59 protein-coding genes (2 of these 59 cut by a window edge) are annotated in these 55,842 nt (G+C 73.6%); 14 read left to right on the forward strand and 45 right to left on the reverse strand.

All coding sequences use genetic code 11. The annotated features are described in order from the left end of the window. From ABD990_RS14135 to ABD990_RS14150, 4 genes are all read right to left on the reverse strand, one after another. Positions 1–765: the 5' portion of a carbohydrate ABC transporter permease gene (locus ABD990_RS14135; RefSeq protein WP_345381016.1), read on the reverse strand. It extends 63 nt beyond the left edge of the window; the window shows 765 of its 828 coding nt (coding positions 1–765); the start codon lies at positions 763–765; its stop codon lies off the left edge, out of view. 62 nt (positions 766–827) lie between these two features. Continuing rightward, a complete protein-coding gene (locus ABD990_RS14140) occupies positions 828–1,796 on the reverse strand; it encodes a carbohydrate ABC transporter permease (protein WP_425569597.1) in 969 nt (322 codons plus the stop codon). Continuing rightward, positions 1,793–3,235, reverse strand: a complete 1,443-nt coding sequence (locus ABD990_RS14145; protein WP_345380925.1) for an ABC transporter substrate-binding protein — start codon at positions 3,233–3,235, stop codon at positions 1,793–1,795. Before ABD990_RS14145 ends, ABD990_RS14140 begins: the two co-directional genes overlap by 4 nt. Positions 3,236–3,385: 150 nt before the next feature. Continuing rightward, a complete protein-coding gene (locus ABD990_RS14150) occupies positions 3,386–3,907 on the reverse strand; it encodes a YflT domain-containing protein (protein ID WP_345380926.1) in 522 nt (173 codons plus the stop codon). A gap of 147 nt (positions 3,908–4,054) precedes the next feature. On the opposite strand from ABD990_RS14150, the gene cds1 reads away from it, so the two are divergent. Then, positions 4,055–5,146 (forward strand): L-cysteine desulfhydrase Cds1, encoded by a 1,092-nt coding sequence (gene cds1, locus ABD990_RS14155; protein ID WP_345380927.1) that lies wholly within the window; start codon positions 4,055–4,057, stop codon positions 5,144–5,146. Positions 5,147–5,203: 57 nt separating this feature from the next. Here the strand turns inward: cds1 and ABD990_RS14160 are convergent, their stop codons facing one another. From ABD990_RS14160 to ABD990_RS14170, 3 genes are all read right to left on the reverse strand, one after another. Next, the gene (locus ABD990_RS14160) at positions 5,204–6,397 is read right to left on the reverse strand and encodes an acyl-CoA dehydrogenase family protein (protein WP_345380928.1); all 1,194 of its coding nucleotides are present in this window, start codon (positions 6,395–6,397) and stop codon (positions 5,204–5,206) included. 36 nt (positions 6,398–6,433) lie between these two features. Next, positions 6,434–7,405: an HpcH/HpaI aldolase/citrate lyase family protein gene (locus ABD990_RS14165; RefSeq protein WP_345380929.1), complete on the reverse strand. Its 972-nt coding sequence runs from the start codon at positions 7,403–7,405 to the stop codon at positions 6,434–6,436. Between the two features lie 158 nt (positions 7,406–7,563). Beyond that, entirely contained in the window at positions 7,564–8,436 is an 873-nt protein-coding gene (locus tag ABD990_RS14170) for a PhzF family phenazine biosynthesis protein (RefSeq protein WP_345380930.1), read from the reverse strand. Between the two features lie 131 nt (positions 8,437–8,567). Here ABD990_RS14170 and ABD990_RS14175 point away from each other — a divergent pair, with 131 nt between their 5' ends. Together ABD990_RS14175 and ABD990_RS14180 are read left to right on the forward strand one after the other, a co-directional pair. Next, positions 8,568–9,887, forward strand: coding sequence for a magnesium transporter MgtE N-terminal domain-containing protein (locus ABD990_RS14175; protein ID WP_345380931.1), 1,320 nt, complete (start codon positions 8,568–8,570; stop codon positions 9,885–9,887). Then, the gene (locus tag ABD990_RS14180) at positions 9,880–10,434 is read left to right on the forward strand and encodes a DUF1003 domain-containing protein (RefSeq protein ID WP_345380932.1); all 555 of its coding nucleotides are present in this window, start codon (positions 9,880–9,882) and stop codon (positions 10,432–10,434) included. The genes ABD990_RS14175 and ABD990_RS14180 overlap by 8 nt, the downstream gene beginning before the upstream one ends. Here ABD990_RS14180 and ABD990_RS14185 read toward each other — a convergent pair whose 3' ends face one another. Further along, positions 10,435–10,848, reverse strand: coding sequence for a MarR family winged helix-turn-helix transcriptional regulator (locus ABD990_RS14185; RefSeq protein ID WP_345381019.1), 414 nt, complete (start codon positions 10,846–10,848; stop codon positions 10,435–10,437). It abuts the gene before it with no gap. A 233-nt stretch (positions 10,849–11,081) separates the two neighbouring features. Between ABD990_RS14185 and ABD990_RS14190 the strand changes: the two genes are divergently transcribed. Beyond that, positions 11,082–12,227: an Mrp/NBP35 family ATP-binding protein gene (locus tag ABD990_RS14190; protein ID WP_345381021.1), complete on the forward strand. Its 1,146-nt coding sequence runs from the start codon at positions 11,082–11,084 to the stop codon at positions 12,225–12,227. Positions 12,228–12,302: 75 nt separating this feature from the next. On the opposite strand, the gene ABD990_RS14195 is transcribed toward ABD990_RS14190, so the two are convergent. The 6 genes from ABD990_RS14195 to ABD990_RS14220 all read right to left on the reverse strand — a co-directional run bounded on the left by ABD990_RS14195 (position 12,303) and on the right by ABD990_RS14220 (position 17,605). Further along, on the reverse strand, positions 12,303–13,556 hold the full coding sequence (locus ABD990_RS14195; RefSeq protein WP_345380933.1) for an aspartate aminotransferase family protein: 1,254 nt from the start codon (positions 13,554–13,556) through the stop codon (positions 12,303–12,305). Between the two features lie 83 nt (positions 13,557–13,639). Continuing rightward, on the reverse strand, positions 13,640–14,560 hold the full coding sequence (locus ABD990_RS14200) for an AEC family transporter (protein WP_345380934.1): 921 nt from the start codon (positions 14,558–14,560) through the stop codon (positions 13,640–13,642). A gap of 132 nt (positions 14,561–14,692) precedes the next feature. Then, positions 14,693–15,370 carry a GntR family transcriptional regulator gene (locus ABD990_RS14205; protein ID WP_345380935.1) on the reverse strand — a complete coding sequence of 226 codons (678 nt, stop codon included), beginning with the start codon at positions 15,368–15,370 and terminating at the stop codon, positions 14,693–14,695. A 52-nt stretch (positions 15,371–15,422) separates the two neighbouring features. Next, complete coding sequence (locus ABD990_RS14210) at positions 15,423–16,172, reverse strand: maleate cis-trans isomerase family protein (RefSeq protein WP_486362906.1); 750 nt, start codon at positions 16,170–16,172, stop codon at positions 15,423–15,425. 82 nt (positions 16,173–16,254) lie between these two features. After that, complete coding sequence (locus ABD990_RS14215; protein ID WP_345380937.1) at positions 16,255–17,055, reverse strand: maleate cis-trans isomerase family protein; 801 nt, start codon at positions 17,053–17,055, stop codon at positions 16,255–16,257. A 37-nt stretch (positions 17,056–17,092) separates the two neighbouring features. After that, positions 17,093–17,605: a DUF3830 family protein gene (locus ABD990_RS14220; protein WP_345380938.1), complete on the reverse strand. Its 513-nt coding sequence runs from the start codon at positions 17,603–17,605 to the stop codon at positions 17,093–17,095. A 125-nt stretch (positions 17,606–17,730) separates the two neighbouring features. Here ABD990_RS14220 and ABD990_RS14225 point away from each other — a divergent pair, with 125 nt between their 5' ends. Together ABD990_RS14225 and ABD990_RS14230 are read left to right on the forward strand one after the other, a co-directional pair. Then, complete coding sequence (locus ABD990_RS14225; protein ID WP_345380939.1) at positions 17,731–18,696, forward strand: D-2-hydroxyacid dehydrogenase; 966 nt, start codon at positions 17,731–17,733, stop codon at positions 18,694–18,696. Further along, positions 18,693–20,087: an amidase gene (locus tag ABD990_RS14230; RefSeq protein WP_345380941.1), complete on the forward strand. Its 1,395-nt coding sequence runs from the start codon at positions 18,693–18,695 to the stop codon at positions 20,085–20,087. The genes ABD990_RS14225 and ABD990_RS14230 overlap by 4 nt, the downstream gene beginning before the upstream one ends. 144 nt (positions 20,088–20,231) lie before the next feature. Here ABD990_RS14230 and tatB read toward each other — a convergent pair whose 3' ends face one another. From tatB to sigE, 4 genes are all read right to left on the reverse strand, one after another. Beyond that, positions 20,232–20,669, reverse strand: coding sequence for a Sec-independent protein translocase protein TatB (tatB, locus tag ABD990_RS14235; protein WP_345380942.1), 438 nt, complete (start codon positions 20,667–20,669; stop codon positions 20,232–20,234). Positions 20,670–20,688: 19 nt separating this feature from the next. Continuing rightward, complete coding sequence (locus tag ABD990_RS14240; RefSeq protein WP_345380943.1) at positions 20,689–22,386, reverse strand: trypsin-like peptidase domain-containing protein; 1,698 nt, start codon at positions 22,384–22,386, stop codon at positions 20,689–20,691. Positions 22,387–22,455: 69 nt separating this feature from the next. Next, positions 22,456–23,241 (reverse strand): zf-HC2 domain-containing protein, encoded by a 786-nt coding sequence (locus ABD990_RS14245; protein WP_345380944.1) that lies wholly within the window; start codon positions 23,239–23,241, stop codon positions 22,456–22,458. A 6-nt stretch (positions 23,242–23,247) separates the two neighbouring features. Further along, on the reverse strand, positions 23,248–23,886 hold the full coding sequence (gene sigE / locus ABD990_RS14250; protein ID WP_345380945.1) for an RNA polymerase sigma factor SigE: 639 nt from the start codon (positions 23,884–23,886) through the stop codon (positions 23,248–23,250). A gap of 235 nt (positions 23,887–24,121) precedes the next feature. Between sigE and ABD990_RS14255 the strand changes: the two genes are divergently transcribed. Next, positions 24,122–24,895 (forward strand): O-methyltransferase, encoded by a 774-nt coding sequence (locus ABD990_RS14255; protein ID WP_345380946.1) that lies wholly within the window; start codon positions 24,122–24,124, stop codon positions 24,893–24,895. Positions 24,896–24,911: 16 nt separating this feature from the next. On the opposite strand, the gene glgC is transcribed toward ABD990_RS14255, so the two are convergent. After that, complete coding sequence (gene glgC, locus ABD990_RS14260) at positions 24,912–26,141, reverse strand: glucose-1-phosphate adenylyltransferase (protein ID WP_425569601.1); 1,230 nt, start codon at positions 26,139–26,141, stop codon at positions 24,912–24,914. A 226-nt stretch (positions 26,142–26,367) separates the two neighbouring features. Here glgC and glgA point away from each other — a divergent pair, with 226 nt between their 5' ends. Next, a complete protein-coding gene (gene glgA / locus ABD990_RS14265) occupies positions 26,368–27,528 on the forward strand; it encodes a glycogen synthase (RefSeq protein WP_345380947.1) in 1,161 nt (386 codons plus the stop codon). A 135-nt stretch (positions 27,529–27,663) separates the two neighbouring features. Here the strand turns inward: glgA and ABD990_RS14270 are convergent, their stop codons facing one another. After that, positions 27,664–28,218: a CGNR zinc finger domain-containing protein gene (locus tag ABD990_RS14270; RefSeq protein ID WP_345380949.1), complete on the reverse strand. Its 555-nt coding sequence runs from the start codon at positions 28,216–28,218 to the stop codon at positions 27,664–27,666. A gap of 76 nt (positions 28,219–28,294) precedes the next feature. On the opposite strand from ABD990_RS14270, the gene ABD990_RS14275 reads away from it, so the two are divergent. Next, complete coding sequence (locus ABD990_RS14275) at positions 28,295–28,519, forward strand: hypothetical protein (protein ID WP_345380950.1); 225 nt, start codon at positions 28,295–28,297, stop codon at positions 28,517–28,519. Between the two features lie 56 nt (positions 28,520–28,575). On the opposite strand, the gene ABD990_RS14280 is transcribed toward ABD990_RS14275, so the two are convergent. From ABD990_RS14280 to ABD990_RS14330, 11 genes are all read right to left on the reverse strand, one after another. Continuing rightward, on the reverse strand, positions 28,576–28,743 hold the full coding sequence (locus ABD990_RS14280; protein ID WP_081923922.1) for a DUF3117 domain-containing protein: 168 nt from the start codon (positions 28,741–28,743) through the stop codon (positions 28,576–28,578). Between the two features lie 171 nt (positions 28,744–28,914). After that, a complete protein-coding gene (locus tag ABD990_RS14285) occupies positions 28,915–29,514 on the reverse strand; it encodes a DNA-3-methyladenine glycosylase I (RefSeq protein WP_345380951.1) in 600 nt (199 codons plus the stop codon). 10 nt (positions 29,515–29,524) lie between these two features. Next, positions 29,525–29,998 (reverse strand): SRPBCC family protein, encoded by a 474-nt coding sequence (locus ABD990_RS14290; RefSeq protein WP_345380952.1) that lies wholly within the window; start codon positions 29,996–29,998, stop codon positions 29,525–29,527. Then, positions 29,995–30,351, reverse strand: coding sequence for a DivIVA domain-containing protein (locus ABD990_RS14295; RefSeq protein ID WP_345380953.1), 357 nt, complete (start codon positions 30,349–30,351; stop codon positions 29,995–29,997). The genes ABD990_RS14290 and ABD990_RS14295 overlap by 4 nt, the downstream gene beginning before the upstream one ends. 51 nt (positions 30,352–30,402) lie before the next feature. Continuing rightward, positions 30,403–31,353: a glucosyl-3-phosphoglycerate synthase gene (locus ABD990_RS14300; protein ID WP_345380954.1), complete on the reverse strand. Its 951-nt coding sequence runs from the start codon at positions 31,351–31,353 to the stop codon at positions 30,403–30,405. Positions 31,354–31,589: 236 nt separating this feature from the next. Beyond that, positions 31,590–32,402: a dihydropteroate synthase gene (folP, locus tag ABD990_RS14305; RefSeq protein WP_345381023.1), complete on the reverse strand. Its 813-nt coding sequence runs from the start codon at positions 32,400–32,402 to the stop codon at positions 31,590–31,592. A 65-nt stretch (positions 32,403–32,467) separates the two neighbouring features. Next, positions 32,468–33,106 carry an LOG family protein gene (locus ABD990_RS14310; RefSeq protein ID WP_345380955.1) on the reverse strand — a complete coding sequence of 213 codons (639 nt, stop codon included), beginning with the start codon at positions 33,104–33,106 and terminating at the stop codon, positions 32,468–32,470. Next, the gene (locus ABD990_RS14315) at positions 33,106–33,873 is read right to left on the reverse strand and encodes an LOG family protein (protein ID WP_345380956.1); all 768 of its coding nucleotides are present in this window, start codon (positions 33,871–33,873) and stop codon (positions 33,106–33,108) included. The genes ABD990_RS14310 and ABD990_RS14315 overlap by 1 nt, the downstream gene beginning before the upstream one ends. 37 nt (positions 33,874–33,910) lie before the next feature. Then, a complete protein-coding gene (gene dapE / locus ABD990_RS14320) occupies positions 33,911–34,984 on the reverse strand; it encodes a succinyl-diaminopimelate desuccinylase (RefSeq protein ID WP_345380957.1) in 1,074 nt (357 codons plus the stop codon). 22 nt (positions 34,985–35,006) lie between these two features. Continuing rightward, positions 35,007–35,432: an SRPBCC family protein gene (locus tag ABD990_RS14325; protein ID WP_345380958.1), complete on the reverse strand. Its 426-nt coding sequence runs from the start codon at positions 35,430–35,432 to the stop codon at positions 35,007–35,009. Beyond that, on the reverse strand, positions 35,429–35,746 hold the full coding sequence (locus ABD990_RS14330) for an ArsR/SmtB family transcription factor (protein ID WP_345380959.1): 318 nt from the start codon (positions 35,744–35,746) through the stop codon (positions 35,429–35,431). The genes ABD990_RS14325 and ABD990_RS14330 overlap by 4 nt, the downstream gene beginning before the upstream one ends. 1,131 nt (positions 35,747–36,877) lie before the next feature. On the opposite strand from ABD990_RS14330, the gene ABD990_RS14335 reads away from it, so the two are divergent. The 3 genes from ABD990_RS14335 (at position 36,878) to ABD990_RS14345 (ending at position 39,400) form a co-directional block, all read left to right on the forward strand. Continuing rightward, positions 36,878–37,435 carry a helix-turn-helix domain-containing protein gene (locus ABD990_RS14335; protein WP_345380960.1) on the forward strand — a complete coding sequence of 186 codons (558 nt, stop codon included), beginning with the start codon at positions 36,878–36,880 and terminating at the stop codon, positions 37,433–37,435. A 29-nt stretch (positions 37,436–37,464) separates the two neighbouring features. Continuing rightward, positions 37,465–38,400 carry a 2,3,4,5-tetrahydropyridine-2,6-dicarboxylate N-succinyltransferase gene (dapD, locus tag ABD990_RS14340; protein WP_345380961.1) on the forward strand — a complete coding sequence of 312 codons (936 nt, stop codon included), beginning with the start codon at positions 37,465–37,467 and terminating at the stop codon, positions 38,398–38,400. A gap of 61 nt (positions 38,401–38,461) precedes the next feature. After that, on the forward strand, positions 38,462–39,400 hold the full coding sequence (locus ABD990_RS14345; RefSeq protein WP_345380962.1) for a CHAD domain-containing protein: 939 nt from the start codon (positions 38,462–38,464) through the stop codon (positions 39,398–39,400). 100 nt (positions 39,401–39,500) lie between these two features. Here ABD990_RS14345 and dapC read toward each other — a convergent pair whose 3' ends face one another. Both dapC and fdxA read right to left on the reverse strand, forming a co-directional pair. After that, positions 39,501–40,589, reverse strand: coding sequence for a succinyldiaminopimelate transaminase (dapC, locus tag ABD990_RS14350; RefSeq protein WP_345380963.1), 1,089 nt, complete (start codon positions 40,587–40,589; stop codon positions 39,501–39,503). Continuing rightward, entirely contained in the window at positions 40,586–40,912 is a 327-nt protein-coding gene (gene fdxA, locus ABD990_RS14355; RefSeq protein WP_345380965.1) for a ferredoxin, read from the reverse strand. Before fdxA ends, dapC begins: the two co-directional genes overlap by 4 nt. Positions 40,913–41,013: 101 nt before the next feature. Between fdxA and ABD990_RS14360 the strand changes: the two genes are divergently transcribed. Then, complete coding sequence (locus ABD990_RS14360) at positions 41,014–42,015, forward strand: GNAT family N-acetyltransferase (RefSeq protein WP_345380966.1); 1,002 nt, start codon at positions 41,014–41,016, stop codon at positions 42,013–42,015. Here the strand turns inward: ABD990_RS14360 and ABD990_RS14365 are convergent. From ABD990_RS14365 to typA, 10 genes are all read right to left on the reverse strand, one after another. Beyond that, positions 42,012–42,824 (reverse strand): hypothetical protein, encoded by an 813-nt coding sequence (locus ABD990_RS14365; RefSeq protein WP_345380967.1) that lies wholly within the window; start codon positions 42,822–42,824, stop codon positions 42,012–42,014. The genes ABD990_RS14360 and ABD990_RS14365 overlap by 4 nt on opposite strands. Further along, positions 42,821–43,228: a hypothetical protein gene (locus ABD990_RS14370; RefSeq protein ID WP_345380968.1), complete on the reverse strand. Its 408-nt coding sequence runs from the start codon at positions 43,226–43,228 to the stop codon at positions 42,821–42,823. The genes ABD990_RS14365 and ABD990_RS14370 overlap by 4 nt, the downstream gene beginning before the upstream one ends. Beyond that, entirely contained in the window at positions 43,228–44,109 is an 882-nt protein-coding gene (gene mshB, locus ABD990_RS14375; protein ID WP_345380969.1) for an N-acetyl-1-D-myo-inositol-2-amino-2-deoxy-alpha-D-glucopyranoside deacetylase, read from the reverse strand. Before mshB ends, ABD990_RS14370 begins: the two co-directional genes overlap by 1 nt. A 17-nt stretch (positions 44,110–44,126) precedes the next feature. After that, positions 44,127–45,158 carry an ABC transporter ATP-binding protein gene (locus ABD990_RS14380; protein ID WP_345380970.1) on the reverse strand — a complete coding sequence of 344 codons (1,032 nt, stop codon included), beginning with the start codon at positions 45,156–45,158 and terminating at the stop codon, positions 44,127–44,129. Continuing rightward, a complete protein-coding gene (locus ABD990_RS14385; protein WP_345381024.1) occupies positions 45,155–46,270 on the reverse strand; it encodes an ABC transporter ATP-binding protein in 1,116 nt (371 codons plus the stop codon). The genes ABD990_RS14380 and ABD990_RS14385 overlap by 4 nt, the downstream gene beginning before the upstream one ends. A 44-nt stretch (positions 46,271–46,314) precedes the next feature. Next, positions 46,315–47,232 (reverse strand): ABC transporter permease, encoded by a 918-nt coding sequence (locus ABD990_RS14390; protein WP_345380971.1) that lies wholly within the window; start codon positions 47,230–47,232, stop codon positions 46,315–46,317. Then, positions 47,225–48,205, reverse strand: coding sequence for an ABC transporter permease (locus tag ABD990_RS14395; protein WP_345380972.1), 981 nt, complete (start codon positions 48,203–48,205; stop codon positions 47,225–47,227). Before ABD990_RS14395 ends, ABD990_RS14390 begins: the two co-directional genes overlap by 8 nt. A 153-nt stretch (positions 48,206–48,358) precedes the next feature. Next, a complete protein-coding gene (locus ABD990_RS14400; protein ID WP_345380973.1) occupies positions 48,359–50,095 on the reverse strand; it encodes an ABC transporter family substrate-binding protein in 1,737 nt (578 codons plus the stop codon). A gap of 236 nt (positions 50,096–50,331) precedes the next feature. Next, a complete protein-coding gene (locus ABD990_RS14405) occupies positions 50,332–52,194 on the reverse strand; it encodes an ABC transporter family substrate-binding protein (RefSeq protein ID WP_345380974.1) in 1,863 nt (620 codons plus the stop codon). Between the two features lie 100 nt (positions 52,195–52,294). After that, positions 52,295–54,241, reverse strand: coding sequence for a translational GTPase TypA (gene typA, locus ABD990_RS14410; protein ID WP_425569598.1), 1,947 nt, complete (start codon positions 54,239–54,241; stop codon positions 52,295–52,297). Between the two features lie 72 nt (positions 54,242–54,313). Here typA and ABD990_RS14415 point away from each other — a divergent pair, with 72 nt between their 5' ends. Next, on the forward strand, positions 54,314–54,454 hold the full coding sequence (locus ABD990_RS14415; RefSeq protein ID WP_345381027.1) for a hypothetical protein: 141 nt from the start codon (positions 54,314–54,316) through the stop codon (positions 54,452–54,454). 194 nt (positions 54,455–54,648) lie between these two features. Here ABD990_RS14415 and ABD990_RS14420 read toward each other — a convergent pair whose 3' ends face one another. After that, a complete protein-coding gene (locus ABD990_RS14420; protein ID WP_345380975.1) occupies positions 54,649–55,602 on the reverse strand; it encodes a hypothetical protein in 954 nt (317 codons plus the stop codon). 60 nt (positions 55,603–55,662) lie between these two features. Continuing rightward, on the reverse strand, positions 55,663–55,842 hold the end of the coding sequence (locus tag ABD990_RS14425) for an NUDIX domain-containing protein (RefSeq protein ID WP_345380976.1). The gene runs 669 nt beyond the window's last position; 180 of the gene's 849 nt are visible here — the last part of the coding sequence; its start codon lies beyond the right edge, outside the window; the stop codon is at positions 55,663–55,665.

The following is a 55,842-nucleotide window of genomic DNA, read 5'->3' on the forward strand; positions in this document are numbered from 1 at the left end:
GACGATGATCGGAATGGTCAGCAGCACGGCCGCGGCCGCGATCGACCCGGTCGGCTCGGCGAACTGCGAGGCGCCGGTGAAGTTCGCGATCGCCACCGTCGCCGTCTGCGAGCGGCTCGTCGAGGTCAGCGAGATCGCGAACAGGAAGTCGTTCCAGCAGAAGATGAACACGAGGATCGCCGTGGTGAACACGCCCGGCGCGGCCAGCGGGACGATGACCGAGCGGAAGGCCTGCAGCGGCGTGGCGCCGTCCATCTTCGCCGCCTTCTCCAGCTCCCACGGGATCTCCCGGAAGAACGCGGAGAGCGTGTAGATCGCCAGCGGCAGCGCGAAGGTGATGTACGGCAGGATCAGCCCGAGCCAGGTGTCGAAGATGCCGATCCCGCGGAAGATGTCGAACAGCGGACTGACCAGCGAGATCTGCGGGAACATCGCGATCAGCAGCGAGACGCCGACCAGCACCTTCTTGCCCGGGAAGTCCAGGCGGGCGATGGCGTAGGCCGCCATGGTGCCGATGACGACGGCGAGCACCGTCGAGATCAGCGCGATGCCGATCGAGTTGACCAGGGCGGACGTGAAGAGCCCGATCTGGAAGATCTGCGCGTAGTTGTCCAGCGTCCAGCTGCGCGGGAAGAAGTTCCCGTCCGTGATCGTGTCGGTGGTCTTGAAGCTCAGCGACAGGATCCACAGCACCGGCACCAGCGCGTAGAGCAGCACGACCAGGTCGGCGACCGCCCACCAGGTCTTCTTCTGCCCCTCGGACATGCCCGCGCCCTTGGACGTGCCCTTCGCCGGGGCGGCGGGCCGGGACTCCACTGCGGTGGCCATCAGCGCTTCCCCTCGTCCGAGCCGGGCGCCGCCGCGCCGAAGATCTTGATGAACAGGAACGCGATCAGCGCGACGGCGATGAAGATCAGCACGCTGATCGCCGAGCCGATGCCCAGGTTGAAGGCCTTGAACAGGTTGTCGTAGCCCAGCATCGACACCGAGCCGGTGCCGTTGGAGCCCTGCGTGAGGATGTAGATGTTGTCGAACACGCGGAAGGCGTCGAGCGTGCGGAACAGCAACGCGACCAGGATGGCCGGCTTCATCATCGGCAGGATGATCCGGGTCAGCCGCTGCCACGGGCCGGCGCCGTCGACCTGGGCGGCCTTGAGCAGGTCGTCCGGCACGAGGGCGAGGCCGGCCATCAGCAGCAGCGCCATGAACGGCGTGGTCTTCCAGACCTCGGCCAGGATGATCAGCAGGATCGCCGACACCTGCCCGGTCAGCGGCGCGGCGCCCTCGGGCAGCATCGCCGCCAGGTAGCCCTTGTCCGGCGTCCAGGCGAACTGCCAGCTGAAGGCCGCGACGACCGTGACGATGCCGTACGGGATGAGCACGACGGTCCTGGTCAGGCCGCGCCCGACGATCGTGCGGTGCATGACCAGCGCCAGTGCCAGGCCGAGCACGAACTCGATCGCCACCGAGACGATCGTGATGATCATCGTGACCAGGAAGGCGCGCCACCAGTACTCGCTGGAGAGCACGGCGGCGTAGTTGGAGAGCCCGGCGAAGCTCTGCTCGGCCGGGAACCGCAGGTCGTAGCGCTGCAGCGACAGCCAGATCGCGTAGACGATCGGGTAGGCGGTGACCGCGACCATGATGATCGCGGCGGGGGCGCAGAGCAGGAGCCCGAGGCGGCGCTCGGCCTTCTTGCCCTCGGACAGCTCCGGCCTGCCCCGGCGGTGCGCCCCGCCCTGCTGCTCGGTCTGTTCCCTGGTCGCGGCCGCGGGGGCCCCGCTGTCGATGCTCACGGCACCAGCCCTTCCGAGTTCTGCGCGCGGACGATCTGGTCGGCGAGCTCGGCCGGCACCGCGGCGGGGTCGATCTCCGCGGGCGGGTTGAGCAGGTCCGAGATCACGATCGAGATGCTCTGGTAGGCCGGGGTCTTGGGCCGCACGCTCGCGTTGTCCAGCGACTCCTTGATGGCCTGCCAGGCCGGGTACTCCTGCTGGAAGGAGGGGTCCGAGTACAGGGCCTCGAGCGTCGGCGGGACACCGCCGTCGACCGCGTTGCGCAGCTGGTTCTCCCGGTTGCGCAGGCACTGCACGGCCTCGAAGGCCAGGTCCTTGTTCAGCGAGGTGCTGCTCACGCCCAGGTTCAGCCCGCCGATGGTGACCCTGGCGGGCTCGCCCGGGTTCACCGACGGGTACGGCGCCCACTTGAACACGTCGACCACCTGGCGCCCGGTGTCTGTGGCGGCGGGCTTGCCCTGCTCGTCGATGAAGGTGCCGCCACCGCCGCCGTCCGGCGGCGGGGTGTTGATCGAGGCGTAGACGAACGGGTAGTTGATCTGGAACGCCGCGGTGCCGGCCTCCATCGCGAGCCGGCCGTCGTTCTCCTTGGCCACCGAGAGCGACGGGTCCGAGGCGGGCGACGACGCCACCCGCTTCATGATCGCGGCGGCCCTCTCGGCGTCGCCCGCGCCGGGCTGCTCGGCGATCAGGACCTTGCCGTTCTCGTCGACGATCTGGCTGCCGGCGCTGTTGACCAGCGTGTTGAACCAGACCGTGAGGCCCTCGTACTGGGCGCCCTGGACCTCGATGTAGGAGGGCAGGCCGCGCTGCTGCAGCGCCTCGGACATCTGGATCATCTCGTCCCACGTCGTCGGGGGCGTGGGCACGAGGTCCGAGCGGTACCAGAGGATCTGGGTGTTGGTGTTCAGCGGGGCGGCCCAGAGGTCGCCCTGGTAGGTGCCGGTCTCGAGCGGACCGGCGAGGGTGCCCTGCTCGACCTGGCTGCGCACCGCCGGCGGGAACTTCTCCAGCCAGCCGGCCTTGGCGAACTCGGCGGTCCAGGTGACGTCGATGCCGACGATGTCGACGGAGGTGTCACCCGCCACCAGCCGGCGGGCCAGCTGCAGGCGCTGGTCGTCCGCGCCCTTGGGGAGCGTCTGCTGCGCGATCGTGTACCGCCCGCCGGCGGCCGTCGTGCAGTCCTCGGCCGCCTGGGCGTACTGGGTGGCGCCGTCCGCCGGTGTGTAGAAGTTCAGGGTCGGCGGCCCGGCGGCCTCGGCCCCGCACCCGGCGAGCACCGCCGCGGCGAGCACCGCGCTGCCGGCGGCGGCCCAGCGGCGCCCGCGCCTCCTGCGCGGCCCGTCGGCCTTCCCGCCCCGCGCTCCCGGCGGCTGCCCCATCCCGGCCTCCCGTTCCGACGACGCGGGCGGCCGGTACGGGACTCGGCGGCGCAGCATCGCACAGTCGTGTGACCCCGATCACGACGAGCGATCGGTACGGGAAACCTATGTCGGGTGCGGGCACCCCGCAATCGGAGATCGGGGCAGTGACCAAGCCGAGACCCGATCAGGCCGAAATGGACGCGAACGGAGGAGTCCGGCTTGCGCTCAGGCGCCGGTGGCGGTACCCATCGCCAGTTTCGCCAACAGCTCGCGGGCCTTCTCCGCGTTGCGCGGCTGGCACAGTACGTCGTACCGGCCGGCGACCATCTGGCTGGCCGAGGTGAAGTCCCGGCGACCGCGCGTGCCCCAGTACTGGGCCGCCGCGAAGGCCAGGCCGAACACGATGCCGCCGAGCAGCGCGACCACGATCCGGACGACTCCGCCGCCCCCGGTGCTGAACAGGCTGAGCAGCAGGCCCACGAACAGACCGAACCAGGCGCCGGACGCCGCGCCCGAGAGGAGCACGCGCCCCCACGTCAGCCGCCCGACGATCCGCTCGACGAGCATCAGGTCGACGCCGACGATCGTCACGTCCCGCACGGGGAAGTCGCTGTCGGCGAGGTGGTCGACGGCCCGCTGCGCCTCCTCGTAGGTGGCGTAGGAGCCGACCGGCCAACCGGTGGGCGGGGTGGGCAGGTTGGGCAGGCCCGGTGCGGGCTGACCGCTGCCGCCGAACGGGGTGGTCACGGGCTCTCTCCTCGGTACGGCCGACTGGACACCTCGGACATCTCGGTGCCCATGATGTCAACGACCGGGACCGCGCCGAAGTGCCCTCCGCGCTGGTCACGATAGAGGCACGCCGCCGGGACCGGGGGCGGTGGCTACGGTCGCGGCGTGGAGTTCGAGACGGTGGAGGTCGAGGGCGCGCCGGACCGGGCGTGGGTCGACGAGGCGGTGCGCCGGGTGGAGGCGGACGCGAACCGCTCCGCGGACACCCATCTGCACGTGCTGCCCCTGCCGACGGCCTGGGGCGTCGACGTCTACCTCAAGGACGAGTCGGTGCACCCGACCGGCAGCCTCAAGCACCGGCTGGCCCGGTCGCTGTTCCTGTACGCGCTGGTGAGCGGGCGGATCGGACCGCACACCACGGTCGTCGAGGCCAGCTCGGGCTCCACGGCGGTGTCCGAGGCGTACTTCGCCCGGCTGATCGGGGTGCCGTTCGTGGCCGTCATGCCACGCTCCACGAGCCCGGAGAAGATCGCGCTGATCGAGCGGCAGGGTGGCCGCTGCCACTTCGTGGAGCACGGGGTGCAGGTGTACGCCGAGGCCGAGCGGCTCGCCGCGGAGTGCGGCGGACACTACCTCGACCAGTTCACGCACGCGGAGCGGGCCACGGACTGGCGGGGGAACAACAACATCGCCGAGTCGATCGTCGCCCAGCTCGCGCAGGAGCGGTACCCGGTCCCGGAGTGGATCGTGGTGGGCGCCGGCACCGGCGGGACGTCGGCGACGATCGGCCGCTACCTGCGCTACCGCCGACTGCCGACCCGGCTCGCCGTCGTCGACCCCGAGAACTCGGCCTTCCTCCCCGGCTGGGCCGGCGGCGCACCGGACTACGCCACCGGCAGGCCCGGCCGCATCGAGGGCATCGGCCGGCCGCGGATGGAGCCCAGCTTCGTGCCCGGGGTGATCGACCTGATGCTCCCGGTGCCCGACGCGGCCAGCATCGCCGCCGTGCGCCACCTGCACGAGCGCACCGGGCGCTTCGCCGGCGGGAGCACCGGGACGAACCTGTGGGGCGTGTACATCCTGGTCGCGCGGATGCTCGCCGAGGGCAGGCGCGGGAGCCTGGTCACCCTGATCTGCGACGGCGGCGAGCGCTACCGCCACAGCTACTACGACGACGACTGGGTCGCCGCCCAGGGCCTCGACCTCGCCCCGTACACCGAGCGGATCGAGCGGTTCCTGGAGACCGGCGTCCTCTGAGAACGCGGGAGGCCCCGCCGGATCGCGACGGGGCCTCCCTGGGGGTCTCACGCGGGCTCAGCGGGAGCGGTACTCCTTGAGCAGGCCGCGGGAGATGATCGTCTTCTGGATCTCGGAGGTGCCCTCGCCGATCAGCAGGAAGGGCGCCTCGCGCATCAGCCGCTCGATCTCGTACTCCTTCGAGTACCCGTAGCCGCCGTGGATCCGGAAGGCCTCCTGGGTGACCTCGGCGCAGTACTCGCTGGCGAGCAGCTTCGCCATGCCGGCCTCGACGTCGTTGCGCTCGCCGCGGTCCTTGAGCCGGGCGGCGTTGACCATCATCAGGTGCGCGGCCTCGACCTTGGTGCCCATCTCGGCGAGCTTGAACGCGATGGCCTGGTGCTCGGCGATCGGCTTGCCGAAGGTGCTGCGCTGCTGCGCGTACTCCACGGCCAGCTCGAAGGCCCGGATCGAGATGCCGCAGGCGCGGGCGGCGACGTTGACCCGCCCGACCTCGACGCCGTCCATCATCTGCGAGAAGCCCTTGCCGGGCTCGCCGCCGAGGATCTGCGCGCCCGGGATCCGGAAGCCGGAGAACACGGCCTCGGTCGTGTCGACGCCCTTGTACCCCATCTTGTCGATCTTGCCGGGGATAGTGAGCCCGGGCGCGACCTCGCCGAAGCCCGACGGCTTCTCCACCAGGAACGTGGTGAGGTTCTGGTAGGGCTTCGGCTGCCCGAGGTCCGTCTTCACCAGCAGCGCGACGAGGTTCGACGAGCCGCCGTTGGTCAGCCACATCTTGGCGCCGTCGATGACGTAGTCGTCCCCGTCCTGCTTCGCACGGGTCTTGATCGCCGCCACGTCCGAGCCGAGGTCCGGCTCGGACATCGAGAAGGCGCCCCGGGTCTCCCCCAGCGCCATCTTCGGCAGGTACTTCTGCTTCTGCTCCTCGGTGCCGTGGTGCATCAGCATGTACGCCACGATGAAGTGAGTGTTGATCACGCCGGAGACGCTCATCCACCCGCGGGCGATCTGCTCGACGACGAGGGCGTAGGTCAGCAGGGACTCGCCCAGGCCGCCGTACTCCTCGGGGATGGTGAGGCCGAACAGCCCCATCTCCTTCATCCCGTCGACGATGTCCTGCGGGTAGGCGTCCGCGTGCTCGAGGGCGGTGGCGTGCGGGATGATCTCCTTGTCCACGAACGTGCGGACGGTGGAGACGATCTCCTCCTGCACGTCCGTGAGACCGGCGGTCTGGGCCAGGCGGGCCATGGTTCCTCCTCGCTGAAGTCGTGCGCTACCGGGCCCTCACGCCTCCGGCGGGGTCCACTTGTCCGTGCGCTGCATACCCGCGGCGCGGCCCTTGCCCGAGACCACCAGGGCCATCTTGCGGGAGGCCTCGTCGATCATCTCGTCGCCGAGCATCGCGGCGCCGCGCTTGCCGCCGGCCTCGGAGGTGAACCACTCGTAGGCGTCGAGGATGTTCTCGGCGTGGTCGTAGTCCTCCTGCGAGGGGCTGAAGACCTCGTTGGCCGCGTCGATCTGGCCGGGGTGCAGCACCCACTTGCCGTCGAAGCCCAGGGCGGCGGAACGGCCGGCGACGCGCGTGAAGCCGTCGACGTCCTTGATCTGCAGGTAGGGACCGTCGATGGCCTGCTTGTCGTGCGCGCGGGCCGCCATCAGGATGGACATGAGGATGTGGTGGTAGGCGTCGCCCACGTCGTAGCCGGGCGGCTGCTCTCCGACGACCAGGGACTTCATGTTGATCGACGCCATGAAGTCGGCCGGGCCGAAGATGATCGTCTCGACGCGCGGGCTCGCGGTGGCGATCTCGTTGACGTTCGTGAGGCCCAGCGCGTTCTCGATCTGCGCCTCGATGCCGATCTTCCCGACCTCGTAGCCCATGGTCTTCTCGATCTGCGTCATCAACAGGTCGAGCGCGACGACCTGCTGCGGCGTCTGCACCTTCGGCAGCATGATCGCGTCGAGGTTGGCCCCGGCGCCCTCGACCACCTCGACGACGTCCCGGTAGGTCCACTCGGTGGTCCAGTCGTTGACCCGGACCACGCGGGCCTTCTCGCCCCAGCCGCCCTCGTTCAGCGCCGCGACGATCGTCTTGCGGGCGCCCGGCTTGGCCAGTGGGGCACAGGCGTCCTCGAGGTCCAGGAAGACCTGGTCGGAGCCCAGCGTCCGCGCCTTGTCGATGAACTTCTGGCTCGAGCCCGGCACCGCCAGGCAGGACCGGCGGGGGCGGAGCGGGCGGGTGCTCTCGGACGTCACTGTCGTACTCCTCGTCGCTGATCGGGGCCGCTAGGGATGCTGGCACGTCCCGGGGCCGAGCGCGCCGTCAGGTGATTGGTTTCTCACCCACGGGAGGTCGACGGCGGTTACCCGCTGGTACCGCCCCCTCCGATCGGACGGTCGGGGTGGGCGGGGCCTCAGGGCAGGGCGGTGAGCTCGCCCCGCGACACCGGGACCACCCCGCCGCGCACCGTGGTGGCCACCGCCCGCCCGTCCTCGGCACGCACCTCGACGTCCAGGGTCGAGGGCCGGCCGATCTCGGCGCCCTGCGCGATCGTGAACGCGGACGACCCCTCGGGGGCCAGCAGCCCGCGGTCGGTGAGGAACACCCCGAGCGCGACGGCGGCGGAGCCGGTCGCGGGGTCCTCGTCCACCCCGACCCCGGCGCCGAACATGCGCAGGTGCACCTGCCGGGCGTCGCCGGACACGCTCGCGACGACGAGCCCGGTCAGGCCCTCGGTCTGCGCGCGCACCCCCTCCGCGTCCGGCGTCGCGCGAGCCACCGCGTCCGGTCGCACGAGCAGGATCGCGAACGGCACGCCCGCCGCGGCGACGCCCGGGGCGGCCGCCCCGTCGACGTCGTCCGGGGTCAGCCCGGCCGCGGCGGCGAGCAGGGCGGCGTCGAGGTCGTCGCCCACCTCCGGTCGCCCGCCCGCGACCCGGGCGCCGTCCGCGTCGACCGACACCGGGAGCAGCCCGGCCCCGCACTCCTGCACGACGTCGCCGTGCCGGATCGCACCGTCGCGCGCGAGGGCCCAGGCGGCACCGACGCTCGGGTGCCCGGCGAAGGGCAGCTCGACGGCCGGGGTGAAGATCCGGACCCGGTAGTCCGCCTCCGACGTGGTCGGGGGCAGCGTGAACACCGTCTCGGAGAGGTGGAACTCGGCGGCGATCGCCTGCATCGCCTCGCCGGAGGGCTCGTGCTGCTCACAGCGGACCACGGCGAGCGGGTTGCCCGCGTAGGGGCGGTCGGTGAACACGTCCACGACGTCGAAGCGGAGGCTCGGCACGAGCCGAGAGTAGGGCCGCCGGCGGGACCCCGGCCCGTCGGAGGCGACGACACCCGCGCGGCCCGTGCCCGGCGACCGGCGCTTCCGGTCCGGACCCCGCCTCACCTGGGGTGACGGCCTACCCTGTGCCCATGGGCGCGGCGCGGATCTTCGTGGCACGGATGGCGGGCCTCGCCGTGTTCGGGCCGGACGGGGAACGGATCGGCAAGATGCGGGACGTCGTGGCCACCCTGCGGCTCGACGCCACCCCGCCGCGGGTCCTCGGCCTCGTCGTGGAGCTGGGCAGCCGGCGGCGCATCTTCGTGCCGATGCTGCGGGTGGCGGACATCGACCCGGCCGCGGTCACCCTGGCCAGCGGTTCGGTCAGCCTCTCCGGCTTCCACCAGCGCCCCAACGAGACGCTCGTGCTCGGGCAGATGCTCGACGCGCCGGTCGCGGTCCGCGAGTCCGGTGAGCCCGCCGTGGTGGTCGACGCCGCGATCGAGCCGACCCGCAGCCGGGACTGGGTGGTGAGCCGGCTCGCCCTCCGCACGGGACCGCGGCGGCTGGGTCGCCGCAGCCCCGTGCAGGTCCTGCCGTGGAGCGCGGTCCAGGGGCTCACCCTGTCCGACCGGCAGGGCACCGAGGGCCTCCTCGCCGTCTTCGACTCGATGCGCCCGGCCGACGTCGCCGCGGCGCTGTCCGAGCTGCCCCGCAAGCGCCAGCGCGAGGTCGTCGACTCGCTCGACGACGAGCGGCTGGCCGACGTGTTCGAGGAGCTGTCGGAGAACGACCAGCGCGTGCTGTTCGCGCACCTGGACTCCGAGCGGGCGGCGGACGTCCTCGAGGCCATGTCCCCGGACGACGCCGCGGACCTCCTCGGCGAGCTCGACGACGAGGAGGCGGGCCGGCTGCTCGCGCTGATGGAGCCCGAGGAGTCCGAGCCCGTCCGGCGGCTGATGACGTACGAGACGCGCACCGCCGGCGGACTCATGACGCCGGAGCCGATCGTGCTGCGGCCCGACGCGACCGTCGCCGAGGCGCTCGCGCACGTGCGCAACCCGGACGTACCGCCGGCGCTGGCCAGCATGGTCTTCGTCTGCCGGCCGCCGAGCGCCACACCCACCGGGCGCTACCTGGGCTGCGTACACAGCCAGCGGCTGCTGCGCGAGGCGCCCTTCGAGCTGGTCGCGGGGCTGGTCGACAGCGAGCTCGCCCGGCTGGAGCCCGACGCCCCGATCGAGGAGATCACCCGCTACTTCGCCACGTACAACCTGGTGGCGGGCCCGGTCGTCGACCCGGAGGACCATCTGCTGGGCGCGGTCACCGTCGACGACCTGCTCGACCACCTGCTCCCGGAGGGCTGGCGGGACCAGCCCTCCCTCGGACACGTCGAGCCCGGGGCCGGCGCGCTCGCACGCAACGGGACGGGACCCGCCGGGTCCGGACGGACGGGAGCCGCCGATGCCTGAGCTGCAGACCGGCCGCCGCCTCGACCAGCCGCTGCTCGGTCGGCGGAGGCTCGAGTTCGACCCGGACGGGTTCGCCAGCGCCGCCGAGCGCATCGCGCGGTACCTCGGCACGGGCCGCTACCTGGGCATCCAGACCGTGATCGTGCTCGTGTGGATCGGGCTGAACCTGGTCAGCTGGCGGCTGCAGTGGGACCCGTACCCGTTCATCCTGCTCAACCTGGCCTTCTCGACGCAGGCGGCGTACGCCGCACCGCTGATCCTGCTCGCGCAGAACCGGCAGGACGACCGGGACCGGATCGCCCTGGAGGAGGACCGCCGCCGCGCCGAGCGCACCAAGGCGGACACCGAGTACCTCGCCCGCGAGCTCGCGGCGCTGCGGCTCGCGGTCGGCGAGGTCGCCACCCGGGACTACCTGCGCGGCGAGCTGGAGCGGCTGACCCAGAACCTCGAGGCCACTGTCGACGCCGCGGTGCGCGGCGCCGAGCCGGAGAAGCGGACCGAGAAGCGCCCCGAGAAACGGGACGCCAAGCCGGCCCGCCGCCGCTGATCAGGTCACGACGAGCCGGGAGCAGATCCGCTCGAGCGCGGCCAGGTCGTCCGCGTCGAGCCGGCGGGCGAAGTGGCTGGTCACCCCGCGCAGGTGGGTGCGCGAGGCGGTCCGCAGCCGGTCGAGGCCCGCCGCGGTGAGCCCGGCGGTGACCCCCCGCCCGTCGGACTCCACCCGCGCCCGGCGCACGAGCCCGGCCCGCTCGAGCCGGTCGACGAGCCGCGTGACCCCGGACCGGGAGAGCAGCACGGCGTCGGCCAGCTCCGTCATCCGGAGTCTTCGCCCGGGTGCCTCCGCGAGCTGCACCAGCACGTCGTAGGCCGCCAGCGAGAGCTCCTGCTCCGCGACGAGTTCGGTCTCCAGCGCCCGGGTGATCGTGGCGTGCGCCCTGAGGAACGCCCGCCACGCCGCCATCTCCTCCGGCCTGGGCACGACGTGCGCCGACCGGTCCTTCCCCCCGTGCGCGGACCGCGTGGTCTGCAGGCCGGTGGTCCCGGCCCGCCCTTCGGCGATGTCCGTCACGTCCGTAGATGCTACGGACGCGAGAGCGCGGACGGGACCGCACGTAGCATGGGAAGGGACAGGCCGTGGACCCTCTCGCGGCACTCGTCGACGAGGAAGGTTCAGCGGAGACCCAGATGTCCCTCATGGGAAACACCAGCACCGAGACCGTCGAGCAGGCGATCCGCGCCGCGCTGAGCAAGGTCGAGGACCCCGAGATCCGCAAACCGATCACCGAGATCGGCATGGTCAAGGGCGTCACGGTGTCCCCCGACGGCGTCGCGCAGGTGGGCGTCTACCTCACGGTCGCCGGCTGCCCGATGCGGGAGACCATCGACCGCCGCGTGACCGAGGCGGTGTCCGCGGTGCCCGGGGTGAGCGAGGTCCGCGTCGAGCTGGACGTGATGAGCGACGAGCAGCGGACCGCCCTGCGCCGCCAGCTGCGCGGCGACTCCGACGAGCCCGAGATCCCCTTCGCCCAGCCCGGCTCGCTGACCCGCGTGTACTGCGTGGCCTCCGGCAAGGGCGGCGTCGGCAAGTCCTCGGTCACCGTCAACCTGGCCGCGGCGATGGCCGCGAAGGGCCTGCACGTCGGCGTGGTCGACGCGGACATCTACGGGCACTCGGTCCCGCGGATGCTGGGTGCGGCGGACCGGCCGACCAAGGTCGAGAACATGATCATGCCGCCGCAGGCGCACGGCGTGAAGGTCATCTCGATCGGCATGTTCGTCGCCGACAACACCCCCGTCGTGTGGCGCGGCCCGATGCTGCACCGCGCGCTGCAGCAGTTCCTGGCGGACGTGTTCTGGGGCGACCTGGACGTCCTGCTGCTGGACCTGCCCCCGGGCACCGGCGACATCGCGATCTCCACCGCGCAGCTCATCCCGAACGCCGAGCTGCTGGTGGTCACCACCCCGCAGCAGGCCGCGGCCGAGGTGGCCGAGCGCGCGGGCTCGATCGCGCTGCAGACCCGCCAGCGGATCGCCGGCGTCGTCGAGAACATGTCGTGGCTGGAGATGCCCGACGGCTCGCGGATGGAGGTCTTCGGGTCCGGCGGCGGCCAGACCGTCGTCGACCGGCTGACCCAGGCCCTCGGCGCGCAGGTCCCGCTGCTCGGCCAGGTGCCGCTCGAGCCGGGGGTGCGCGAGTGCGGCGACTCCGGCACCCCGATCGTCCTGCGCAGCCCGGACACGGCGGCGGCGCAGGTCCTCAACGGGATCGCCGAGAAGCTCACGGTCCGCTCGCGGGGCCTGGCCGGCATGAGCCTGGGCCTCTCCCCCGTCCGGCGCTGACCCACCGGCGAACGGCGCTCTCGCTCATATCTTGTGAGCGAGAGCGCCGTTCGCGTGTTCGAGGTCCTCGCCGCGTCAGGCCGCGCTGGTGAGGGCCTTGCTCCAGAGCGCCAGGCCCTCGTCGACCTGCTCGGCGGTGGTGATCAGCGGCGGGATGAACCGCACGACGTTGCCGAAGGGGCCGCAGGTCAGCAGCAGCAGGCCCTGCTCGGCCGCGGCCGCGTGCGCCTTGCCGGCGGTGGCGGCGTCCGGCGAGCCGTCGGGCGCGGTGAACTCGACGGCGACCATCAGGCCGAGGCCGCGGACGTCGCCGACCTGCTTGACGTCCGCGGTGGCGGCGCGCAGCCCGTCGAGCAGCCGGCGGCCCTGGACCGCGGCGTTCTCGACCAGGCCCTCCTCCTGCACCACGTCGAGCGTGGCGAGCGCGGCGGCGCAGGCCACGGCGTTGCCGCCGTAGGTGCCACCCTGCGAACCCGGGCGCGCCTTGCTCATCAGCTCGCGCGGGGCCGCGATGCCGGACAGCGGGAAGCCGCTGGCCAGGCCCTTGGCGGTGATCAGGATGTCCGGGGTGAGGTCCTCGGCGTGCTGGTGACCCCAGAACTTCCCGGTGCGGCCGTAGCCGGTCTGCACCTCGTCCGCGATCAGCAGGATGCCGTGCCGGTCGGCGCGCTCGCGCAGCCCGCGCAGGAAGGCCGGCGGGGTGGGCACGTAGCCGCCCTCGCCGAGCACCGGCTCGATGAGGAACGCGGCGACGTCCGCCGCCGGGGCCGTGCTGACCAGCTGCCGGTCGAGCTCGGCCAGCGCGAACTCGACGGCCTGCTCCTCGCTCCAGCCGTAGCGGTAGGCGTAGGGGAACGGCGCGAACACCGTGCCGCCCATCATCGGCCCGATCCCGGAGCGGATCTTGGCGCCGGAGGTGGTGAGCGCGGCCGCGCCCATCGTGCGGCCGTGGAAGCCGCCGTCGAAGGCCAGGATCAGCGGGCGGCCGGTGGCGTGCCGGGCGAGCCGGACCGACGCCTCCACGGCCTCGGAGCCGGAGTTGAGGAAGAAGACGCTGTCCAGCGCCGGCGGCAGCACGTCCCCGAGCCGCTCGGCCAGCTTCAGCAGCGGCTGGTGCATCACGGTGGTGTACTGGCCGTGGATCAGCGTGGCGACCTGCTCCTGCGCCGCCGCGACGACCTTCGGGTGGCAGTGCCCCGTCGAGGTGACGCCGATCCCGGCCGTGAAGTCCAGGTAGCGGCGCCCCTCGGTGTCGTAGAGGTAGACCCCCTCGCCGCGCGCTGCCTGGACGGGCGTGGCCTGGGTGAGGACCGGGGACAGCTGTGCCATGGAACTCCGCTCCACGAGTCGATGATTGTCGGGTTGTCGACAATCTCAGGGAACCATGCCGGACCGTACCCCGGCAAGGGGCGCTACGCCGACAGCAGCCCGACGAGCGTGACCAGCACCGGCACGCTGACGATCGTCGTGGTCAGCGCGGCGTCGCGGCCCAGCCGCACGCCCTCGTCGAACCGCACCGCGTAGCCGAAGACGTTCTGCGCGGTGGGCAGCGCGGCGCACACCACGACGGCGGTCAGCGCCGGGCCCGACAGCCCGAGCAGCGGCCCGCCGATCAGGAGCGCGAGCAGCGGGTGGACCAGGTTCTTCAGCAGCATCACGCACCACAGCGAGGGCCCGACGTCCCCGGTCCCCGGACGCGCGGCCCCGCGAAGCGAGATCCCGAAGGCCAGCAGCATCCCGGGCACCGCGAGATCGGCGATGAGCTGCAGCGGCGCCATCACCGGCCCGGGCGGGAGCCAGCCGGTGCCGGAGGCCACGAGCCCGGCGGCGGTCGCCATCGCGATCGGGTTGCGCAGGGGCGCGGTCAGGGTGCGGACCCAGGAGGTGCGTTCACCCGAGACCACGTCGAGCACCGTCGTGTAGAGCGGGGTGAGCACGGCGAGCTGGAACAGCAGGACCGGCGCGACGGCGGCGGCGTCGCCCAGGGCGTAGGTGGCGATCGGCAGGCCGAGGTTGCCGGCGTTGACGTAGCCGCTGGCCATGGACCCGATCGCGGTCTCCCCCGCCGGACGCCGGCGCGCCAGCCCGACCGGCAGGTACAGCGCGCAGGCGAGCGTGCTGGTGATCGCGGTGACGACCAGCGCCGAGGAGAACACCGCCCCGACGTCCGCCCGCGCGAGCGTCACGAACAGCAGCGCCGGCGAGGCGACGAAGAACGCGGTGCGGGAGAGCACCTGGGTGGCGGACGGGCCCAGCACCCCGGCCCGGCCGATCCCGTAGCCGACGGCGATGACCACGCCGATGACGAGGAAGCCTTCGAGGATGCCCGTCACGAGGGCGCGAGGAAGCCGGTCACGTGGCCCGACCCTACGACCCCGGCGTGCTGAGCGGCAGGTCTTCCGCCGCAGGTCACACGCGGTCGTGAGGGGCAACTGCTCCTCCGGGGGCAGTCGCCGCTCACGGGGTCAGGCGGGCAGGGCCGGGGGCGGTGCGACGTCGACGATGCGCGAGACGGCGTCGGCCATGTGGGCCTCGAGAACCCGGGTCATCAGGTCGGCGTCGCCGGCCGCGAGGGCGTCCCGCAGCGTGCGGTGCTCGGCGAGCAGGTCCTCCGGCGGCGGGGCGGTCTGCTGCAGCGCGGCCAGGCACATCCGCGTCTCCACCAACAGCGTCCGGGCCATCCGGTGCAGTCGCGGGCTGCCCGACGCCGCCACGAGCTCGGCGTGGAAGTCGTGGTCGGCGTCGGCCAGCGCGACCGCGTCGCCCGCGGCCGCCGCGGCCTCCATCGCCGCGATCGCCGCGGTGAGCCGCGCGACTGCGGGGCCCCGGTCGGGCTCGGCGAGCAGGAGCAGCGCGGCGGCCCGCTCGACCGCCGTGCGGGCGGTGTAGACGTCCCGGACGTCCGCGGCGTCGAGGTCGCGGACGAAGAGCCCGCGGTGCCGCTCGCTGCGCAGCAGCCCCTCGGCCACGAGCCGCTGCATGGCCTCGCGCAGCGGCCCCCGGCTCACCCCGAGCCTCGCAGCCAGGTCGACCTCGCCCAGCTGGGTGCCGGGCGGGAACGTGCCGCGCATGATCGCCGCACGGATGCGGTCGGCCACGATCGCCGCCGTCGACCGGCGGTCGATGGGCTCCAGGTCGCCCATCCGGATCTCGGGACCACCGGACGCTGCCCCTGCCGCTCGACCCGCCATGGCCTCAGCCCGCCTCCGGGCCGGCCGCGAAGAGCGCACCCAGGCCGCCGCGCGCCCGGTCGGCACCGGCGAGCCGCAGCCCCTGCCACACGCTGACCTGGTTCGCGGTCAGCACGGGCTTGCCCACCCGCTCGTCGAGCCGGTCGAGCACGTCGATCGTGTGCAGCGCGGTGTCGGGCATGAGGATCGCCTGTGCCTCCGCGGCCGCCGGGTCGCCGGCGACGCCCGCGGCGAGGTCCAGCACGACGTCGTCGGTCAGGGTCCCGACCTCGGCGGCGGTGATGATCCCGCGCGAGGTGAGGGTGAGGACCCGGATGCCGGCCTTGCCGAGGAACTCGCCGAACCGCTCGGCCACGTCGCCCGGGTAGGTGGCGCCGACCGCCACCGTGTCGATCCCGAGCCGACGGCAGGCGTCGACGAACGCGAACGACGTGCTCGACGCCGGCACCTGCGCCACGTCCTGCAGGGCCTTGACCTGCGCCGCGGCCCCGTCCCAGCCGAACACGAAGGAGCCGGAGGTGCAGGCCCAGACGATCGAGTCCAGCGGCCCGGCCTGCGCGGCCACGGCCTTGGCGCCGTCCGCGAGGATGTCCTCGGACCCGATGTCGAGCAGCGCGTCCACCCGGTGGGCGTCCTCCCGCATCAGGGTGTGCACGAGTGGGAGCCGGCTGCCGTCGCCGAGCCGCTGCTCGGCGCGCGGGTAGTCGTCCTCGGCGGAGTACCCCGGGTACAGGATCCCGACGGTCGGGGGCACGGCGGCGGTGGGTGTCACGGGCGTTCCTCGCGGGTCGGGCCGGGCAGGTTGTCGACAATCGTACAAGCCCGACCCGGACTGGTCACGCCACCGAGCGGTGCAGCGGGATCTCGAGCAGCCGCCCGCCGCCGACGGCCTGCCGGCCGATCGCGCGCAGCGAGGACCACATCGTGACCTGGTTCGCCGTGAGCACCGGCTTGCCGAGGGCCTGCTCGAGGGGCTCGATGATGTCGTAGGTGGGCAGGTTGGTGCAGCTGATGAACAGCGCGTCGGCCTCCGGCCGGTCGACCGCCTTGACGATCGACACGACCTGCTCGTAGCCGACCCGCCAGATGTTGCCGAGCAGCCCGAGCCCCTCGCTCGCGACGGTGGCGACGCCGCTGTCCGCGAGGTAGCCGACCAGCCGGTCCGTCACCGCCGCGATGTACGGCGTGGCGATGGCCAGGTTCTGCACCCCGAGCAGGTGCAGCGCGTCGACCAGGGCGCCGCTCGTCGTCGTCGCCTCGGGGGCGCCGGCCTCGAGCATCGTGCGGCGGAGCACGAACTCCCCCGTCACACCGCTGACGAAGCTGCCCGAGGTGCACGCGAACGCGACCACTCCGGGCCGCGGGGTCAGCACGTCCCGGGTCGCCCGGCGCACCGCCCGCCGGTCGCCGACCGCCACGGCCATCTCGACCGTGACCGGCGTGGTGAAGAACGGCAGCCGGGTCAGGTACAGCGAGACGTCGTCCGGCGCCCAGCGCCACAGCTCGCGGTCCAGGGCGAAGTCGAACGGAGCGACGACGCCGACGCCGGGTGCGTCGTCCGAGGACTCGTCGTCCCCGGAGCCCGAACCGTGTGCGATTTCCGGGTCGACGAGACCGACGGAGAGTTCAGCGGGCATCGTGCCACTCCACTCGAACGCCCCGAGCAGAGGTGCTCTACTCGGAGGAACCCTCGGGCAGCCGCTCGTACACGAGCCGCTCCCCCACGCTGCCGGAACGCCACACGTCGTGGCACGCCTCCGCCATCGCCGGCAGATTCTCCACGATCGTGGCGTAGACGTTGCCGGGCACCCACCCCACGTCGCCGTTGAGCAGCAGGTTGTTCCGGCCGTAGAAGATGGCCAGGTCGATCCCACCTTCGGCCTGGTCGATGTCCTGGTCCTCCTTGAAGGAGGCGTCGAGCATGCCGCCGTGGAAGTCGAAGTAGCAGACGTCGCCCGGGATCGGGGTCACCGTCGGGTTCTCCTGGCCGATGGTCGGGCCGAACCGCGGGACGATCGAGTAGACCTCGTTGCGGGCGTACTTCGCGTGCTGCGCCGGGCCGCCCAGCGGGCCGTCCGCCAGCGCCTCCCACACCGCCGCCGTGGTCCGCGGGGCCTCCTTCTCGAGCAGCTCGGCGACGCAGGACACGCCGCGGCGCTCGAGGCTGATCCGGATGAACTTGGGCAACGCACACACCTCATACGGCGTCGGGGGCAGATCACAGCTCCACGGCGAGACGCGGATTGTTGACAATCATACGAGCGCTTCCTAGCGTGTCAATCGCCTCCCCCGCTTCCGGAAGGATCTTCGGCGTGCCCGTTCCCGCAGGTCAGCCCGTCATCGCCGTGCTGACCGGAGACGACCCACCGACCGGCCTCGAGCGCGCGGAGGGCGCCGAGGTCCGTCTCGCCGGCCCGTCCGATCTGGCCGGGGCGCTCTCAGGGGCCGACGTCCTGCTCGTCTGGGACTTCCTCTCGCCCGCCGTCCCGGCGGCCTGGCGGGCGGCGGAGACCGACGCCGTCCGCTGGGTGCACACGGCGAGCGCGGGCGTGGACAAGGTCACGTTCCCGGAGATCCTCGAGCACCCGGCGCAGATCACGAACGCCCGAGGGGTCTTCGACCGGCCGATCGCCGAGTACGTCACCGGCGTGGTGCTCGCCTTCGCCAAGGACCTGCCGACCACGCTGCGGCTGCAGGCGCGCCGGGAGTGGCGGCACCGCGAGACGTCCACGGTCCGCGGCCGCACCGCCGTCGTGGTCGGGAGCGGGCCGATCGGGCGCGCGATCGAGGACATGCTCGGCGCCGTCGGGCTGCGCACCGAGCTGGTCGGCCGCCGCGCCGCGGCGGGGGTGCACCCCTTCGACGCGCTGCACGGCCTCCTGCCCACCGCGGACGTCCTCGTGCTCGCCGCCCCGCTCACCGACGCCACGCGCGGCCTGCTCGACAAGGCCGCGCTGGACCTGCTGCCGGACACCGCCCGGGTGGTCAACGTCGGTCGCGGCGGCCTCGTCGTCGAGCCGGACCTGGTGGCGGCGCTGCAGGGCGGCCGGATCGCCGGCGCCGCGCTCGACGTGTTCGAGACCGAGCCGCTGCCCGCGGACTCGCCGCTGTGGGACATGGAGAACGTGATCGTCTCCCCGCACATGTCCGGCGACGTCGTGGGCTGGCGGGGCATGCTGATGGACCAGTTCCTGGACAACCTCGACCGCTACCGGGCGGGCGAACCGCTGCACAACGTCGTCGACAAGCGCCTCGGATACGTGAAGGGCACCGCATGACCACCGCCGACCTCTCCGCCACCGAGCTCCTCGCCGGGTACGAGAAGGGCGAGATCTCGCCGGTCCAGGCCACCCGGGACGCGCTGGACCGGATCGAGGAGCACAACGCGAAGGTCAACGCGTACACGCTGGTCGACGCGGACTCGGCGCTCACCTCGGCCCGCGAGTCGGCGGAGCGGTGGAAGGCCGGGAAGCCCGTCGGCCCGCTGGACGGCGTCCCGACCTCGATCAAGGACATCCTGCTCACGAAGGGCTGGCCGACCACCCGCGGCTCGTGGGTGGCCGAGGCGCCCGAGCCGTACGACGTCGACGGCCCGCCGGTCGCGCGGGTCCGCGAGGCCGGGGCCGTGCTCCTCGGCAAGGTGACCACGCCGGAGTACGCGTGGAAGGGCGTCACGGACTCGCCGCGGTGGGGCGTGACCACCAACCCGTGGGACGCCACGAAGACCGCGGGCGGCTCGTCCGGGGGCTCGTCCGCGGCCGTCGGGCTGGGGATGGGCGCGCTGTCGCTCGGCACGGACGCGGGCGGGTCGGTCCGGATCCCCGCGGCGTTCACGGGCACGGTCGCGCACAAGTCGACCTACGGCCGCGTCGCACACCACCCCGGCAGCCCCTTCGGCACCCTCGCGCACGTCGGGCCCATGACCCGGACGGCGCTGGACGCCGCGCTGCTGCTGGACGTGATCGCCGGGTTCGACGCCCGCGACCCCTGGCTGCTCGACGCGCCGCCACGCGCCTTCGCGGAGCAGGCCACCGAGGGCGTCGCGGGCCTGCGGATCGCGATCAGCCCGACCCTGGGGTACGTCGACGTGCACCCGGACGTGCGGTCCGCCTTCGAGACGGCCGCCGAGGTGTTCGCGCGGCTCGGCGCGACCGTGGAGCGCGCGGACCCCGGGTTCGCCGACTGCGTGGAGCCCTTCCACGTGCTGTGGTTCGCGGGCGCGGCGAAGTGCCTGGAGCCGTACTCCGCCGAGCAGCGGGCGCGGATGGACCAGGCGCTCGTGGAGATCGCCGAGCTCGGGGCGACGTACTCGGCCACGGACTTCCTCGGCGCCATGGCGGTCCGTAACGACATGGGCTCCTTGATGGGCGGCTTCCACCGCGAGTACGACCTGCTGCTCACCCCGACGTTGCCGATCCCGGCGTTCGAGGGCGGCCTCGAGACCCCGTCCGGGTCCGGCAGGTGGACGAGCTGGACCCCGTTCACCTACCCGTTCAACATGACCCAGCAGCCCGCCGCGAGCGTGCCCTGCGGGTTCACGTCCGACGGGCTCCCGGTGGGCCTGCAGATCGTCGGCCCGCGGCACGCGGACGGCCGGGTGCTGGCCGCCGCCCACGCCTTCGAGCAGGCCACCGAGCACCACAAGGCGCGCCCCACCCTGCTGAGGTGACGCAGTACGGAATCACAATGCTCGATCTCAGATTTGTCCTGAGCATCATGGTTCCCTCATGCGGGCAGGAGCCCGACATCGCGCATCACGGCGCATGACGCGATATCCCGGCTGAATTCGCGCGTCGCGGTTCCCTGACGTGTCTCAGGTGGCGTCGGGGTCGATCGGGGGGCGCTCGTCCGGGGCGAGGCGCTCGACCCGCCTGGCCGCCGGTGGGGCCGCGGGCGCGGTCTCGCTCGTGCCGGCGCTCCCGTTCGCGCCGTTCGCGCCATTGCTGCCGGTCGACCGCAGGGCGTTCATGCCCAGCGGGTCCGGGTCGTCCTCGAACAGGGTGCGGCGCACGGCGGTGCGGGGGTTGAAGTTGCGCAGCCCGCGCAGGTCCTCGATCGGCTTGCGGAGCTCGTCGAACTCCGGGCCCAGCTCGTCCCGCAGCTTGGTCTGCGCGCCGGTGGCGTACTCGCGCACCTGGCGGATGGTCTTGCCCAGCCACGCCGCCGCGGACGGCAGCCGCTCCGGGCCGAGGATGAACAGCCCGGCCACGACGAGGACGAGGATCTCTCCCCAGCCGACGCTGTCGAACACGAGCTCAGCCTACGCGGTGTCAGTCCGAGGCCAGCGTGGCGTTGACCGTCAACGGCCGCCCGTCCCGCACCAGCTGGATCGGGACGACGTCGCCCGGGTTCCTCTCGCGCACCGCCACGATCAGCTCGTCGGCGCCCGCGATGTCCCGGTCGCCGACCTTGACGATCACGTCGCCCTCGAGGATCCCGGCGCCCGCGGCCGCCCCGCCGGCCACGACGTTCTGCACCTGCGCGCCGTCCGCCTGCCCGTCCGTGACCGACCGGACGTTGACGCCCAGGTCGGCGTGGGTGACCAGGCCGGTGCGGATGAGCTCCTCGGCGATGGTGCGCGCGGTCTCGATCGGGATGGCGAAGCCGAGGCCGATCGAGCCGCCCTCGGACTGCGACGACCCGCCCAGGCTGCGGATCGCCGTGTTGATCCCGACGACGGCGCCGGTCGAGTCCACGAGCGCGCCGCCGGAGTTGCCGGGGTTGATCGCGGCGTCCGTCTGCACGGCGTCGATCACGGCGACGTCGTTGCCCTCGCCGTCGAGCCGGACCGGGCGGTCGAGCGCGCTGACGATGCCGGTGGTGACGGTCCCGGCCAGCCCGAGCGGGGAGCCGATCGCGATCACCGCGTCGCCGACGGCGAGCGCGCCCGACGACCCGAACTGCGCCACCGTCGGGTTGATGACCTGCACTTTCACCACGGCGAGGTCCGTCTTCGGGTCCCGGCCCACGATCGCGGCCGGTGCCCGGCTGCCGTCGCTGAAGACGGCCTGGATGGTCGAGCCCTGCGCGTCCGCCGCCGGGGCGACGACGTGGTTGTTGGTGAGGATGTAACCGGCCGGGTCGATGACGACGCCGGAGCCGGTGCCGCCCTGCTGGCCGACCTTGATGTCGAGCGAGACGACGGCGGGCAGCACCCGGGCGGCGATGTCCGCGACCGAGCCGGGCGGCCGCTCCTTGCCCTCGGTGGTCGTGCTGAGCGTGGCGCCGGGTTCGGTGAGCGAGTTCGCGCCCTCCGCGGTGTACCGGCCGACCAGCCCGCCGAGCGCGCCGATGACCAGCGCGAGCACGCCGAGGATCGCGAGCGCCCTCGGCTCGACGCGGCGGCCGAACAGGACCTCCCGCACGCTCAGCCGCGGCCCCGGTCCGCGGTCGGGCGCGGGCTCCGCCTCGCCGGAGGGCGGCGGACCGAGCTCGACCGGGCTCTCCGGGCGGCGCCAGGGGTCCTCGCGACCGTCGACGCCGCCCGGGTCGCCGGTGGGCCAGAACGCGTCGTCGTCCGCGGGGCGCTCGGCACGCTCGACGGGCGGTCGCTGCAGCCTGGGCGCGTCGGCCGTGGGGCGCCCGAAGGCGCTGGCGAGCGCGGCGGTCGGGGCCGGGGCGAGCGTGGAGCGGACGTGCCCGTTGGTGGCGCCCCGGTCGGCGAACGCCCCCTCGACGCCACGGGGGCGGCCGAAGACCTCGGCGGAGGCCGGGTCGACGGCGGGCCGGTCCAGGCCCCGCGACTGCAGCCGGGGCGGGGACTCGCGCGGCGGCTCGACGGCCTCGGGCACGGCGGCCTCGGGCTCGGCGGAACCCGGCCCGGGAACGCTCGGCCCGGGAACGCTCGGCCCGGGAACGCTCGGCCCGGGGACGCTCGGCCCGGCGGAACCCGGCCCGGCGGAGTCGGGCCGGCTCGGGCTCCCGCCGTCCGTCCCGCGCTCGTCGGCGGGGTCCTGCGCGTCGCTCATGGTGCCGACCAGCCTGCCCGACGGGTGGTGAAGTCCGCGTAGCCGGGCGGGTCCACGCCGCCGACCGGATCAGCGCTCGGCGCGCGACTCGCTGCGGGGCTCGCTCGGGACCGTCGGCGCGGTCGTCGGCGCGGACGTCGGCGCCGGGGTGGCCGTCGGGTCGGTGCCGTTGCGGACCGCCGCGGGCTGGAAGGTCGCGCCCGTGTCGAGCCGGGCCGCACCCTCCTGGCCACCGCCCAGCACGCTGCCGCCGAGCACGCCGCGCTCCGGCTGGGCGGGGGCACCGGGCGCCACCGCGGCCGAGGGCAGCACGCCGAAGGCGAGTGCGCCGAGCGCGAGGCCCGAGGCGGCCGCCGCACCCGCGCGCAGCCGCCGGCCGCGCGACGGCGCCGGCAGGTGCCCGCCCGCGAGCCCGGCGGGACCGGCGAGGCGGCCGGTGAGATCAGGGGTGCGCCGGACCGAGGTGACGGGCGAGGCGGCCGGCGGCGCCGTCGACGCGGCCGGCGCGTCGGGCATCCGCTCCGGACGCAGCACGGAGACCAGCTGGCCGTCGGCGGTCATGGCGAGCCCCGGCGGCGGGGGCGGCAGCTCGGCCTCCTGCGGGATGGCCCGCAGCATCGAGAGCAGGGAGGAGGGCACGTGCGGCTCGTCGGCCGCGCGCAGGGCCGACCGCACCTGGCGCTGGGCGACCACCTCGGCGGCGCACTCCCCGCAGGAGGCGACGTGGGCGGCGGCCCGGTCGTGCGCGGCGGCGGAGAGCTCGTCGTCGACGAAGGCCACCACCGCGTCCTGCGACAGGTGGTCGACACCCCAGTGCGGGGCGCTCCGTCCGAACCTCCGACGCGCGTCGGCCATGAACCCCTACCTTCCCCCGGCCGCCACCAGCTCGCGACCCTCCGTGTTCCCCGGCGCGCCCTCGAGCGCACGCCGGCGCTCGATCGCCTGACGCAGCGCCGCCCGGCCGCGGTGGATCCTGCTCCTCACGGTACCCAGCTTCACCCCGAGGGTGGCGCCGATCTCCTCGTACGAGAGGCCCTCCACGTCGCACAGCACGACCGCGGCGCGGAACTCCGGCGCCAGCTCGTCGAGCGCGGCCTGCAGCGTCGGGTCCAGGTGCGTGGCGGAGAACACGTCCTCCGGCTCGGGACCGCCGCCGGGGAGGCGGTCGGTGTCCTCGGGCAGGCCCTCCATGCGCAGCCGGGCGCGGCGACGGACCATGTCGAGGAACAGGTTCGTGGTGATGCGGTGCAGCCAGCCCTCGAACGTGCCGGGCCGGTAGTTCGCGAGGGAGCGGAAGACCCGGATGAAGGTCTCCTGCGTGAGGTCCTCGGCGTCGTGCGGGTTGCCCGTGAGCCGGTAGGCGAGCCGGTAGACCCGGTCCGCGTGCTCCCGGACGACCTCGTCCCAGCTCGGAGGGGTCCAGTCGGCCCCCTCGCCGGGCACCGACGACCCGAGCGACGGCTCGGCGTCGAAACCCGCGGTGGCCGGTCGGTCGGTCATGATGGGGAGCGCACCTCCTGCGGCGGGTCGTGCCGTTCGGACAACGGCGGGCCGGCGGGGATGGTTCCCGGCCCCGGCGCGGGACCGACGACCCCGGTCCCACGACGACCACCGTGCCGGATGCCCGTGACAGGAGCGTGATAACCGTCTGAGAAGAACCTGTGAACCTCCGCGAGGGTGATCACCTGCGGTTCCCACGCGGTGGCGGGCCGTTCGCCCAGTATGTTCAACGCCCATGACCGCCACTGCGGCCGACGTGGACGGCTACCTGGCCGAGGACGAGGTGCTCGCGGACGCGCGCGCCCGCGGCCGGGCCGCCGGGGCCGCCCCGGTCAGCGCGGGCACCGGCGCCGCGCTCGCCCTCCTCGCCGCGACCACGGCGGCGCGGGCCGTCGTCGAGATCGGCACCGGGTGCGGGGTCTCCGGGCTCTGGCTGCTCCGCGGGATGGCCGCGGACGGCACGCTGACCTCGATCGACGTCGATCCCGAGCTGCAGCGGGCGGCCCGCCGCTCCTTCCTCGACGCCGGCCACGGGCCCGGGCGGCTGCGGCTCATCAACGGGCTGGCGCTCGAGGTCCTGCCCCGGCTCACGGACGGCGGCTACGACCTCGTGCTGGTCGACGTCGCGCGCAGCGGCGGCGGCGCCCGGATCGCGGCCGGCGCGGCGGACTACCCGGACTACCTCGCCGAGGCGATCCGGCTGCTCCGACCAGGGGGCATCCTCGTGCTCGACGGGGTGCTGGTCGGCGGGGGCCGGGAGGTCACCGCCGGTACCGGGACGAACGGCGACTCGACCGGGGGGACCGCGCCGGACGGACCTGCCCTCGACGCGGGGGCCGTCGACGCGGGCGCGCCCGACGGGACGGCTGGTCCCGCCGCGGACGGGGACCCCGCGCACCGTGCCGCCGCGGGCCTGCGTGAGGCGGCCCGGCTCGTGCGCGAGGACGAGCGGCTCGTCCCGGCGCTGCTCCCGCTCGGCGACGGCCTGCTGGTGGCGACCCGCCGCTAGACGCCCCCTCGCGCTGTCAGAGGGCGGTGACGCCCTTGCCCAGCACGACCACGCCGCCGGGGCTGACGGTGTACCGCGCCCGGTCGAGGGCCAGGTCGACGCCGATCAGCGCGCCGTCCGGCACCACGACGTTCTTGTCCAGGATCGCCCGGCGCACCACCGCGCCGCGGCCGATCCGCACGCCCGGCATGATCACCGAGTCGGAGACCTCCGCCCCGGTCTGCACGTTCACCCCGGGGCTGATCGTGGACCGGCGCACGATCGCGCCCGAGACGATCGAGCCCGCGCCGACGATGGAGTCCTGCGCGATCCCGCCCTCCACGAACTTCGCCGGCGGCAGCGGCGGCGTGGCGGTGCGGATCGGCCAGCGCATGTTGTAGAGGTTGAACACCGGGTGGATGCTCACCAGGTCGGTGTGCGAGTCGTAGTAGGCGTCGATCGTCCCGACGTCCCGCCAGTAGCCCGCGTCCCGGTCGGTGGCCCCGGGCACGACGTTGTCGGCGAAGTCGTAGACGTGCGCGTCCCCGTCCTTGACCATCCGCGGGATGATGTCGCCGCCCATGTCGTGGTCGGAGTCGCCGTCCTCCGCGTCGGCGCGCAGGGCGTCGATCAGGGCGTCCGTGGTGAACACGTAGTTGCCCATCGAGGCGAAGGTGACCTCGGGGTCGTCCGGCACGTGCGGCGGGTCCGACGGCTTCTCCAGGAAGCCCACGATCTTGCCGCTCTCGTCCGAGTCGATGCAGCCGAAGGCCTTGGCCTCGACGCGCGGCACCCGGATCCCGGCGACGGTGACGCCCGCGCCGGTGGCGATGTGCTGGGCGATCATCTGGCTCGGGTCCATGCGGTACACGTGGTCGGCGCCGAAGACCGCGATGTAGTCCGGCCGCTCGTCGTAGACCAGGTTGAGGCTCTGGAAGATCGCGTCGGCGCTACCGGTGTACCAGCGCCGGCCGAGCCGCTGCTGCGCCGGGACCGTGGTGATGTACTGCCCCAGCACGCTGGAGAGCCGCCAGGTGGTGGAGATGTGCCGGTCCAGCGAGTGCGACTTGTACTGGGTGAGTACGCAGATCTGGTGGATCCCGGCGTTGACCAGGTTCGACAGCACGAAGTCGATCAGCCGGTAGTTGCCACCGAACGGCACGGCGGGCTTCGCCCGGTCCGCCGTGAGCGGCCAGAGCCGCTTGCCCTCACCTCCCGCCAGGACGATGCCCAGGACGTTGGCGGGCATGCCGCCCGGAGCCAGCATCCGCGAGGAGGTCGTCACCGCTGTCCCCCGTCCCTCGTCGCACCGCGGCCCCCGTGCCGGGACCACCGTCGACGGCTCTGCCGGCCGCCCTGTCGGCGCCGGGGCGTCTCGAACCTGAACCCTAGTGCGCCAGGGGTGTACCCGGCCATACGGAGTGGACTCCTCCGTCCTGCCTGAAACGCCTCCGTCGTGTGTGAGGGCGGATCTACCGATAGCGTGTGGCCGCGTGCGGATCGGTCTGCTCACCCGCGAGTACCCCCCGGACGTCTACGGCGGGGCGGGGGTGCACGTCGCCCATCTCGTGCCGGCGCTGCGCGCGCTGGTCGCGGTCGACGTCCACTGTTTCGGCGCCCCGGACGGGCCGCCGCGCGAGGGGGTCCGCGCCTACCCGACGCCCGGTGGGCTGGCCGGCGCGAACGCCGCGCTGCAGACGCTGGGCACGGACCTGACGATGGTCGCCGGCATCGAGGGCGCGGACATCGCGCACTCGCACACCTGGTACGCCAACATGGCCGGGCACCTGTCCAAGCTCCTCCACGGCATCCCGCACGTGGTCACGGCGCACTCGCTGGAGCCGCGGCGGCCGTGGAAGGCCGAGCAGCTCGGCGGCGGGTACGCCCTGTCGTCCTGGGTCGAGAAGACCGCCTACGAGGCCGCCGACGCCGTCATCGCGGTCAGCGAGGGCATGCGCAGGGACGTCCTGGAGTGCTACCCGACGCTCGACCCCTCCCGGGTCCACGTGGTGCACAACGGGATCGACACCGACTTCTACCGGCCCGACCCCGGCCGGGAGGCACTCGTCGCCAACGGGGTCGACCCGGACCGGCCGAGCGTGGTGTTCGTCGGGCGGATCACCCGGCAGAAGGGCCTCGCGCACCTCATCGCCGCCGCGCACGAGGTCGCCGAGGAGGCGCAGATCGTGCTCTGCGCGGGCGCGCCGGACACCCCGGAGATCGCCGAGGAGACGGAGAAGGCGGTCGGCGAGCTCGCCGCCGCCCGGCCGGGCGTGATCTGGGTGCGGCGGATGCTGGGGACCGAGGAGGTCCGGCAGCTGCTGTCGGCGGCGACGGTCTTCGTGTGCCCGTCGGTGTACGAGCCGCTCGGGATCGTGAACCTCGAGGCGATGGCGTGCGGGACCGCCGTCGTGGCCTCGGACGTCGGCGGCATCCCCGAGGTCGTGGCGGACGGTGACACGGGGCTGCTCGTGCACTACGACGAGAACGAGGTCCCGGCCTTCCGCAGCGGACTGGCCGCCGCGGTCGACGAGCTGGTCCGGGACCCCGAGCGGGCTGCGGCGATGGGCCGGGCCGGGCGTGAGCGGGCGGTGCGGGAGTTCGCCTGGTCCACCGCCGCCGAGCGCACCGTGGCCATCTACCGGGACCTGTAACCCGCGAGTCGGCAGTTCCGGGAGCGCGAGTCGGGCTCTGAGCTTCCGCGAGTCGGGCTCTGAGCTTCCGCGAGTCGGGCTCTGAGCTTCCGCGAGTCGGGCTCTGAGCTTCCGCGAGTCGGCAGTTCCGGGCTCTCAGCGGGCGGAGCGCTGGCGGGCCCGGTGCGCGGCGACCGCGGAGCGGTTGGCGCAGGCCGGGGAGCAGTACCGGCGGGCGGCGTTGCGCGAGGTGTCCGCGAAGACCCGCTCGCACCCGTCCGCGGCGCAGCGGCCGTGCCGGTCGAGGCCGTACTCGGACAGCAGCATCGCGAGCGCGAAGGCCGTGGTGGACCGCACCCGGTCGAGGACGGCGGCGTCGGGCGGCGAGTAGTGCAGGTGCCAGCCCTGCCCGTCGTGCCGGGTCAGGTGCGGGCCGATCCGGACGTCCGTGAGCAGCGCGTTGACCGCGTCCGCGGCGGTGTCGAGGTCATCGGCGTCGAAGACGGTGCGCAGCCGGCCCGCCCACCCGCGCAGCGCCGGCTCGATCGACGCCGGCGCCCGCCCGGCGACGTACCCGTGCTCCACCAGCACGCGACGCAGCTGGTCCGGTGCGGCGGCCTCCTCCGCGGTGCCGCGCGCCGGCGCGGTCACGGTGTTCACGAGCGCCACGGCCGCGCCGAGTGCGTCACTTCGGTAACCGATGAAGTCCACTGGCCTATTACACCTGCTACCCTCGACACGTAAGCCGTCAACGTTCGATGCATATTACCGAATCGAGGGGACCCTCATGCGCTGTGCGCAGTGCGGACACACCGCCCGCGCCACCACGACACTGTCGACGCACCACACCTCGGAGGGGTGGGTGCGCTACAAGCGGTGCGCGTGCGGAGCGGTGTCGATCGAGATGCTGACGATCCCGGCCGAGCCGGAGCGCGTCTTCACCGGCGGACCGGGCACGGACGTGGGCGCCTCGGGGGTGCGCACACGCGACCTGCACGCGGTCCGGGCCTGACGAGACCCGGACCGCAGCCGGCCGACCCGGGTACGGGCGGCGGACCGCGTCGGGCCTCAGCCCGTCGCACCCCGCAGCGCCTCGCCGAGGTTCTCGGCCTCCTCGGGCGTCATCTCGACGACGAGGCGGCCGCCGCCCTCGAGCGGGACCCTCATCACGATGCCCCGGCCCTCCTTGGTCACTTCCAGGGGTCCGTCGCCGGTCCGGGGCTTCATCGCCGCCATGTCCTGCTCCCTCCGTCTGTCGTCTCGTGCAGGGCGCCGATGCGCTGGGGAGCGCGCACAGGCGGGATGGTGGCCCTCATTCTTCCCCATCGCCGATCTCGACACGCAACCGAGGCGATCAATCGGGTGGCGTTCACCCAGCGCAACCGGCCTGTCGCTGACCGCGCAGGACTAGTCCGGGGTGGACGCGGGACTCTCGGGAGCGCCCGGTCCGGCCGCCCGGAAACAGTCCGCGACGTGGTCGTCGACCAGGCCGGCCGCCTGCATGAGCGCGTAGCAGGTGGTGGGTCCGACGAACCGGAACCCGCGCCGCTTCAGCTCCTTCGCCATCGCCCGCGACTCGGGCGTGACGGCCGGGACCTCGGCCAACGTGGCCGGGCGGACGTGCTCGGCGGGCGCGAAGGACCACAACAGCTCGTCCAACGGGGTGTCCAGCGTGAGCACCGCGCGCGCGTTGGCCAGCGTGGCCTCGATCTTCGCGCGGTTGCGCACGATCCCCGCGTCGCCCAGCAGGCGCTCGACGTCGCCGTCCCCGAACGCGGCGACGGCGGCCGGGTCGAAGTCCGCGAACGCCTTCCGGAAGTGCGGCCGCTTGCGCAGGATGACCAGCCAGGACAGTCCGGACTGGAACGCCTCGAGGGTGAGCCGCTCGAACAACGCCCGCTCCCCGTGCAGCGGGAAACCCCACTCCTCGTCGTGGTAGGCGACGTAGTCCGGCGCGGAGGTCGCCCAGCCGCAGCGGGTGAGCCCGTCGGGAGCAGGGATCGTCACGGGCCGGACGTTACGCGGCCCCTCCGACACTTTCGGCGAGGCGGGCGAGCCGCCGCAACGACCACCGGAACCCGGCCGCGGTCAGCGGTTTGACGAGGGGCCAGCCGAGTGCGCCCAGCCGGCCGAACGGCAGCTCGAGCCCCTCGGTCCAGGTGAACCGGCAGCGGTCCTCGCCCTGCGCGGCGACGACGAACGAGCTGTCCCCGGTCACGACGAGCCCCGTGTGCCGGACGTCGACCCGTCCGCCGCCCTCCGGAGCGGGCTCGAACGCGGTGACCGTCATGGTGTCGACGACACCGACGTCGCCCACCCCGGTCACGGCGACGACGACGGAGCCCGGCGACCGCCCGTCCCCGGACACCACCCGCACCCGGGTCGCGAGGATCCACTCGCGCTGCCGCTCCCAATTCGTGACGAGGTCCCAGACCGTGGCGGCCGGCGCGGCCACGGCGACGGCGACCACCAGGTCGCGGCGAGCCCTCACCGGTCCCCCTCCGCCCGCGGCCGGGCGGCGGCCTCCAGCTCGCGCACCCGCAGCGCGAGGGCGTCCCGCTCGTCCGTCAGCCGGTCGCGCTCGTCCGCGGCCCGGTCGAGCTCCTCGGCCAGCCGGTCGAGCACCCAGTCCACCTCGCCCATCCGGTAGCCGCGCAGCGCCTGCTGGAACCGCAGGTCGCGGACGTCGTCGCCGCACACGGCCCCGGCGGGCAGCCGGGTGGGCGTGGCGCCGGGCGGCAGGGGGGCCAGCTCCTCGCCGCGGCCGAACACCAGGCCGGCGAGCACGAACACCGCCGCCGCCACCACCGCGACGACGAGCAGGTAGATCAGCGCGGTCCCCACCCGGGCATCACATCACGGGCGGGGACGGCGCGCGAGCAGACCCGCTGCGGGTCAGGCGACCTGGTCCGGGGTGGCGACGAGCGTGCGCATCGGCGGCCGCTCGGTGGGGTCGAGCTCACGGCTGTTCGGCACCCACTCCCCGCCGACCTGCACGAACTGGGTGAGCGCGGCACCGGTGTCCGGCAGCCCGGAGCGGCGCAGCGCCGTGGCGGTGATCTGCCGCGACATCACCCCGAGGTCCATCAGGTTGCGGTTGCGGTGCTTGCGCACACCCAGGTTGACCTGCGCGATCGCGTCGAGCCCCAACGAGGCGACGGTGTCGAGCAGCAGCCCGATCTCCACGCCGTAGCTGGTGGCGAACGGCACGGCCTCGAGCAGCTCGCGGGTGCCCGCGTACTCCCCGCCCAGCGGCTGGACGATCCCGGCGAGCTCGGGCCGCAGCGCCGACAGCAGCGGCCGCGCGACCAGCTCGGTCACCCTGCCGCCGCCGTGGTCCAGGGCGCCGCTGTCGCTCACCTCCAGCCGCAGCGGACGCCGGTAGAAGCCCTTGACCAGGTGGACGCCGCCGGCCAGCAGCAGCGGGCCGAGCAGCGACGGCACGAACCCGGGGTCGAAGTCGACCAGGTCCGAGTCGATGAAGCAGATGACGTCGCCGTCCGTGGCGGCCAGCGAGCGCCACAACACCTCGCCCTTGCCGGGGACCGGGTCCAGGTGCGGGAGGACGTCCGTGCGCAGGGCCACCCGCGCACCGTTCGCGCGGGCGATCGCGATGGTGTCGTCGGTGGACCCGGAGTCCATGACCAGCAGGTCGTCGACCAGGGGCCGGTCGCCCTCCGTGAAGGGCCGGATGCCGGCGACGATCGCCCCGATCGTCGCCTCCTCGTCGAGGGCGGGGAGCACGACGGAGACCTTGCGGCCGCGCTTCGCGGCGATCAGGTCCTCGACGGTCCAGTCGGGCGTCTGCCAGGTGCGGCGGGCGAACCAGTCCTCGGTGATGGGCATCATGGTTCTCCTCGGGTGCGTCTCGGGCGTGGTCTACGCGAGGGACGGACGGACAACTCGATGGAGCGGGGTCGGGCGAAGCGGCGGGGTGAGCACCGGCTGCGCCCGATTAGTTCGGGCTCCGATTACTGCGGCGGTATCCGACGGTTACGGAGCCGTTAAGAGCATCGGAGCGGTTCCGTGAACGGAGTGGCGTCGACGCTCAAACCATTCTTCCGGGTGATTCGGGTCCCTTTCTAGGCCAGCGCCCGCACCGCGCGGGTCGGCGGGCGAGTACCCGTTATCGAGGCGACCATGTCCAGGACGCGCCGGGTCTCCGCCACCTCGTGCACCCGGAACACCCGCGCCCCCGCCGCCGCGGCCAGGGCCGTCGCCGCGAGGGTGCCCTCCAGCCGGCCGTCCACGCCGGCCCCGAGGGTCTCGCCCACGAAGTCCTTGTTCGACAGGGCCATCAGCACCGGCCAGCCGGTCGCGACGAGGGCGTCGCAGTGCCGGAGCAGGGCGAGGCCGTGCCAGGTGTTCTTGCCGAAGTCGTGCGTCGGGTCCACGAGGATCCCCTCGCGGGGCACGCCGAGGGCCAGCAGCCGCTCGGCCTGGCGCGTGACCTCGGCGACCACGTCGGCCACGACGTCCGCGTAGCGGACCCGGTGCGGCCGCCGGCGGGGCACCGCTCCCCCGGTGTGCGAGCAGACGATCCCGACGCCGGTCTCCGCGGCCACCTCGGCCAGGGTGGGGTCGGCACCCTGCCAGGTGTCGTTGAGCAGGTCCGCGCCCTCGGCGACGGCCAGCCGGCCGACCTCGCCGCGCCAGGTGTCCACACTGATCACGACGTCCGGGTGCCGCTCGCGCACCGCGGCCACGAAGGGCACGACCCGGCGGACCTCCTCGTCGACGTCGACGACCGCACCCGGGCCCGCCTTGACCCCGCCGATGTCCACGATGTCGGCCCCGTCCGCGACGGCGTCGTCCACCCGGGCCAGGGCGGCGTCGTCGGCGAAGGTGGCACCCCGGTCGTAGAAGGAGTCCGGCGTGCGGTTGACGATCGCCATCACCAGCGCGCGGTCGCCGGCCGGGGTGCGGGTGCCGAAGCGCAGCGGCGGGAGTGCGGGCGTGCTCACGCCTGCGATCGTGACACGGACGCGCCGTCGACGGCGGCGGCCGGACCGGCGGGAGCGGCCGGGGCGCACGCGTCGAGCGCCTGGTCGACCGTGCGCGCCACCACGATCCGCTCCATCGGCGCCCGGCTCGAGAACCCGGCTCCGGCCAGCCCGGACACCCAGTCGAGCAGGCCGGACCAGTGCCCGTCCGGATCGAGCACGACGACCGGCTTGACGTGCAGCCCGAGTGCGCCGGCCGACCAGACCTCGAACAGCTCCTCGCACGTGCCGATGCCGCCGGGCAGGGCGAGGAACGCGTCCGCGTGCGCCTCCATCAGGGCCTTGCGTTCCCGCATGGTCTCGGTGACCAGCAGCTCGTCGGAGTCGTGGTCGGCCCACTCGCGCTCCACCATCGACCGCGGGATGACGCCGACGGTGCGGGCGCCGCCCTCCCGCGCCGCGATCGCGACGGCGCCCATCATGGAGCGGCGGCCGCCACCCGAGACGAGCGTCCAGCCTCGGGCGGCGACGGCCGTGCCGGTCTCGGCGGCGAGGTCCAGGTAGCGCTGCGGCACCCCGTCCGAGGAGCCGCAGTAGACGCACACCGCGTGCGGGTCGCGCCCGCCGTGCTGGATCGCCGCCCCGTCGACCGTCATCAGTGCGCTTCCTCCCAGGCCCGGTAGGCGTCGTGCACGACCTTCACGGCGTCGTCGACGTCGTCGGTGACGTGCAGGAGCGCCAGGTCCTTCTCGCCGATCTTCCCCGACTCGAGCACCGGCCCGGCGATCCAGTCGTAGAGGCCCTGCCAGTAGTGGCTGCCGAGCAGCACCACGGGGAACTTGGTGACCTTCTTGGTCTGGACGAGCGTGAGCGCCTCGAAGAGCTCGTCGAGCGTGCCGAAGCCACCGGGGAGGCAGACGAAGGCCTGCGAGTACTTGACGAACATCGTCTTGCGCACGAAGAAGTACCGGAAGTTGATGCCGAGGTCGACCCAGTCGTTGAGGCCCTGCTCGAACGGCAGCTCGATGCCGAGCCCGACCGACAGCCCGCCGGCCTCCTGGCAGCCCTTGTTCACGGCCTCCATCGCGCCCGGCCCGCCGCCGGTGACGACCGCGTACCCGGCCTCGGCGAGCGCCGTGCCCAGTGCGCGGCCCACCGCGTACTCGTGGTGGTCGCGCGGCGTGCGGGCGGAACCGAAGACCGTGACGGCGCGGGGCAGCTCGGCGAGCATGCCGAAGCCCTCGACGAACTCCGCCTGGATCCGCATGACCCGCCACGGGTCGGTGTGCACCCAGTCGCTGGGGCCCCGCGAGTCGAGCAGGCGCTGGTCGGTGGTCGTCGGTTCCATCTTCTGCTCGCGGCGCAGCACGACCGGGCCGCGCAGCCTCTCGTCCGGACGGGACCCGGACCCGTTGGCGCTCATGAACGCCAGCGTACGGAGGGGGCGTGAACGGGCAGGGTCAGGCCAGGAAGGTCCGCAGCACGTCCGTGCAGCGGGCGATGGTCCGGACGTCGACGTGCTCGTCCCGGGTGTGCGCGAGGTTGGGGTCGCCGGGCCCGTAGTTGACGGCCGGGATGCCGAGGGCGGCGAAGCGGGCGACGTCCGTCCAGCCGAACTTGGCCCGCGCCGTCGCCCCCGTGGCGGCGAGGAACTCCTGCGCCGCAGGCTGCGACAGGCCGGGCAGCGCGCCCGCGGACGAGTCGGTGAGGGTGACGTCGAAACCCGTGAGGACCTCGCGGACGTGCTGTTCGGCCTGCTCGACCGACCGATCCGGTGCGAACCGGAAGTTGACGGTGACCACGCATTCGTCCGGCACGACGTTGCCGGCGACCCCGCCCGCGACCCGCACGGCCTGCAACCCCTCGCGGTACTCGCAGCCGTCGATGTCGACCCGCCGCGGGGTGTAGTCGGAGAGCCGGCGCAGGACCTCGCCCGCGTGGTGGATCGCGTTGTCGCCCAGCCAGGAGCGCGCGGAGTGGGCCCGCCGCCCGCTGGTGCGGACCTCGACGCGCAGGGTCCCCTGGCAGCCCGCCTCGACCTCGCCGTCCGTGGGCTCGCCGAGGATCGCCAGGTCGGCGGCGAGCCAGTCCGGGTGGTTGCGCTCGAGGCGGCCGAGGCCGTTGCGGACGGCCTCCACCTCCTCGCAGTCGTAGAACACCAGGGTGAGGTCGTGCCGCGGCTCGGTGAGGGTGGCGGCGAGGTGCGCGAACACGGCGTCGCCAGCCTTCATGTCGCTGGTCCCGCAGCCGTGGAGGAGGTCACCCTCCCGGCGGCTCGGCAGGTTGTCCGCGATCGGCACGGTGTCGAGGTGCCCGGCCAGCAGGACCCGGCGCTCGCGGCCGAGATGCGTGCGGGCGAGGACGGCGTCGCCGTCCCTCAGCACCTCGAAGTGCGGCGCCTGGGCGCGCAGGGCGGCCTCGACCGCGTCCGCCAGCGCGCGCTCCTCCCCGGACACGCTGGCCACGTCGACCAGCGCGGCGGTCAGCGAGGCGGGGTCCGCGGTCAGGTCCAGGGTGACGGTCGGGGTGCTCACGCCGCCCACTGTTCCACGGGCGTCACGGCGTGGCGTCCGCCGTCTCCCCCTCCACCAGCGCGGCCAGTCGCGGCAGCACCTCGTCCCGCCAGCCCGGGCCCATCCGGTCGAAGGCGAAGCGGCCCTGCCGGTCGTCGAGGTCGAAGCCGGAGTGCTCCAGGAGCAGCCGGGTCCCGCGACCCTCGGGCACCAGGGTCCAGGTCAGGGTCCAGGTGCCGTTGAAGGTGTAGACGAAGCGCTCGGGCTCGCGGACCTCGAGCACCTCGCAGGCCACGTCCCCCCACCCCGGCATCCGCAGCGTGAAGCGGTGCCCGACCTCGGCCGCGACGTCCCCCGGCGCCCACCACCGGGCGAGCAGCTCGGGCTCGGTGAGCGCGCGCCACACCTTCTCCGGCGGGCCGGCCACGAACTGGTCCACGGTCACCGCCGCGATCAGGTTGCCCTTCATTCGTCCTCCATGTCGTTCTCCACGAGATCGGCGAGGTCGCGCAGGCGGCCACGCCAGTAGTGCTCGAAGGGCGCGAGCCACTCGCCGATCTCGGCCAGCGGCTCGGCCCGCAGGTGGTAGTGCCGCTGCCGCCCGCTCGGCTCGTCCCGCACCAGCCCGGCGCGCCGCAGCACCGCCAGGTGCTCGGCGACGGCCGGTCGGCTCAGCGCGAACTGCCCCGCCAGGTCCCCGGCCGTGCGGGGGCCGCCCGCCAGCAGCTCCAGCAGCCGCCGACGCACGGGGTTCGCCAGCGCGAGGAAGACGTCGTCGGGCACGGCGACGATGATGCGTCGGGAACTTCCGACATGTCAACTCCTTCCGACGCTTCTAGGCCGGAGGTTCGGGGTGGGGCGGCGAGGTGCTCCCGTATCCCGTATCCGCGTGCAGCCGAGCAGACGCCCGGGTGGCGGAGCCCGTAGGGGGTAGCCGGCGAGCGTGCACGCCGCTGAGCGAGCGCGTGGACCGGATGGCCACACCGACCCTTCACTTCCCAGGCCCAGCAGGGTTGCGGAACGACATTTGCAGTGCTCGCGGATACGCACTCAAGGGGCGTCATCCAGGCGAGGACGGACGCCCGATTGCCCGAGCCGTCAGGGGGCAGCCGATAAATGTGCACACCGCAGCGCGCACGTGGACCCGCGGCTACGCCGACCCTTCACTTCCCAGGCTCGGCAGGGTTGCGGAACATTTGCAATGCTCGCGGATACGCACTCAGCCGAGGACCCACGTGGGCGTCGAGACCGCCGACCGAAAGCGAGCCCACCGCCTGCTCGGAAACGACCGCCCCGACGGCGGCCGCCCCTCCGGCGCACGCATATCAGCCAGCATTGCAAATGTGTTCCATGAACCCTCCGGCCCGGAGGCGTGCGCCCCGGACGAGATGACCGTCGACGGAACGCGCCACCGCCACCAGCCCGCCGCCCCGGACGCGTATACGCGAGCACTGCAAATATGCCACCTAGAGCCTCCGAGCTGGAGAAATTCGGCTCGGGCCGGGCGACCGTCGAGGCTTACTTGGGTCGGGCGATCGTCGACAGGAGGGCGCCAGCGCCACCGGCCCGTTCCTCAACGCGGATACGCGAGCACTGCAAAGGTGCCCCCGCACACCCACTGACCCGGCGAGAGGCCATTGCGGACCGGACGGCCGTCGACAGCAAGCGCGACCCGACGATCCGGCCCGCCGGGCCCGCACGCGGATGCGCAAGCACTGCAAAGGTCGTTCCAGAACAACCCTGACCAGCCCGAGCCGAGCCGCGCCGGCGGCGGTCGAGCCCCAAGGCACACGACCCCGACAGAACCCCGACCCTCCATGGTCCCGGCGGCGCGACAGTCCACATCCGGCCACGCCCATCCACAACCTGCTCGTCCTTCTCCGCGAGCCATCCCGCGCCCTGCACAGTCGGTCCATGAGCGACGCATCCGAACCCCGCCCGGACCAACCCGCCCCCACCGAGGACCCCCAGCACCGGCCGCCGCCGGGCCCGCTGGACGTCTCGGGGCTGGTGCGCTCCGTCCGACGCCGGGCAGACCTCAGCCAGCGTGAACTCGCGCAGAAGGCCGGCGTGGCCGTCTCCACCGTCGGGCGGATCGAGGCGGGGCGGCTCGTGCCGACGGTCGCGGCGCTGGAGCGGCTGTTGGCGGTCGCCGGGCTCGCGCTGGTCGCCGTGGACGAGCGGTACGTGCTCGTCGAGCCTCAGCGGGACGTCCCGCGCGACGGGATGCTCGACGGGGGCGGACGGCGGTACCCGGCACACCTCGACGTGATCGTGCAGCCGCGCTCGGGCGAGTGGTGGGGGGACAAGTACGGGCTCGCCCGCCCGCCCGAGACGTACCACCGCAGTCGGGCCTACCGGGACAACCAGCGGTACCGCTCGCAGTGGGAGACCCGGGTGCAGCAGTTCCGGACCGCGCGCCGACCGCTGACCGCCGAGGAGTGGCTGCGGCGGCACCCGGAGGAGGGCTGAGCGGGGCGAGCGGATTACATTCGACGCCCGTGAGCACCGAGTTCCGCACCGATCCCGCCTCCGGCACCGGCCTGGCCACCGTCACGGCCGACGGGACCGTCCTCGACGTCTGGTACCCGGCCCCCGCGCTGGGCACGGACGCCCCCGACACCTCGGCCGACCTGGAGCCGCTCGCCGGGGAGGACGCCGACCGCGGGGTCACCCTGCGGGTCGTGCGCACGGAGATCGGGTCGCTCGCCGACAAGCCGGTCGACGCCGCGGACGTCTACCTGCGCCTGCACCTGCTGTCCGGACGGCACGTGACGCCGCACGAGGTCAGCCTCGAGGGTCAGTTCGGGCTGCTCGCGAACGTCGCGTGGACCAACTTCGGCGCCTGCGCCGTGCCGGGCTTCCAGCTCGTGCGCGCGAAGCTGCGGGCCCGCGGGCCGGTCACCGTGTACGGGGTCGACAAGTTCCCGCGCATGGTGGACTACGTGCTCCCCTCCGGCGTCCGGATCGCCGACGCCGACCGCGTCCGGCTCGGCGCCCACCTCGCCGAGGGCACCACCGTGATGCACGAGGGCTTCGTCAACTTCAACGCCGGCACGCTGGGCTCATCCATGATCGAGGGCCGGGTGTCGGCCGGGGTCGTCGTCGGCAACGGCTCGGACGTCGGCGGCGGCGCCTCGATCATGGGCACCCTGTCCGGCGGCGGCACCGAGGTCATCTCGATCGGCGAGCGCTGCCTGCTGGGCGCGAACGCCGGCATCGGCATCTCCCTGGGCGACGACTGCGTGGTCGAGGCGGGCCTCTACGTCACGGCGGGCACGAAGGTCGCCCTGCCGGACGGCACCACCGTGCCCGCCCGCAGCCTGTCCGGCCAGAACGGGCTCCTGCTGCGCCGCAACAGCCTCTCCGGCGCCGTGGAGGCCCTCCCCCGGACCGGTCAGGGCATCGCGCTCAACGAGGCCCTGCACAAGAACTGACGGCCACCGGGCCCGGATCGGCGGAGTCCTCGTTCACCTCCGTCGACTACGGTGCCCGCTCGTGTCCGCTCCCAGCACCTCCCCGCCCGTCGCGCTCACGAGCGCCGATCTGCCGGTCCCGCTGACCGCCACGCCGACCGACTCGGCGGTGCACCACGTCCGCGCCGCCCTCGACCTCCGGCTGCGGGCCCTGCTCGCGCACGACCCGGGCACGCGGGACGGCGGCGACATCGAGGACCTGCACCAGATGCGGGTCGCGGTGCGGCGGATGCGGGCGGCGCTGAAGACCGCCCGCCCGCTGCTCGACCGCACCTGGGCGGACGGGCTGCGGGCGGAGCTGGGCTGGCTCGGCCGGGCCCTCGGGCCCGTCCGGGACCTGGACGTCCTGCTGCTGCGCCTGCGCGGCGAGATCGCGACCCTGCCCGAGCGTGAGCGCGAGGCCGGCGAGCAGCTCGTCGCCGCCCTCGTCGCCGAGCGTGAGGTCGCGCGCGCGGCGATGCTCGCCGCCCTGGAGTCCGGCCGGTACCGGGCCCTGCTCGAGCGGCTGGCCGACGCGATCCGCCTGCCGCTGCCCACGCCGTCCGCGACCCGGGCACAGCCGGAGCTGATCGACCTGGTGCGGGCGGAGGTGCGGCGGCTGCGCAAGGCCGTGCGCCGCGCCGGCGACGACCCGCCGGACCAGACGCTGCACGACCTGCGGATCCTCGGCAAGCGGGTGCGCTACACCGGCGAGCTGGTCGAGCCGATGCTCGGTGCGACGGTGAAGCGGCTGCTCAAGGCCACCGCGGGGCTCCAGGAGGTGCTCGGCGACCACCAGGACGCCTGCGTGGCCGCGGAGCGCATCCGCGGGCTGCTCGACGGCCTCGGCGAGTACCCCGACGCGCACGTCGTGTTCGTCGCGGGCCGGCTCGTCGAGCGGGAGCGGGCCCGGGCGACGGAGAAGCGCGGCGAGTGGTGGGCGGCCTGGGAGCACGTGGCCGCCCGCGCCGCCGAGATCTGACCGGACGGGACCCGGGCGCGGCCGCCGGACCCGCCGGCGGCCGCGAGACCCGGCCCGCAGGCCCCCGAACGCCCCGGAGGCCCTGGAGCTCCTCCAGGACCTACAGGCCCTCGAGCCGTCGCACCGCCTCGTCGATCCGCTCGTCCGTGGCCGTGAGGGCGATCCGGACGTGCCGGGCGCCCGCGGGCCCGTAGAACTCCCCCGGTGCGACGAGGATGCCGCGCTCGGCCAGCGACCGGACGGTGTCGCGGCAGGGGCGGTCCTCGGTCGTCCACAGGTAGAGCCCGGCCTCGGAGTGGTCGATCCGGTAGCCGGCGCGCTCGAGGGCGCCCCGCAGCCGGGTGCGCCGCTTCTCGTAGACCTTGACCTGCTCGGCGACGTGCGCGTCGTCCGCCACGGCGGCCGCGAGCGCCGCCTGCACCGGGAACGGCACGATCATGCCCGCGTGCTTGCGGATCTCCAGGAGGGTCCTCACCAGCGCCGCGTCGCCCGCGACGAACGCCGCGCGGTACCCCGCCAGGTTCGACGTCTTGGACATCGAGTGCACGGCCAGCAGGCCCTCGTGCCGGCCCCCGCTCACCTCCGGCGAGAGCACGGAGGCGACCGGCGCGCCGAAGGACAGGCCCAGGTAGCACTCGTCCGACGCCACGACCGCGCCGACCGCCTGCGCGGCCTCCACCGCTGCGCGGAGGGCGGCGGCCCCGAGCACCCGGCCCGTGGGGTTCGACGGCGAGTTCAGCCACACCAGCTTCGTGCCGGCGGGCGGGGCCTCGCCGTCGGCCAGCCGGACCACGGACGCGCCTGCCAGCAGCGCGCCCACCTCGTAGGTCGGGTAGGCCAGCTCCGGCACCGCGACGACGTCGCCCGGGCCGAGGCCGAGCAGCGTCGGCAGCCACGCGACCAGCTCCTTGGAGCCGATCGTGGGCAGCACGGCGGCCGGGTCGGCACCCATGACGCCGAAGCGGCGGGTCAGCGAGTCCGCGATCGCCTCGCGCAGCGAGTCGGGCCCGTACGTGGTCGGGTAGCCGGGCTCGTCCGCGGCCGGGCCGGTCAGCGCGGCGCGGACGACGGCCGGAACCGGGTCGACCGGGGTGCCGACCGAGAGGTCGACGATGCCGCCGGGGTGACCGGCGGCGAGCGCCTTGACGTCGGCGAGGGAGTCCCAGGGGAAGTCGGGGAGCGCGATCACTCGTCGTGCTCGACCGGCGCCATGCTCTTGATCGGCTCCGGGTCGGCCTCGGTCAGCCCGACCTTCGAGGCGCCGCCGGGCGAGCCCAGCTCCTCGAAGAAGTCCGCGTTGGCCTTGGTGTACTGGCCCCACTGGTCCGGGACGTCGTCCTCGTAGTAGATGGCCTCGACCGGGCAGACCGGCTCGCAGGCACCGCAGTCGACGCACTCGTCGGGGTGGATGTACAGCATGCGGGCGCCCTCGTAGATGCAGTCCACGGGACATTCCTCGATGCACGCCTTGTCCTTGAGGTCCACACAGGGCTCGGCGATCACGTACGTCACGGAAGGTCCTCCACAAGCGGGCGCTGTTCTGGCGCGGGCGTTCTCCGTGGCAGGTTAACCCGCGGGTACCGGTCCACACACGGGAAGGCAAGCCTCACTCGATGGCTCCTGACGAGCACTCCGGGACGCCCGGGATCACCGCGCTGATCGACGCCGCCCTGGGTGAGCGGGTCGCGCTGCGCTACCGGATCGGCGAGCGGGAGGGCCGCCCGCTGCACACCGACGCCGTCGGCCCGCTGTCGGACGGCGGGGCGGGCACGGTCGTCGTCGACACCCGGAAGGGGCCGGTGCAGGTCGACCAGACCGCCGTCGTCGCGGTGCGGGTGGTGCCCCCGGCCCCGGCCCGCCGGGCCTCGTGGAGCGCGGTCGCCCGCCTGGAGAACCTGTGCGCGGACGCCTGGCCGGCGCTGGTCGACGAGCCCCTCGGCGGCTGGCGGCTGCGCGCGGCGGGCGGGTTCACCGGGCGGGCGAACGCGGCGCTCGCCGTCGGGGATCCGGGCCTGCCGATCGCCGCGGCGCTCGACCGCGTCCGGGGGTTCGCGGCGGAACACGGCATCCCGGCGCGGCTGCAGACACCGATGGGGTCCCCCTGGTCCGAGTCCGCGAAGCGGGAGGGCTGGGTGCTCGACGGCGGGCACGAGGCGGGCCCGGAGGTCGCGGTGCTGGTGGCGGATCTCAGGGGCCTCGCGGCCGCGGCGGCGCCCGCCGTGGACGTCACGCTCACCCCGAACCCGACCGAGGACTGGTGGGCCGTCACCGGCGCACCCGCGAGCAAGGCTCAGCGACACGTCCTCACGGCCGCGGCGCGGCCGGGGTTCGCGGTGGCCCGGGCGGCGGACGGGACGCCGATCGGGGCGGTGCGCGCCGCTGTCGTCGCGGACCACCTGCACCTCTCCCGGCTCGCGACCCGACCGGAGGCCCGACGGCGGGGCGTCGGCACCGCGCTGACCGCGGCCGCGGCCGCGTGGGGCCGGGAGCACGGGGCGCGGTGGGCGGTGCTGCAGGTCGCACTGCACAACGAGGCCGCCCGCGCCTTCTACGCCCGCCTGGGCTGCACCGAGCACCACCGCTACCACTACCTGGGCCCGGGCCGAGCGGGTTAGACCTTCGCGCGACCCCGGCCGGCGAGCCAGCGCTGCGCCTCGCGGGCCGCGCGCTTGAGCCCGGACCACTCGCCGAGGTACTTCCCCACCACCCCGACGACCGGCAGCATGCCGAGCGCCTCGTGGTAGAAGCGGCCGCGCGGGCGCTTGTCCAGCTCGTCCTCGACCGAGTACAGCGCCCGGCCGAGCCGCCACACCGCCGAGCCGATCTTCGCCCCGGTCGGCTTCCGCTCCGTGGCGAGGTCCCCCTCGATCTCCGCGGCCCGGGCGTCCGCCGCGGCGTCCTCGGCGGCCGACGGCCCGCCGCGCAGCTCGGGCTTGCGCCGGAACAGCACCCAGGCCAGCAGCGAGACCAGCTCGTCCTCGTCCGCGACGCCGTGTTCGCCGGCCACGGCGACCAGCAGCAGCCCCTGTGCGGCCGCGCCGACGGTCGCGCCGACGGGCAGCGTGCGGGCCAGCGCGCCGCCCAGGCCGGGGATCGCGGCGACGGCGGTGGCGAACCGGCCGACCCGGTAGATCCACCACTTCTGCCGCTCGGCCACGTCCATCTGCGCCCAGGCGGCGGTGCCGGGGACCTGGGCCGAGGCGAGCGCGTCCAGCAGCTTGTCCCGCACGGAACGGTCCGCGTCGCCGGTCGTGTCCTCCCCCCGGTCCCTGCCGTTCACGCCGTTCTTGCCGTTCGCGCCGTTGCGGCCGCGCAGGCCGAACGGGTCCGACTCGCGCAGCGCCGACAGGATCGGCCGGGTGGCCCGCACGAAGGGTCGCAGGATGCCGACGACCGCCGCGTCGGAGATGGGTCCGTCGCTCACGACCGGATCATGCCGTGCGGATCGCCGCCGCGCTCGGCGGAGCGACGTACCCGCCGCCGGTCGGCGGCCTCGACGACCCGGCGCAGCGGGACCAGCCCGGACAGCAGGCCCGCGACCAGCAACAGGAGCGACTGCCAGGTGGCCGGCAGCACGACGTCGCCGCCCGGGCCGGCGAACCCGAGCACGCCGACGACCGCGATCCAGGCCACCAGGGGCGACGCCGCCACCACCGTCGCGGTCGACACCTCCGCGGCCGCGTGGATCAGCCACGGCATGGTGAGCAGCGCCAGCACCGTGCCCACCGGGACCGGCACCGGCCCGATGTACAGCGGCTGGAGCAGCAGCTCGAGCGCGGCGAGCAGCACGGCGGCCCCCAGGACCACCCCGAGCGTGAGCCACCGCATCAGGCGAGCCCCGCGAAGAGGTCGTCGGCCGGCGCCGGCCCCGCGCCCGACGCCAGGGCGTACTCCTCGACGTCGATCAGCGGCTGGGCGACGTCGTTGCTCATCGCGAAGGCCACCGCCCCGTCCCCGGCCTCCCACACCGCGATCTGGGTCTCGTGGGCGCGCATGGCCGCGACGACGGCCGCCCGGTGGGCCGAGACGTCCAACCGGGTGGTGACGACGGCGTCGGGCACGCTGGGCAGCTCGTCCGGCCCGGGGAACCGGAACGGCATCCCGGGCAGGTCCTCGATCCCGGCGAGCCCCGCGGCGAGGGCGGAGCGGGAGCGGACGGCGTGGAAGACCCGGGCGACGACCTCCGGGCGGGCCTTCGCCGCCGCCGTGGTGAGGGCGTGGGCGCGGACGTGGTCGGGGTGGCCGTAGCCGCCGTCGTCGGCGTAGGAGACCACGACCTGGGGCCGCAGCTCGTCGACGACGGCGAGCAGTTGCGCGAGCTGCTCGTCGAACGCGCCGGGCGCGGCGAGGGCCCGCGGGTGCAGCACGGCCGGCGTGACCGCCCGGGTGCCCTCGCCGTGCTCCATGCCGCTGTCCCGCCAGCGCCCGAGCCCGCCCAGGAACCGGTGCTCCGGACCGCCGAGGGCCGCGAGGGCGCCCGCGAGCTCGTGCACCCGGTACCCGCCGAGCTGGTCGCCGCGGTCCGGCGCGAGCTCGCGCAGCTCCGGCGGGATGACCTCGCCCTCCTCGCCCAGCGAGCACGTCAGGACCACGCACGCCGTGTCGGGGTCGGTGGCGTACCGGGCGATGGCGCCGCCGGTGGTGAGGGTCTCGTCGTCGGGGTGCGCGTGGACGAACAGGATCCGGCGGGCGGGGAGCGCGGGGAACACCGGCGGAGCCTACGTCCTCAGAGCAGCGCCCTGCGCTCGGCGTAGTGGCAGGCCACCGGGTGCCCCTGGCCCCGCTCGACCAGGGCGGGCGGCTCGTCGACGCACCGCGTCCGCTCCGCGTCCGTCAGCTCGCTCGCGAACTTCGGGCAGCGGGTGCGGAACCGGCAGCCGCTCGGCGGGTTCGCCGGGCTGGGCAGGTCCCCGACGACCGTGATCCGCTCCCGGGCGCGCTCCTTGCGCGGGTCCGGCAGCGGGATCGCCGAGATCAGCGCCTGGGTGTACGGGTGCGCCGGGCCCGCGAACAGCTCCTCGGCCGTCCCCGTCTCCACGACGGAGCCCAGGTACATCACCGCGATCCGGTCGGCGATGTGCCGCACCACCGACAGGTCGTGGCTGACGAACAGGTACGACAGGCCCAGCTCGGCCTGCAGCTCGTCGAGCAGGTTGAGCACGCCGGCCTGGATGGAGACGTCGAGGGCGGAGACCGGCTCGTCGAGCACCAGCAGTTTGGGCCGCAGCGCGAGCGCGCGGGCGATGCCGATGCGCTGCCGCTGCCCGCCGGAGAACTCGTGCGCGTACCGGTTGCCGTGCTCCGGTTTGAGCCCGACGGTCTGCATCAGCCGCCGGACCTGCTCCCGGCCGTCCTCCCGGTAGAGCCCGTGGATCCGCAGCGGCTCGGCGATGATCTCGTTCACCGGCAGCCGCGGGTCCAGCGAGGCGTACGGGTCCTGGAACACGATCTGCAGCTCGCGGCGCAGCGCACGCATGTCCGCGCGGCCGATCTTCGTGAGGTCCCGGCCCTTGTAGAGCACCTCCCCCGACGTCGCGGGCAGCAGGTTGAGCACCACCCGCGCGGTGGTGGACTTGCCGCAGCCGGACTCGCCGACGAGCCCGAGGGTCTCCCCCTCGGCGATGTCGAACGAGACGTCCGAGACGGCCTGCACCGCGCCGATCTGCCGGCGGACCAGGCCCTTCGACCGGATCGGGAAGTGCTTGACGACGTTGCGGACGCTGAGCAGCGTCCGCGTGCCCTGCTCCACGGTGGTCACGCGCGGGCCTCCCCGTCGGTCCCGGCGCTCTCGGCCGCGGCGGCGAGCCCGGCCAGCGCCTCGTGGTCGGCGACCTCGCTGTCGAACACGTCCGTCGCCTCCTGGCCCTCGAGCGTCTCGGCGTAGTGGCAGGCGGCGAGGTGCCCGGGGCCGGTGGTCGCCCGCAGCTCCGGCTCGCTCTCGTCGCACCGCTCGGTGTGCTTGGGGCAGCGCGGCCCGAACGGGCAGCCGGGCGGCATGTTGACGACGGACGGCGGCGACCCCGGGATCGGGGTGAGCCGCTCGCTGGGCCGGTCGAGCCGCGGCAGGCTGCCGAGCAGGCCCAGCGTGTAGGGCATGCGCGGGGTGTAGAAGACCTCCTCGGCGGTGCCGACCTCGACCGGCTTGCCCGCGTACATGACCATCACGCGGTCGGCCTGGCCCGCGATCACGCCCAGGTCGTGGGTGATGAGCACCATCGCGGCGCCGGTCTCGTCCTGCGCCGCCGCCAGCGCGTCGAGGATCTGCGCCTGGACGGTGACGTCGAGCGCGGTCGTCGGCTCGTCGGCGATGATCACGTCCGGGTCGTTCGCCATCGCGATCGCGATGACCACGCGCTGGCGCATGCCGCCCGAGAGCTCGTGCGGATAGGAGCTCGCCCGGTCCTTCGCGTTGGGGATCCGCACCTTGTCGAGCAGCTCGACGGCGCGATCCGTCGCGGCCTGCTTCGACACGTCGTGGTGGGCGCGGACGGCCTCGGCGATCTGCGCCCCGACCGTGTAGACGGGGTTCAGCGAGGTCATCGGGTCCTGGAAGATCATCGCGATCCGGGAGCCCCGGACCCGGGTCATCTCGGCCTCGGACAGCGTGAGCAGGTCCCGGCCGTCGAACCGCACCGAGCCGGTGACCTGCGCGGTGTTCGGCAGCAGCCGCATCACCGCCATCGAGGTCACGGACTTGCCGGAGCCGGACTCGCCGACGATGCCGAGCACCTCCCCGCGGTGCAGCTGGTAGTCCACCCCGCGGACGGCGCGCACGGGCCCGTCGGCGCTGGGGAAGGTCACGTCGAGGCCGGAGACCTCGAGCACGACGTCGCCGGCGCGACCGCGCGCGCGGCTCCCGTTCGGGGACAGGTCGATGTCCTCCGCCGTTGCCCTCGGTTCGCGGGCGTACTCGCTCACTGGCGCACCTTCGTCTGCTGCGGGTCGAACGCGTCACGCAGGCCGTCGCCGATGAAGTTGATCGTGAGCGCGATGACGATGATGAACAGGCCGGGGAAGTAGAACAGCCACGGCCGGGTGGTGAGCGCCGTCTGCGCCTCGCTGACCAGCAGGCCGAGCGAGGTGTCCGGCGGGGTGACGCCGAAGCCCAGGTAGGACAGCGAGGTCTCGAGCAGGATCGCCAGGGCCACCAGGATCGTCAGGTTGACGAGGATCGAGCCCAGCGCGTTGGGCACGAGGTGGCGCAGGATGATCCGCGTGTCGCTCGCGCCGAGCGCCTTCGCGGCCTCGACGAACTCCTTCTCCCGCAACGACAGCACCACGCCGCGCGCGACGCGGGAGACGTACGCCCAGTAGAGCCCCGCGATGACCAGCGCGATCAGGTACCAGGTGCCGCCGAAGTTGTGCGCCAGCATCGCCGCGACGGCGATCAGCGGCAGCGTGAGCACCAGGTCGGAAATGCGCATCATGATCGTGTCGACCTTGCCGCCGAAGTACCCGGCGACCGAGCCCCACAGCGTGCCGACCAGCGTGGCCAGGATCGCGACGGACACCGAGACCTGCAGCGAGATCCGGGTGCCGCGCAGCACCTGGGCGAACTGGTCGCGGCCGGCCGAGTCGGTGCCGAAGGGGTGGTCCGGCGAGGGCGGGACGGAGTTGTCCGGGGTGTACTGGCCGGCGTCGTACTTCCAGAGCCAGCCGCCGACGTAGGCGAGCAGGATCAGCGCGACCAGCACGCAGAGGCTGACGACGGCCGCACGGTGCTGCAGGAACCGCCGGAACACCAGCTGCGCCTGGCTGCGCTCCTCGACCGTGAACTCGCGATCCGCCGCGGGCGCGGGGGCGGTGCCGGTCCGGGTGGTGGTGTCAGGCATAGCGGATCCTGGGGTCGAGGACGCCGTAGAGCAGGTCGGCGATCAGGTTGAAGGCGATGACCACGGCTGCCGCGACCAGCAGCCAGGACGCCGTCGCGTAGACGTCGTTGCTGCGGATCGAGGTGACCAGGTAGTCGCCCATGCCCTTCCACTGGAAGACGTTCTCCGTGACGACGGCGCCGCCGATGATCGAGGCGATGTCGAGCGCGGTGACCGTGGTCAGCGGGATGAGCGCGGTGCGCAGCGCGTGCTTGACCATCACGGTGCGCCGGGAGAGCCCCTTCGCGCGGGCGAGCCGCACGTAGTCGGAGTTCATCACCTCGAGCATCGAGGCGCGGGTGAAGCGGCTCCACGCGGCGTAGGAGATCAGCGCGAGCGAGATGGTCGGCAGGACCATGTGTCCGAGGATGTCGAGGACGTACGGGCCGAAGCCCTGCGGCGGCGGGACGGACGCCTGGCCGATCGTGTAGATCGCCTGGTCGCCGACGGCGAGGTTGAAGCTCACGCCGGCCTGCTTGAGCAGGATCGCGAACCAGAAGGCGGGCATGGCCAGGAACAGGAAGCCCAGGAAGGTGGCCGCGTAGTCGAACTTCGAGTACTGCTTGACGGCCGTCAGGACGCCGATCACCACCGCCAGGATCAGCGCGATCACCATGGCCAGCGCGATCAGCCGGATGGTGACCAGGAAGCGGTCGCCGAGGTCGTCGCCGATGTTCGCCGTCGACACGACCGAGGGGCCGAAGTCGCCGCGGAACAGGCCGCCGAGCCACGAGAAGTAGCGCTCGACCAACGGCTGGTCGAGGTGCAGCCGCAGCCGCTCGGCCTCGATGACGTTGGGGGGTGCCGGCGGGTTCTTCTCCCGCAGCGGCGCGAGCGGGTCGGCCGACGCCGAGCCCAGCGCGAAGATGATGAACGACGCGACGATCAGGACCGGTATCGAGTACAGGATCCTGCGCACGGCGAAGGCGAGCATGCGGATGTGCTTCTTCCGACTCGTGGTGGGAGCACGGTCCGCTCCGCTCGTGGCGGGGCGGGCCGCCGTCTGAGCAGGGTAACCCCGGGGGCGGGCCCGGGCCGGGCGGCCGACGCGTGATCGGCCCGCCCGGGCCCGCCCCCGGTTCTCACGTCATGAGCCGGAGCGGATGCCCCACTCGGCGGTGTTGTAGGTGATCCCGTCGAGCGACGCGTTGTTGCGGACGTTGCCCAGCGTGTTCTGCACCGCGGCCAGGGTCGGCTTCTGGTACAGCGGCAGCACGTAGGCGTCCTCGGCCATGATCCGGTCCGCCTCGTTCAGCTTGGCCCGGGCGTCGTTGATGTCCGTCGACGCGGCGGCCTCGTTGATCAGCTGGTCGGTGACCGGGTTGACGTACTTGCCGTAGTTCGACCCCGAGTTCGACAGCCACAGCTGCTGCGCGCCGCCGAACGGCGCCGGCGACATGATCCAGCCGAACACGATGACGTCGTAGTCGCCCGAGCTGGTGGTGGTGCCCAGGCTGTCCGTCGTCGAGATCTCGACGTTCACGCCGAGCTGCTTCGCGTACTGCTGGAACAGCTCGCACTCGGTCTGCCGGACCGCGTTGCCGACCGTGTAGCGCATGCGCAGCGGCGGCACGGCCTGGCCGTTCGGCGCGACGAGCGCGGTGCCCACCCCGGTGTAGCCGGCGTCGGTCAGGATCTTCTTGGCGCGCTCGATGTCACCCGAGCCCTGCCCGGTGGCGGTCAGGTTGTCCTGGTAGCCCTCCTGCTGGGGCACGAACATCTTGTTCTGCAGCGGCTTGATGTCCGGATTGAACTGCCCGACCGTCTTGGCGATGATGTCCTGCGTGTTCACCGCGGTGTAGAGCGCCTGGCGCAGCGCCTTGTCCGCCAGGAACGGGTTCTGCAGGTTGAAGTCGAAGTGCTCCCACGACAGCCCGGCCGCCTGGTGGTTCGAGACGTTCGGGATGTTGTTCAGCTGGTTGACGATGTCGACCTGCGGCTGCGGGAACAGCGCCTGGACCTCGTTGTTCTGCAGGGCCAGCGGCTCCTGGGTGGCGTCGGTGATCACCCGGATCACCAGCCGGTCGAGCTTGGGCTTGGTCGCGCCGTACCACTGCGGGTTCGGGACCAGCGTCAGCGCGACGTTGTCCTGCCAGTTCTCCACCTGGAAGGGACCGGCCGAGTAGTTCGGGGGCGTCCTGCCGAAGTACCCGAACGCCGCGGCGAGGCCGTCGGGCGAGTTCAGGTCACCCTGCTGCGCGCCGATGTGCGCCGGGTACAGCGGGGCGGCCGAGTTGAACAGGCTCTGCCAGTCCGTGTACGGCTTCGACAGCGTGACCGTCACGGTCTTCCCGTTGTCCGAGCCGGTCACCGCGGTGACCTGGTCGTAGCCGCCGTTGCCGGCCGTCTCGCAGGCCGGGCAGTCGCGGGTGTTCTGCCACTTCCAGCTCATGGCGAAGTCGTCGGCGGTGACGGGCGTGCCGTCGTTCCACACCGCGGCCGGCTTGATCTTGTAGACGATCGTCGTCGGGTTCGTGAGCTCGGCCGAGTCCAGCAGGTTCTCGTTGAGGGTCGGCTTGAGATCGGGCGAGGTGTAGAAGGCGTAGGTCAGCAGCGGCTTGGTCGCCATGCCGGTCCAGTCGACGTTGCCCTCGGACGAGATGACGTTCCAGTTGTCGATGTTCTTCTCGGAGGCCAGGGTCACCGTCCCGCCCTGCTGCAGCTGGTCCGCCGGGACGCTGTTGCAGGTGTTGGGGTTGGTGCTGCAGTCGCCGTAGACCCCGCCCGAGCTGCCACCGGCGCCACCACCGCCACCGCAGGCCGCCAGGACAAGGGTCGCCGCCGTGGCGACCGCGGCGGCCGCGGCCGCCCTCGTTCTCTTCATGGACTTCCTCGATCTCTCGCCTGTCCCGGCCCGGTCGGGCCACCGGGATCGGGGCACTTCGACCCTTACCGCGTGCCGTCCATGTGGCGGGCGGCCGCCCGATCCCTGCGCAACTTAGGAACCTCACAGCCGGGCCCGCCAACACTGTCGCCGATCGTGACCAAAGGGTGACGTGAAGTGGACAGCGCGACACATCGTGATTACTCTGGAGTAACTTGTGCCCCGACGAGGGAGGCTCAGCTGACCGGGGCGCTCCATCGTTGCGCTCCGGTGAGCGGTCCCGTCCCCAGCGGGCCGGGGCCGAACCCGGTGGCGGCGGCGCCGGGCGTCGTGCTCACGAGGAGCGACACCTGCTGGAAGAGCGGCAGGACCGGCAGCTGCGCCCAGAGCACCCGTTCGGCCGTGGCGAGCTGCTCGGGATCGGGCACCGCGGCCGTCGCCAGGGACTCGAGCACCGGCTGCAGCGTGGCCGAGCAGAAGCCGTTGGGCAGGGCCGGCGGCGCGGGCAGCGTGGGGGTCGGGTCCGGGCAGCCGTAGGCCGAGGCCAGCTGCGGCCCGAGCGGCCCACCGACGGCCCGGGGCAGCACGAGGATGTCGGCCCGGACGGTCGCGTTCGGCGCGGCGGTGCCGCTCGGCGGCGCCGAGGTGGTGGCCGGGGCGCCCGACGCCGTCGCCGAGCCGGTCGTGGGCGCCGTCGTGGGTGCCGGCGTGGGTCCGGTCGTCGGGGCGGTCCCCGGCGAGGGAGTGGCCGAGCTCGGAGCGGAGGTCGGGGCGCTGGTGCTGGGCGGCGTCGCGACCACCGCCCGCTGGGTGAAGAGGTCCGCCGCCGGCGGTGCCACCACCTGCACTTCGATCCCGGCCGCCCGGAGCTGCTCCGCGACGGCCTCGGCCACGTCGACGTCCGTGGTCCGCTCGGCGCCGGCCGCGATCACGAGGCTCAGCGGGGTGTTGCCGAGGGTCCACGCCCCGTCCGCGGCCCGCGTGTACCCGGCCTCGGTGAGCAGGCGCTCGGCGGCGGCGGGGTCGGTGCGGGCGGGGCCGCCCGCCGGGGCGGTCGGGGCGTAGCCGGGCTGCGAGGGGGCGAGGCCGAACGCGTCGGCCGGCAGGGCGGCGGGCGCCACGGCGGCGCGGATCCGCTCGCGGTCCAGCAGGGCCCCGACGGCCTGGCGCACCCGGACGTCGGACAGGGGGCCGTAGTCCGAGCGCAGCGCGAGGTCGGTGACGGTCGCGCGCGGGGCGGGCGTGGTCGTGACGGCACCGCCGAGGGGGGCGAGGGCCTCGGTGACCTCCGGCCCCGCGGTGGGCATCGCGACGTCGACGTCGCCGACCCGAAGGCCCTCGGCGAGGGTCTGCGGGCCCAGCCGGCGGAGGACGATCTGGTCGAGGGTGGCGGGAGTGGCCCAGTAGAGGTCGTTGCGGACCAGGGTGACCTCGCCGCGGGCGCGGTCCACCGCGGCGACGCGGAAGGGGCCGCCCGAGGCGGGCAGCCCGCCCTGCAGCGCCCCCGTCCACGAGCCGGGCGCGTCCTTGAGGATCTGCGCGGGCAAGAGCCCGGAGAAGAGGTGCTGCCACTGCGGGTACGGCTCGTCGAACACGACGTCGACCGCCTTGCCGCCGGCCCGCGACCGGACGTCCGTGACGTGCCGGTACCCCTCGGCGTCGACCGTGCCGGGCTGGGTCCGCATCTGCTGCCACAGGTAGACGAAGTCCTCGGCGGCGATGGGCGAGTTCGACGACCACGAGGCCTGCACGTTGAGCTCGTAACTCACCGTGAAGGGGCTGGTCGAGACGACCTCGGCGCTGGTGGCGACCGTGCGGTCGAGCTGCAGGTCCCCCTCCGCGTCCGGCCGGAACACCGAGGGCAGCACCAGCGTGGCCAGCGCCTGGGTGACCGGCGAGCGGTCCGCGAGCAGGTGCGGGTTGAAGCCCGCGCCGAGGTCGTCCACCCCGACCACGACCTCGGTGGCCCGGACGGCCGTCGGCGGCGGCGCGGGCTGCGGCGGGGCGGGCTGCTCCACCGGCGCGTCCGTGCAGGCCGCGAGCAGGGTGAGCAGGCAGGCGCCGACCACGAGCAGCGTCCTGCGTGCCCAGCCGCTCACGTGCCCTCCCCCGTCCGGGGGCCGGGCGGCCCGCCGGACCGCCATCGTCGCACCGGCGACGTGGCGGAGCGGTGCCGGGCCCGACCGGCCGGGTCCGCGGCTACCGGGAGACGCCGGCCGCCGCGGCCTTGGCGCGGGCACGCTGCCGGCCGCGCAGGTGCGAGTCCAGCTCGACCTTGCGGATCCGGACGTTCTCCGGGGTGACCTCGACGCACTCGTCGGAGGCGCAGAACTCCAGGCTCTGCTCCAGCGACAGGATCGTCGGCGGGGTGAGCTTGACCAGCTCGTCGCCCGTCGACTTGCGCATGTTGGTGAGCTTCTTGTCCCGCACGATGTTGACCTCGAGGTCCTCGTTGCGGGTGTACTCGCCGATCACCATGCCGTCGTAGACCTGGGTGCCCGGGCCGACGAACAGCACGCCGCGGTCGGAGAGCGCGTCGACGGCGTAGCCCGTGACGGCGCCCGTGCGGTCCGCGATCAGGGAGCCGCGCAGCCGGCTGGAGATCTCGCCGACCCAGGGGCCGTAGCCGTCGAAGACGTGGCTGGCGATGCCCGCGCCCCGGGTGATGGTGAGGAACTCCGTGCGGAAGCCGATCAGCCCGCGCGAGGGCACCCGGAAGTCCAGCCGGACCCGGCTCTCGCCGTGCACCATCTGGCTCATCTCGCCCTTACGGGCGGCGAGCAGCTGGGTGACGGCGCCGAGCGAGTCGGTGGGGACGTCGATGGAGAGGCGCTCGAACGGCTCGTGGAGCTTGCCGTCGACGGTCTTCGTGACGACCTCGGGCTTGCCCACGGTGAGCTCGTAGCCCTCGCGGCGCATGGTCTCGACCAGCACGGCCAGCGCCAGCTCGCCGCGGCCCTGGACCTCCCAGGTGTCCGGGCGCTCGGTGGGCAGCACGCGCAGCGACACGTTGCCGACGAGCTCGGCGTCCAGCCGGCCCTTGACCTGCCGGGCGGTGAGCTTGGTGCCCGGCTTGGGGTCGCGGCCCACCAGCGGCGAGGTGTTGATGCCGATGGTCATCGAGATCGCCGGCTCGTCGACGTGGATGCGCTCGAGCGGGACCGGGTTCTCCGGGTCCGCGAGCGTGTCCCCGATCATGACGTCCGCGATCCCGGCGACCGCCACGATGTCGCCCGCGACCGCTTCCTCCGCCGGCACCCGCTGCAGGCCCTCGGTGCGCAGCAGCTCGGTGATCTTGACGCGGGTGACGGTGCCGTCCTCCTTGCACCAGCCCACCTGCTGGCCGCGCCGGATCACGCCGGCGCGCACCCGACAGAGCGCGATGCGGCCGAGGAAGGAGGTCGCGTCGAGGTTAGTGACGTGCGCCTGCAGCGGGGCGGTCGGGTCGTCCTCCGGCGCCGGGACGGTGTCGAACAGGACGTCGAACAGCGGCTGGAGGTCCTCGGAGTCCGGCAGCGTGCCGTCGGCGGGCCGGTTGCGCGAGGCGCGGCCGGCGCGGCCGGAGGCGTAGACGACCGGGAGGTCGAGCAGGTGGGCCGTGGCGTCCTCGTCGAGGTCCAGCTCGTCCGCCAGCTCCAGGAGCAGCTCGAGCGACTCGTCGACGACCTCCTCGATGCGGGCGTCGGCACGGTCGGTCTTGTTGACGACCAGCATCACCGGCAGGCCCGCGGCCAGCGTCTTGCGCAGCACGAAGCGGGTCTGCGGGAGCGGGCCCTCCGACGCGTCGACCAGCAGGACCACGCCGTCGACCATCGACAGGCCGCGCTCGACCTCGCCGCCGAAGTCCGCGTGGCCGGGCGTGTCGATCACGTTGACCGTGACGCCCTGCCAGTTCACGGTGGTGTTCTTGGCGAGAATGGTGATGCCCTTCTCGCGCTCGAGGTCGCCGGAGTCCATCACGCGGTCGACGGGCTCGGCCCGCTCGCCGAACGCGCCCGAGGCGCGCAGCATGGCGTCGACGAGGGTGGTCTTCCCGTGGTCGACGTGCGCGACGATCGCCACGTTCCGCAGTTCGCGCGTGCCGTCCGGCAGGCCGCGGTCGGCGATCTGCGGGGCGTCGGCGAGGGTGGATCCGGCTGTGCTCACACTTCACGGTATCCCGGCGGAGGTCTGGACCTTCGCGAAAGGTCAGCCTAGGCTCACCTCACGATGGGCAAGGTGAAGAAGAAGTGCTGCCGGTCGAAGCCGAAGCGGTGCAAGAGCTGCCCCGTCGTAGCCCTCCGGCTCAAGAAGATGGACGCCAAGAACCTCTCGGGCAAGGAGTACGCCCGGGCGCTGAAGACGGCGCGCATCTACTGAGGTCGCGGGCCTGCGCGGGTCCGCCGCCGTCCTTGTGGACGGTCGCGGGCGGCCTGCGGCCCGCCTCCCCGACGCGCTCTGAATCGTTCCCTGCTCGGCCGACGGCCGGCGGGTTCGATCATGCCCACCACCCCCTGATCCGATGACCAAGGTCACAGAGTGATCCGGACCGCCGCGCCCCCGTCCGCCGCGGATCACCCGGCCCTCCGGGACAGCGCGACCGCGCGGCCGATCTCGCCCAGCACGCGGTCCGGTCGGGTCGCGAGCTCCTGCCAGCCACAGGACAGCACCGTCCAGCCGGCGCGGGCGAGCACACCCCGCCGCCACAGCGAGCGCCGGCGCGCCTCCGCCCCGAGCGGCCGCGCCCAGCCCTCGACCTCCACGGCCACCCGTGCCTGCGGGAAGGCGACCGGCAGCACCACCCCGGCCGCCGGGTGGTCCGTGCGCCAGCCGATGAGCCGCGCCTCCCGCAGCCGCGTGACCAGGAGCCGGACGGCCGCCGGTCCGGCCCGTTCCGCGGTCGCGGCCAGGGCGGCGCGCGCCGCCGCGGCGCCCGCAGCGCCGTGGTTCCGCGCGTGAGCCCGCGCCACCTCCGCGAACCCGACGTGCGACTGCAGGGCACGGTCGAGGAACGGTCCGCCCGCCGCGCCCAGCTCGACCGCCGCCTCCAGCACGGCGAGCGGCAGCGCGGTGACGGGCACGTCGTGCCGGCTGGTCCGGTCGTCGTCGGCGAGGTCGCGGCGGCGGACGGTGACGCCCGGCCGGTTCCGCGGCGAGCGGCGGCGCGGCACGGTCACGGCGATCTCGCCGGCCAGGGCCGGGGCCACGCCGTGCCACCAGGCGGCGGCCAGGCCGCTGAGCACCGCGTCGTCGCCGGCCCAGAGGACGGCGGCGCGGACCCGCGCCTCGTCCGTCACCCGGTGGGTGCGGTCGAGGTAGACCCGCGGGTGCAGCGGGACCCAGTGCCGGCCGGCCAGCTTCCGGTCGATCGCGTCGGGGGACAGGCCGACGGCCCGCGCCTGCGCCCGCCCGACGACCCCGGCCTGACGCCGGAGCAGCGCGGCGAGAGCGGGATTCCCGGACGGGGCGGCAGGGGCGGCGGGGGTGGCAGGGGCAGGGGCGGGGTCGAGGTGCGTGATCGGCTCCATGCCCGGTTTCGACGGACCCGTCCCCGCTGCGGTTCCACCCGTCGTCGATCGGTCCCGGGCTCAGGCGCGGAGGAGGGCCTCCAGGTCCGCGACCACCGCCCGGTCGGCCTCGACCCACCCCACCGTGGGCAGCTCCCGCGCCCCCACCCAGCGCACCGCGAGATGTTCCAACGCCTTGGGCTCCGGGGAGTCCGGACGCAACCCCGCGGCGTACATCCGCAGCACGAGCTCCCCGCCCGG

The sequence above is a fragment of the Pseudonocardia yuanmonensis genome (assembly GCF_039542425.1).
Classification (GTDB): domain Bacteria; phylum Actinomycetota; class Actinomycetes; order Mycobacteriales; family Pseudonocardiaceae; genus Pseudonocardia; species Pseudonocardia yuanmonensis.

What these genes read in the sequence shown, in the direction of transcription:
- ABD990_RS14145 (WP_345380925.1), bottom strand. Translation starts at nt 3,235, where the DNA reads ATGCTGCGCCGCCGAGTCCCGTACCGGCCGCCCGCGTCGTCGGAACGG.
- ABD990_RS14160 (WP_345380928.1), bottom strand. Translation starts at nt 6,397, where the DNA reads ATGGCCCGCCTGGCCCAGACCGCCGGTCTCACGGACGTGCAGGAGGAG.
- ABD990_RS14175 (WP_345380931.1), top strand. Translation starts at nt 8,568, where the DNA reads ATGGGCGCGGCGCGGATCTTCGTGGCACGGATGGCGGGCCTCGCCGTG.
- ABD990_RS14180 (WP_345380932.1), top strand. Translation starts at nt 9,880, where the DNA reads ATGCCTGAGCTGCAGACCGGCCGCCGCCTCGACCAGCCGCTGCTCGGT.
- ABD990_RS14185 (WP_345381019.1), bottom strand. Translation starts at nt 10,848, where the DNA reads ATGGCGGCGTGGCGGGCGTTCCTCAGGGCGCACGCCACGATCACCCGG.
- ABD990_RS14190 (WP_345381021.1), top strand. Translation starts at nt 11,082, where the DNA reads ATGGGAAACACCAGCACCGAGACCGTCGAGCAGGCGATCCGCGCCGCG.
- ABD990_RS14195 (WP_345380933.1), bottom strand. Translation starts at nt 13,556, where the DNA reads ATGGCACAGCTGTCCCCGGTCCTCACCCAGGCCACGCCCGTCCAGGCA.
- ABD990_RS14205 (WP_345380935.1), bottom strand. Translation starts at nt 15,370, where the DNA reads ATGGGCGACCTGGAGCCCATCGACCGCCGGTCGACGGCGGCGATCGTG.
- ABD990_RS14215 (WP_345380937.1), bottom strand. Translation starts at nt 17,055, where the DNA reads ATGCCCGCTGAACTCTCCGTCGGTCTCGTCGACCCGGAAATCGCACAC.
- ABD990_RS14230 (WP_345380941.1), top strand. Translation starts at nt 18,693, where the DNA reads ATGACCACCGCCGACCTCTCCGCCACCGAGCTCCTCGCCGGGTACGAG.
- ABD990_RS14240 (WP_345380943.1), bottom strand. Translation starts at nt 22,386, where the DNA reads ATGAGCGACGCGCAGGACCCCGCCGACGAGCGCGGGACGGACGGCGGG.
- ABD990_RS14245 (WP_345380944.1), bottom strand. Translation starts at nt 23,241, where the DNA reads ATGGCCGACGCGCGTCGGAGGTTCGGACGGAGCGCCCCGCACTGGGGT.
- sigE (WP_345380945.1), bottom strand. Translation starts at nt 23,886, where the DNA reads ATGACCGACCGACCGGCCACCGCGGGTTTCGACGCCGAGCCGTCGCTC.
- ABD990_RS14255 (WP_345380946.1), top strand. Translation starts at nt 24,122, where the DNA reads ATGACCGCCACTGCGGCCGACGTGGACGGCTACCTGGCCGAGGACGAG.
- glgC (WP_425569601.1), bottom strand. Translation starts at nt 26,141, where the DNA reads ATGCTGGCTCCGGGCGGCATGCCCGCCAACGTCCTGGGCATCGTCCTG.
- ABD990_RS14275 (WP_345380950.1), top strand. Translation starts at nt 28,295, where the DNA reads ATGCGCTGTGCGCAGTGCGGACACACCGCCCGCGCCACCACGACACTG.
- ABD990_RS14280 (WP_081923922.1), bottom strand. Translation starts at nt 28,743, where the DNA reads ATGGCGGCGATGAAGCCCCGGACCGGCGACGGACCCCTGGAAGTGACC.
- ABD990_RS14300 (WP_345380954.1), bottom strand. Translation starts at nt 31,353, where the DNA reads ATGCCCATCACCGAGGACTGGTTCGCCCGCCGCACCTGGCAGACGCCC.
- folP (WP_345381023.1), bottom strand. Translation starts at nt 32,402, where the DNA reads ATGGCGATCGTCAACCGCACGCCGGACTCCTTCTACGACCGGGGTGCC.
- ABD990_RS14310 (WP_345380955.1), bottom strand. Translation starts at nt 33,106, where the DNA reads ATGACGGTCGACGGGGCGGCGATCCAGCACGGCGGGCGCGACCCGCAC.
- ABD990_RS14315 (WP_345380956.1), bottom strand. Translation starts at nt 33,873, where the DNA reads ATGAGCGCCAACGGGTCCGGGTCCCGTCCGGACGAGAGGCTGCGCGGC.
- ABD990_RS14325 (WP_345380958.1), bottom strand. Translation starts at nt 35,432, where the DNA reads ATGAAGGGCAACCTGATCGCGGCGGTGACCGTGGACCAGTTCGTGGCC.
- ABD990_RS14335 (WP_345380960.1), top strand. Translation starts at nt 36,878, where the DNA reads ATGAGCGACGCATCCGAACCCCGCCCGGACCAACCCGCCCCCACCGAG.
- ABD990_RS14360 (WP_345380966.1), top strand. Translation starts at nt 41,014, where the DNA reads ATGGCTCCTGACGAGCACTCCGGGACGCCCGGGATCACCGCGCTGATC.
- ABD990_RS14370 (WP_345380968.1), bottom strand. Translation starts at nt 43,228, where the DNA reads ATGCGGTGGCTCACGCTCGGGGTGGTCCTGGGGGCCGCCGTGCTGCTC.
- ABD990_RS14390 (WP_345380971.1), bottom strand. Translation starts at nt 47,232, where the DNA reads ATGCCTGACACCACCACCCGGACCGGCACCGCCCCCGCGCCCGCGGCG.
- ABD990_RS14395 (WP_345380972.1), bottom strand. Translation starts at nt 48,205, where the DNA reads ATGCTCGCCTTCGCCGTGCGCAGGATCCTGTACTCGATACCGGTCCTG.
- ABD990_RS14400 (WP_345380973.1), bottom strand. Translation starts at nt 50,095, where the DNA reads ATGAAGAGAACGAGGGCGGCCGCGGCCGCCGCGGTCGCCACGGCGGCG.
- ABD990_RS14420 (WP_345380975.1), bottom strand. Translation starts at nt 55,602, where the DNA reads ATGGAGCCGATCACGCACCTCGACCCCGCCCCTGCCCCTGCCACCCCC.